Origin of the sequence: Affinundibacterium macrobrachii (assembly GCF_014652415.1) — a bacterium.
GTDB lineage: Bacteria > Pseudomonadota > Gammaproteobacteria > Burkholderiales > Burkholderiaceae_D > Undibacterium > Undibacterium macrobrachii.
Genome location: NZ_BMYT01000004.1, coordinates 1 through 57,671 on the forward strand (window position 1 = coordinate 1; position 57,671 = coordinate 57,671).

The following is a 57,671-nucleotide window of genomic DNA, read 5'->3' on the forward strand; positions in this document are numbered from 1 at the left end:
GGTAGCGACGATCGATGACACCGTGGTCGACAGTGCCTCCCCAGAATCCTTACCGTTAGTGATTGGCGGGGTGACGGGCGCTGGCGGTATTACAGATAATGAATCTGTGCCAACCGTATCAGTTTCAAATGTTACTGTTGCTGAGAATGCAGGATTTGCGCAATTCACTTTGAGTTTAAGCGGTGTTAGCAGTGTTGCGACTAGCTTTAATTTAGCACTGGCAAATGCAGGGGCGACTGGCGGAGGTGTTGACTATGGCGCTTCTGGTGCGACGAATCTGCAGATATCAACAAACGGTGGTGGAACTTGGGTAAACGCTACAAGCGTCACTATCGCTGCTGGTGCTACGAGTGTTTTAGTGCGAACACCAATCCTTACAGACTCTTTGGTTGAATCTGCAGAAAACTTCACATTGACAGCGACAAGAACTGCTGGTGTTACAAGTAATGCCACTGCAGTTGGTACGGCAACAATTACCGACAATGTTTTGCCAACAGTTGCGGCGCAAACAAGGTCTGTGTCAGAGGAAGGATTAAGTTCGGGTATTGCAGATACTGTTGGTAACCCGAGTGATTCAACAAATTCTACTACGACGTCTGGAACGATGACTGCAACAGATCCAGATGGCACAGTTACCGCATGGAGCTTAACTTCGGCTCCAACTGGCCTCACGTCAAATGGTGTGGCGATTACGTGGAATTTGGTAGGGCAGACTTACACTGGTACTGCTGGTGCGACGCAGGTCGCTACATTAAGCATTAATAATTCAGGTGCATACACCTTTAATCTGTTGGCGCCGATTGATCATGTTGCGGGTAATGGTGAAAATATCCGTGCTTTGAATTTTGGCATTGGCGCCAGTGATGGATTTGGTGTTGGTACAGGTACTTTGACAATCAATGTTGAAGATGATGCACCGGTAACTGCAGCGATGACCCACGCATTATTTGTTGGTGTCGACGCTATCTCAGTGAATGACTTAGATGCTGGATTTGTGAATGCAATCAATACAAATGGCAATGCGGTCACTGCCACAAACGTTGATTCACATGATACCTTGGCCGATCGTTTGTTGTGGGGTACAGGTAGCCCACAGTCTGGTTATGATTTGGTTGATACCACAGGCTTTACGACTACAGCAGGTACTGCAGTTACTCTGGGGCAATTGTTTGAGGTTGCTAAATTTACGCATAACAATTTCCCTGTATCTGGCGCATCGTTGGATCGTACCGATTTGAGTCTTGCGTTTGATGTCGTAATCAATGGAGTCTCGACGAGAGTTCCGTTCACCGTCGTTTTAGATCATACAGAAACCACGAATACCAGCGATCCGGAAGCGTCAAAAGACATTATTCAGTTGCCAGCAACAAGTTCCACAATCAATATCGCGGGACAAAATTATGTCGTGAATCTGAATGGTTTTAAAGATGAAAATGGTAACTTGGTAACGCAGATTAGAACATCGGAAAGTGCTTCTAGTACGTTCGGTATTTTTGCTTCGGTCACAACTGTTGAACCATTGCCTGTGGCTACTGGTCGGGTTTTGGCGCAAGGTGGCGCAGACGGATTAACAAATACGGTGACTTGGAGTGGTACAAGTACCTACGGAACTTTTACCGGAAACGCTGATGGTACTTATACCTTTACGATGAATGAGGCGACCAGAAGTTCAATCGCTGTTGGTACGCAGTTGACTGCTTCATTCAATTACACATTTACCGATCGTGATGGAGATACATCAACTAACGTGTTGAATATCACAATGGGTGGATATCGAAATACGGAAGGTACTAATTCTGGGGACACGTTAACTGGGCAGAATAGTGTTGCTGATATTATCTTTGGCTATGGCGGTAACGACACCATCAATGGTAACAGTGGCGATGACGTCTTGATCGGTGGTACTGGCAGCGATACCTTGACTGGTGGTGCTGGTGCAGACACCTTTAAATGGGGTTTGAGCGATAACGGTACTACAGGGACACCAGCGATCGATAGAATTACGGATTTCGGTACCGCAGATTATGCCGCTGGTGGTGATCGTTTAGACTTGCGTGATCTGTTAGTTGGTGAGACGGGCGCAACCCTTGATAAGTTCTTACACTTTAATTGGGATGGTACAAATACGACGCTGTATATCAGTACAAGTGGCGCATTCACTGCCGGTAATGCGATGGCGACTAATCCGACCAACGTTCTCAATAATGATGTGCAGCAAATCGTATTTAACGGTGTCAACTTAACTACAGGCTTCACTACCGATTTGCAGTTAATCAATGATTTGATTGCGAAAGGAAAAATCATTACTGACTAATTAATTGAGTCGATTAGATTTTTTGATGTAGAAGACAAAATGGGACAAGTAATTGTCCCATTTTTGTTTTTGAGGTGTTACTAAACCTAGTTTGAATTCTCAGTTCAAATGCCAGACGTACTGTAATTTTGCCCATGATTTTTCAGGCAAACCGTCCACAGTCCCAGGTTTGAATTTGCATAAACTCAAGCCTTGAATCGCCGCTTTATCGAGTGCGCGCGAGCCACTTGATTTTTCTACTTTGCTCTCTAAAACTTTGCCATCAGGACCAATCAACATGGCTAGATTGACGACACCTTCTTCACCATTACGTATAGAGCTTGCTGGGTAATCTGGCTTTTCACAGGCGTTTGAATCCACTTGCGCTGCAATATGAACAGGATTACTTGCTTTCACAAATTCTGTAGTTTCCTCATGGTTGTTTGTCGTTGTATTGGTGAAGGGCTTTGCTTGATTAAGCTCTTTTTCGACGACAGTAATTGTTTCAGAATCAACACGCTCGGTTCGAACCAGTGGTGGCGGAATAATTGGCGTAGTCGGTGTAGTGGTGGGCATTTCCTTTGATTTTTCTGGCTCTGGTGTTTTTACGGGTGGCGTAATGTTGGCCAATTCAATAATGGTCGGTTGCCGAAAATCGACGATGTTAGTTGCTTGCAACCCCAATCCCAAGGCGATGGCGTGTAAGGCACCTGTGATCAATAAAGATGAGACATTCCTTTTTTGTGTTTGTTGAAAATGATGTGTAGACATAATGAACTCCCATTGAAGTGAAACAGCGAGAATGTCGAGATCGACAAGTTGACGATAGCACTGCAGTATTGATAGTTAGGCCAGCCTTGCGAATCAAAATATACCTATCGTTGGATTAATAATATGCTAGTAACTAGCAAAAGAAAAGAATTTAACTGGTAGATGATGATTCTTTTGTGCGGCAAAATGGCTTTTATATTGACTTAAGCTTTTTAAATCAAGAACTTATGTAGAACTACAAATGTGTAGTGAATTGAAGATAGAATTGCTAGTTACTAGCAAAAATGCGACACTAGACTTACTTTTATAAGTAAAATGAACCCAAAGCGTCATCGTTGTAGAGAAATGACGAGGTACATGCGTGAATGCTTCTGGAGAAAATAATGCAGAATCAATACTTAAATCGCCCACAATCGAATCCGCAAATCATCCGAGTTTTATTGGCTGATGATCATCCTATTGTTATGACTGGCTTTGCTATGTCTTTAACTGCTGAGGGGATGGAGGTGGTGGGGCAGGCAAAAACACCAACAGAGGCAGTTCAACAATTTTTCGCCACGCAAGCGGATGTGATCGTACTTGATATACGTTTTGGTGCCGAAATGACGGGTTTAGATGCGGCTAAACAAATTTTGGAAAAACAAGCCGATGCGCAGATCGTATTTTTGAGTCAGTTTGATCAAGATGCTTTAATTAAGGAAACCTATCGTCTAGGTGCCAAAGCGTTTGTAACCAAAGATTGTGATCCCACCGATTTAGCGATTGCGGTGCGAAGGGCGGCGCAGGGCGAGTTGTACTTTATGCCTTCGATTGCCGAGCGTTTGGCAAATCTCTCTGTGCGCGGCGACACCTCTCCACAAACGGTACTCGACGAACGTAGTTTGGCAATTTTTAAACTGATGGCAGAAGGACTAACCAATGTGGAGATCGCGGAAAAACTTGATCTCTCACAAAAGACGATCAGTAATATCAGTCAATCTGTCAAAGAAAAACTCGGCATCCATCGGCCTGCTTTGATTACTAAATTAGCGGTTAAATATGGTTTGATCGAACCATAAATTGACGAATGCTGATGACTTCAAATCGCATAACACAGTTAGGAATACTTGCTCGCCTATTGCAATGGCGTAGCTGGAGCATACGTACTCGCTTGATGGTGATTGCGATTTTTCCGGTCGTGTATTTGTTTTTCTCATTGATTTCGTATTCGTATTACGCACGGCTAAAAGAAGTCGAAGAAGAGTTACATGCCCGCGCAATCACCATCACAACTGCATTAGCCGATGGAGTTGAATACAACATCGTCGCCGGAAATATGCAGGCGATCAAGCAGATGATGTATAGCGTGATTCAAACCGATCGGAATATCTATCGCATCGCGATTTTGGATACGAACAAAAAAGAACTGAGTCATGTTGAGAACGCGGGGCAAGCCAAACCTGAGAAAAACTATGTTGAGTTACCGATTAAGCGCCACATGGTATGGGTGAATTTACATACAGATGATCATGGCAGTGTAGTGCAATTAGACAGTGCAAAAAGTAGAAGCCAAACCATACTTGGCTATGTGCGCGTCACCATGACCAAGTCGTATTTGTTGAGCCAACAGCGCCATAGATTTTCGATAGAGTTGTTGATGTCGATGCTGGCACTGTCTGTCAGTGCGTGCTTGGCATGGTATTTGTCTAAAGGCTTAAGCCAACCTTTGCATCGTGCCATCAATGCTTTACGCGATATCAGCGCTGGCCAAACAGCGACGCAAATTGTGGTTTCTGATGGTGGTGAAATCGGAATGCTGCAAAATTCCATCAACGATATGGCGAATAATTTGCATCAGTCGCAAACGCATTTAGAAAATACGGTGGCGGAACGCACCAAAGAATTAATCGCATCGCGCAACGAGGCATTGAAAGCTGATGCGGAGAAGCGTCGCTTGATTCATAAAGTCAATGCCATCGTGGAGAATGAAAGGCAAAGTATTGCGGTAGAAATCCATGACGAATTGAATGCGTCCTTGATTGCAGTTAGATTAGAGTCTGAACGGATCGCTAAGATTGCTGCACAAGCTAGTCAACATGAAACACTCGCGCCACAACTCCAAGAAATTCAAGAACGTGCCAAAGCAGTTGCCAAGTTAGCCTTGGATTTATATGCGAATGGTAGAAACTTGGTGCGACGATTACGACCAGAAGTTTTGGATATGCTTGGATTAGAAGGTGCAATAGAAGAAATGCTGCGTATGTACAATGCGGCGCATGAAGATTGCCATTTTGAATTTGAAGCAGAAGGAGATTTCGCGCTAAATCCCGAGCTTGCTATTTCTGCTTACCGCATCGTACAAGAAGCTTGTTCCAATATTTTGAAACACGCGCACGCGAAGAAAGTCGAAATCTCGCTACAAATGAATTTTGAAAAATCTTTATTAAGCATCAGTGTGAATGATGATGGCAAGGGGTTCGATACAGAACAAATTGTGGCCGGAATCGGCATCAGTGGCATGCGTGAAAGAGTGCTTGCTTGGGGTGGCGAATTTGCATTGCAAAGCCAAGTCGGTGAGGGCACGCGTATTTTTATTCAATTGCCAGTGGAGTCAATGAAATGAATAAGGATGTTACTAGTCAGTTGAAAGATGGCGATTACTGCAAAGTGGTTGGCGGTACCCACAAAGGAAAATCTGGCACGGTGCGTGATTTAAATATCAGCAAGACTGGGCATTTGACGATTACGGTAGTGCAAGATAATGGTGAACGCTTTAAGACTTTAGCTAAGAATGTTGTCGTTCATTCATAAAGATGAGCGTTGAAGCACTTGAGAGGAAATTGCAGGATCATCTTTAGTCATGTTTTGACTAGACAAGATAATGGTACTCCCTTGGAAAACGCAAGTATCGATGCAGTCGGAAAGCTTAAGTAGTGAGGCCGAAAAGATAATTGTGAACACGTATGAAACAACAATTTATTGAAGACGTTTTAAGTAACCCCAACAATGTCGAAATTTTTGCCCGTTGGGATGCCATCGCACTGCCTGATAGTTGGCTGGTTGCGGGATGTTTGTTTCAAACCGTTTGGAATCGTAAATCAAATCAAAACCCGACGTTTGGAATCAAAGATTACGACATCTTTTATTTTGATGATGACTTGTCAGCGACTTCTGAGCAAGCGCATCAAGAACGTCTTAATGATCTTTTCAAGGATTTGAACATTACCATCGAAGTATGTAATCAAGCGCGTGTTCATCAATGGTATTCCTCCTACTTTGGGCATACCTACCCTGAACTAAAAAGTGCGCAAGAAGGTATCGATCGCTTTCTCATTCCTTCAACTTGTGTGGGTATGAACCCGCAAGAAATTTACGCACCGAACGGCTTTGAGATTTTGTATCAAGGTGTTTTAGCAATGAACCCGCTTACACCGCATCAAAGTTTGTATGAACAAAAAGCGGATTCTTATCAACAACGTTGGCCTTGGTTGCAACGCATGCAGTGAAGATTGTCGCGTTTTCAGATTCTTCTGATTTTTAAGTTGAAAATATTTAGGCTAGCGAAGTAGAAAACAAAGGAGATAATTGATGTCTGAATTGATTAAAGGCGCTTGTCTTTGTGGTGAAGTTCGCTGGACTTTTGCAGGTCAACCCGACGGTGCGACCGCCTGTAACTGTACTGCGTGTCGGCGCTATGGTGTATTGTGGGCCTACGATTATGAAAATGAAGGTATCCACGTCAGCGGAGTCACGCGTGCTTATGTACGTGGTAAAGCACTAGAATTTCACTTCTGTCCTAATTGCGGTTGCGTGGCATATTGGCGTAGCTTGCAATTAGACGAACAAGGTTGCCGTCGTATCGCTGTGAATTTGCGTCTTGCTGAGCCAGATGCTGTTGCGCAGATTCCTATAGATCATTTTGATGGACTCGATACGTTCGATGATCTTCCGCGTGATGGAAAGTGTGTGGCAGATTATTGGTTTTGATTGCTAGGAATCAGTGCGTGCGTCTAGTTTTTTTATCACACAATCAAATGCAAATAATATGAAAAAACTTTCAGAATGGTGGGTCTATCTAGCTGGCGTCATTGCTGTAATCGGCGTGATTATTCATATCGCAGCTATCTTCGGTGGACCGAGTTGGTACGCTTACTTCGGTGCACCACCGCAGATTGTGCAATCGGCACGCGAAGGCACTTGGCTGGCGCCTGTTAGTACCATGATGATCACTGCATTAATGGCGATTTGTGCAGCCTTCGCATTTTCTGCATTGGGCCTCATACGACGTTTGCCATTGTTACGCACAGGATTGGCTGGTATGGCTGCGATTTGCTTATTACGATCGATGATATTGTGGCCTTTGATGATCAATCATCCAGAATTGCGCAACACTTTCGAAATTGTCGCGGCTATCGTGTGGGGCTTGGCAGGTGTGGGTTTTGTGTTTGGATTCCGTTTGGTGCATGCACATCGTTGATGTTGTGGACGACAGGATTCCTGCGATGAGTTTTGTAATCGCAATCGCTTGATGTGCATCATGTAAATCTAAGGCGTAAAAATCATCGAACGTGCAAGACTTCCTCTTATTTCTATAATGGCATACACCAAAGAGCGAATTCATTCATTTATGATGGATTGATGATGTTCCTATTGGCAATGTATTTCACTTTGAATCAACGATGAGGTAGGCGATGATGAGCAAAAAAATTCTAATACTGGCAGCTTTTTGTGTAGCGTCTTTTTATGGTAATGTGACACAAGCACGGCAGCACCAACATCACAGTAGTGAACACGGTAAGCTGTCACTGAATCAAGGCAAGAAATGGAATAGCGATGCACCTCTACGGCAAAGCATGAATACACTAGATGCAGAGTTTCAGAGAAAAATCGCCGGCAAAAGGCATCAAGCTTTATCCAACACAGACTTCAAACAACTAGGCGAGATAACTCACACCGAGATCGCAAACATCGTCGCCAATTGCAAACTCACTTCGGAAGCAGATGCCGTGCTACATCAGATTATTGCCGAGATGACGCAGGGTGCAGACGTAATGACTGGCAAAGCAAAAGGCCAACCTGCAAAAGCGACACATAAAGTTATCAATGCTTTGAATAATTACGGACGTCTGTTTGATCATCCGAATTGGATAATCTTGAAATAAGAATGCCGACACAATGCTCGTAAGCTTAGCGTCTTGATGTGTGCACAGCTTTAACGTGCACATGCGTTATGGGGGAGTACTGGTTGAGTAAGGAAGCAAGATAGAAAAGATAAACAGCAAAGCTCCATTCTCGTTGATAAACCAAGCAATCCGCGTGGGCACAAAATACCTGCCGCACCCTACCAAGGGTGCGGTATTTTTGCATAAGCGTATAAGCATGAAACCCTTGTCACCTATAATCTTAATTAGGTGACATATCAAATAATTTTAATGCTCATACAAACTTTTGAAAAATAATATGAATACTCAACAGGCACACATTATTCAACTCTTAACCTTCCTTTACGGCGCTACATTCAGTATTTTTTTACTCATAAACAAAAATGCGGATCTGAAGCGCAAAATCTTCCCTTATCTTCTGGCTTTATTTGGGGTACTCATGTTTGGGCTTGTTTGGAGTGACCCAAAAACAGATACATCAGCAATTTACAGTGCTATAGGAGTAGGCTTAGTAATAGCATTAAATTATAGAGCTATCAATTTCTGCACATCTTGTGGAAAAACAGTCTTTAGTAGAAATGTTATTGAGCCTCAATCGTATTGTGGGGGTTGCGGAAATAAAATGACGGTTGAAAAAGGCGAAAGTGATCAAACGTAAATAGAAGTTTTTCTCGGAAAGTTGCACACTCCACGTGAGTAAAATATGGTGTGTAGCCGATAAAACTGGGCGATATCACTCATAGGAGACTACAAATATCGTTGCTAATCGCAAACTTATTTTCTAAGGATGTGCGGTGCACAAGCTTATCGCTGTTAGGCGTTTTGATTGCGAGAAGTAAATGGCCTTGAATAGGGAAAAGTGCGAACGTAAATTGCCAGCATCAAATCAACAATTCTATATGTGTATAAAAAAACTGAGCAACTGAGGCTTATTCCACGTGCGTCAAACAAACTGAAATCAGTAACTCCCCTCAATCAGCAAAGTGAACTTAACAAACTGTAACAGGTCACACCAACAAAGCGTTACAAAAAGCAGCATGAAAATGCCTGAAACTACGCTCCGGTGGGCTGTCGGAAAGCGAAACAAGTGATATGCTGCTACTCTATGAAATTTGGGGTAGGCAAGTTATCAAGCCACTCTCGTGCTGTTAAATTGTATTGGTGAAAGATGTTCGTATTTAGATAGGTAAAATCAGGCTTTGAATACAGTTGATGATAATTATCATCTAGCGTCCGATGCCTGTGCTGCGTTACGAATAATTGGAGAAAGAACATGAAAAAGACTTTAATAGGTATGGCAATCGCTTTGGTGGTTTCTACGCATTTTGCGATTGCGGAATCCGGGCCGATTGCCGCTGTCAATGCACCAGATGTCAATAATACGGCGAAAGCGACGCTGAATTTTCAGCCTTTGCCGCAGCAAATCCAAGCCGCGAATATGACGGCGGAATTCTTTACCCGCTTTCACTATAAAGCAACGCCTTTAGATGACGCGATGTCGGAAAAGATTTTTGATCGCTATTTGAAGTCACTTGATGGTGACCGTATCTTTTTCTTGCAATCCGATATCGATCAATTTTCTGTAGCGCGCGATAAATTAGATGATGCGATTTTGGGGCAGGATTTAACGACGCCGTTTGCCATGTTTAATCTGTATCACCAACGCTTTAAAGAGCGCTTAACTTACGCACGTAGTTTGCTGAATACAGAATTTGATTTCTCACAAAAAGAGGCTTATCGCTATCAGCGTGACAAAGAGCCTTGGCCAAAATCCGAAGAAGAAATGCGCGATTTATGGCGTCAACGCGTAAAAAATGATTGGTTGCGATTAAAGCTTGCAGGTAAAGAGCCAGCAGCCATCAAATCTACTTTGGAAAAGCGTTATGAGACCACACTCACGCGGATGAATAAACTGAAAAGCGAAGACGTGTTTCAGTTATTTATGAATGCGTATGCGATGTCGGTAGAGCCGCATACCAATTATTTGGGACCCAAAGCAGCAGAAGATTTTGATATTTCTATGCGTTTGTCGATGACGGGTATTGGCGCGACTTTGCAGGATCGCGATGAAATGGCGACAGTGCGCGAAATGGTACCCGGTAGTCCAGCCGCTTTGTCGGGCAAATTGAAAGTCGGTGATCGTATTGTTGGTGTCGCTCAAGGTACGGATGGCCCGATGGTTGATGTGATGGGCTGGCGTTTAGACGACGTGGTGAAACTGATTCGCGGACCGAAAGATACGACCGTGACTTTGGATGTGTTACCTGCTGATGCAGGACCAGATGGCGCGCACAAAAAAGTTGTTTTGGTACGCAATAAGATTACCTTAGAACAGCAGGCCGCAAAAAAATCGATACAAGAAGTAAAGACAGCTGACGGTACGCGCCGAATTGGTGTGATCGCTTTGCCGACTTTCTATCAAGATTTTGATGCGCGTCGTCGTGGCGATAAAAACTTTAAGAGTGCGACACGCGATGTAGCAAAACTATTAGCCGAATTGAAGAAAGAAAAAGTCGATAGCGTGTTAATTGATTTGCGCGATAACGGTGGTGGTTCTTTGAACGAAGCAGTGGAATTGACTAGTTTGTTTATCGGCAAAGGTCCAGTAGTTCAGCAGCGCAATTCACAAGGCAAAGTCCATGTCGAAAGCGATAGCGCAGGCGTGGTTGCTTGGGATGGTCCACTTGGCGTGATGATTAATCGCGGTTCTGCATCTGCTTCAGAAATTTTTGCTGCTGCAATCCAAGACTATGGTCGTGGCTTGATTATTGGTGAAAATAGTTTCGGTAAAGGTACCGTGCAGACGGTGATTAGTTTGGACCAGATGGCGCGTAGCGAGAAGCAGCAATATGGCGATCTGAAAATGACTGTTGCGCAGTTCTTCCGTGTGAATGGTGGTACGACACAATTACGTGGCGTGACTCCAGACATCGCTTACCCAAGTTTTACTGATGCCGATAGCTATGGCGAATCGAGCTATGACAATGCCTTGCCTTGGGTACAGATTAAACCTGCGAATTACCAAGCGTTAGGCAATTTGAAAGACGTGCAAGCGATGCTGCAAGTTCGTCATGAAATGCGGATTGCGAAAGACAAGGAGTTCCAATTCATTAAAGAAGATATTGCTGAATTTAAAAAACAAAAAGAGAAAAAAGTGATTTCTTTAAATGAAGAAGAGCGCCGTGCAGAACGTGATGCGCGCGAAAAGAAATCAAAAGAACGTGAAGCAATCCGCGCTGCTTTAGAAGGTAAATCGAAAGTAGCAGGCAAGGCCGATGATAAAGCAGATGCAAAAGCGGAGACAAGTAAGGTGCCAACGCAAGATGATGGTTTGCAAGGCAGCGAACGCAGTTTGGCTGCCGAGTTGGCGGCTGAAAAAGCCAGCAAAGAAGCAAAAGATGTTTATTTGATCGAAGCAGCGCACATCTTGAGTGATGAGATCGAACTGCTCAAATCCAGTAAACGTTTAGCTGATAAAACGATCTCACGTGCGAGTGTGAAGAGCAAAGAAACAAACTAAATTCGATCACAAATTTTTGTGCATGAAGTTGGGTTGAGTTTTGCAGTGCTAAATAAATGTTGATAGAAGTTAATAGACGTTAATATGCATCAAAAAATGATGCATGTTTTAAAAGACGCTTGATAGATGGTGTCACCAATTTGTAGTTGGTGACATGCAAATATCAAGCGTTTTTGATTTAAGAGTATGAAAGATGATGATGGAACAAAAACGGTTTGCAGTTGTTGATTCTGCAGCAGAATCAGCAGCTAAGCGAATGACTAAGGCTAAGGTCGTCGCCACAACATTCACCTTAAAACTGAGACACGCGATTAGTTTTGGATTGATTTTTTTAGCGGGTTTTAGCCACCAAGCTTATGCGCAGGTGAGTACAAAAACAAGTACCTCGGGCAACACGCAAGCGAGTGCGCAAATTATCGCTAGCTTGGATAGCTTGCAACAAAGAGTCAAAGCTTGTGTCGCGTGCCATGGTCAAGAAGGGCGGGCGACAAGTGATGGTTTTTATCCGCGTATTGCGGGCAAGCCAGCTGGTTATTTGTTGAATCAACTGCGTCATTTCCGTGATGGCAAACGTGTTTATCCGTTGATGACATATATGGTCTCGCACATGAATGACGTGTATTTGCAAGAGATCGCCGATTACTTTGCTAGTTTAAATCCACCGTATGCCGCACCACAAACGAGTCAAGCTACGCCTATCGAAATGGAGCGTGGTCGCTACTTGGTGAAGGTTGGTGATACAGAGCGCAAGCTGCCAGCTTGTGTTTCCTGCCACGGCGACAAGATGACGGGCGTTGCGCCATTTATTCCTGGTTTGCTTGGTCTTCCGCGCGATTATTTGGTAGCGCAGTTAGGTGCTTGGAAAACTGGTAGTCGTCACGCCGCCGCACCAGATTGTATGCAAACCGTTGCTAAACAATTAGATGCAAGTGACATTGCGGCTGTCTCAGCTTGGCTCGCAGCGCAGACGATGCCAGTCGATACCAAGGCGATTACTGCAAGCAAAGATTTTAGCTTGCCAATTGCGTGTGGGAGTATGAAGCCATGAGTCACGCTATCGAAAAGAACAAAACAAGCCTTGCTAAAAAGGTGCTCAAGTTCAGTGCGATCTTGATCGTATCGCTATTGTTGCTACTGATCTTGATTGCCTTGTATGGTTATCGTCTTGGTGATGTTTATTCTGATTTGAGTAAAGATACGCCAAGTCATTCTAAAGTAGGCGAGCAAGTAGCATCTCGCCATGCATCAAACGCAATTTTGGAACGTGGTGCTTACCTAAGCAAAATTGCAGATTGCATGGCTTGTCACACGACGCGCGGTGGTGCAGCGTTTGCTGGTGGTCGCGTGATGGAATCGGAATTTGGTCAATTCATTACGCCTAACATCACACCAGATAAGCAGACCGGTATTGGTAATTGGACTGCCGAGGATTTTTGGAATGCATTACATAATGGACGTGGCAAGCAAGGGCAGTTGTTGTATCCAGCATTTCCGTTTGTAAATTACACTCATATTAGCCGCGCAGATGCAGATGCGATATTTGCCTATTTGCAGAGCCAGCCTGCGGTTGTGCAACAAAATCTCGAACATCGTTTAGCATTTCCCTACAATCAGCGAGTTGGCTTGGCATTGTGGCGAGCGCTGTATTTTAAGCCGGGTGAGTTAGCTTATCAGCCAGCGCAAAGCCAAGAATGGAATCGTGGCGCTTATTTGGTAAGAGGGTTAGCGCATTGCAGCGCCTGTCATAGTAGTCGCAATCAGTTTGGTGCGAATAAAGGCAGCGATGATTTCTCCGGTGGTGAGATGGCGGGGATTCGTTGGTATGCGCCTTCTTTGGTGGCGAAGCATGAACTCAATTTGTCGACTTGGAGTGCGACGGATTTAAGTCAGCTTTTGCAACATGGCGTCAATCGTCAATCAATTGTGAACGGCCCGATGGCAGAAGTGGTTAAAGCGAGTCTGCAATATCTAACGGATCAAGATGCGGCCGCGATGGCGAATTATTTGCGATCATTGCCAACGCAAGAAAAAACCGAGCCTGATTTTTTGGATAGAGCAATTGCGCGACCAAGCGTATCGAAGGAGCAAATGCTGCAAATGATGGAAGCCGGTGAGGCGATTTATCGTGCGCAATGTATTGATTGCCACGGTAAAAATGGCGAAGGGCAAGCTGGTATTTATCCAGCACTTAAAGGCAATCCTTCTTTGCAAATGGAGTCGCTGAGCAATCCAATTCGGATTATTTTAGCGGGTGGCTTTTCTCCTGTCACCAAAGGCAATCCGCGTCCATACAGCATGCCACCATTCGCCCCATTTTTAACTGATACCGAAGTCGCGCTGGTGCTCACTTATATCCGTAATGCTTGGGGCAATCAAGCGAGTGCGGTTGGGGCTGCTGAGGTCAATCCTTATCGTACCGCGAGCCTAGATTAAACATCGCAAGTTTGGAGTAGTTAACGCGATCCAAACTTGCCTAGCTGATGTAATTAAACTGTGAAATAAAAAAATAAATTAAATGAGAGATGAGGGAAAATGAAACGTCATTTGATATCGTTGGCGGTATGTACCTTGCTAGGCAGCATGTTCACACCTGTCATCGCGGCACCTGACATCGCATCTGCTAAGATCGATTATCGCAAAGTAAACACCCAGCTACCGCGCCATGTAAGGCCGATTCATTACGATGTATCAATCAAGCCAGATGCAGCACAGGCGCGCTTCTCAGCAAAAGTCGGCATACATTTAACGTTATTGAGCCCAAGTCACAGCATCACACTGAATGCGACGGATCTCACTTTTAAGAAAATTCGCTTACTAGACGCGAACGGTAAAAGCATTAGCGATGATGCAAAGGTGACGATCAACGCAGAACAACAAACCGCTACGTTCACGTTTTCGCAGCGCTTAAAGCCCGCCCAATACAGATTAGAACTTGAATACGATGGATTGATCGGCACGCAAGCGGTGGGATTATTTTCACTCGATTACGATAGTCCACAAGGCAAGCAACGTGCGCTGTATACACAGTTCGAAAATTCGGATGCGCGACGTGTGATTCCTTCTTGGGATGAGCCTGTTCACAAAGCCACCTTCAACGTCGAGATGATCGTACCGCAGGCGCACATGGCGGTGAGCAATATGCCAGTCTTAGCGCGTACAGATCTTGGTGATGGATTTAGCGTGGTCAAGTTTGCGAAGTCGCCCAAGATGTCGACATATCTTCTATTTTTGAGCGTGGGCGATTTTGAACGCGCCACTGTGATGGCAGATGGCACAGAGATCGGCGTGATTGCAAAACGCGGTAGTCTCGATCAAGCCCGCTATGTGTTGGAAGAGTCGAAAGGGATTTTGCGTGAATTTAATGATTACTTCGGCACCCGTTATCCTCTGCCTAAACTAGATAATATTGCCGCGCCAGGACAAAGCCAGTTCTTTAGTGCGATGGAAAACTGGGGCGCGATTTTTACCTTTGAAAGCTCGATCTTGCTTGATCCAAGCTTTTCAACGCAAGCAGATAAACAACTCGCATTTGTGACGGCGGCACATGAAGCTGCACATCAATGGTTTGGTAATTTGGTGACCATGCAATGGTGGGATGATTTGTGGTTAAACGAAGGCTTTGCATCGTGGATGGAAAACCGAACCATGATGAGATTGCATCCTGAGTGGCAGCCAGAATTTAATGCGATTTCGGTTCGTGAACAGGCGATTGCCTTAGATGCTTTAGCGAGCACCCATCCGGTTGTACAAAAAATCGAAACGGTCGATCAAGCTAGCCAAGCGTTTGATAGCATCACTTACCAAAAAGGTGAGGCGGTGATTCGCATGTTAGAGAACTATGTTGGTGCCGATGCATGGCGACAAGCAGTGCGTTCATATATGCGCACGCATGCGTACAGCAACACACAATCGCGCGACTTGTGGAAACAAGTGGAAAAGGCGGCACGCAAGCCTATCGTGGCAATCGCCAAAGACTTTACTGAACAAGCTGGTGTACCTTTAATTTATGTGGATGATGTCGTTTGCAAAAACGGAAAATCGATTATTAGCTTGCGTCAGGGTGAGTTTTCAAAGGACTTACCGAATAAGAAACCTTTGCATTGGCGCGTGCCGGTAGTGGCACAAGTGGCAGGAACCAAGGTGATCGGTAGCACCTTAGTCGTCAATGGTAAAGCGAGTTTGCAGTTGCCCGCTTGCGGCCCCGTCGTGGTCAACGCAGGTCAAATGGGATATTACCGTACACTTTATGCTCCGCAGGTTTTTACTGAGTTGCGCAAAAACTTTAGTGATATTGGTGCGATCGATCAGCTTGGAATTTTGTCAGATAGCTGGAATCTGGGTTTGACTGGGCATCAATCGATTGATGCTTATTTAGATTTGGCGAAAAACTTATCGGCAGATATGAGTCCGCATGTGTGGAATCAAATTGCCAATGTCTTTTCGACGATTCATGCATATTTGCAGGACGATCCAACGCGTCAAAAAATCTTCCAACAATGGGCGTTCCAACGCTTATTGCCGCTGATGCAGCAGCTAGGTTGGCAAGCGCAAGAAAACGAAGCTGAACAGCTTGCGAATACACGTGCGGCGATGATTTCTGTATTGGGAAGTATGGGCGAGCCAAGCGTATTGGCTGAAGCGCGCCGACGTTTTGCGGTGATGGATAGTGATGCTAGTGCAGCACCAGCCGCTTTACGCTTACTCATTTTGGCAATTGTTGCAGAGCACGCTGACAGTGCTACCTGGCAGATCTTGCATGAAAAAGCCAAAGCAGAAAAATCGGCATTGGCAAAACAAAACCTCTATGAATTGCTTGCTGCAAGCGAGGACAAAATCTTAGCGCAACGTGCATTAGATTTAGCCTTGAGCGAAGAACCAGGATTGACCACAAGTGCCGCGATGATTCGACAAGTCGCGGCAAATCATCCTGATATGGCATTTGATTTTGCGATTGCCAATATGGCGAAAGTGAATGATCGGGTTGACGCTACATCACGTAGCCGCTTCTTCCCATCACTGGCAAGTAGCTCATCCAATTCACAAATGATTAGTAAGTTAAATGCATACGCCGACGCCAACTTAGATCAGAGTGCACGCGGAGAACTGCAAACCGTGATCGCAGCGATTGAGTATAAGATCAAACTAAAGCGTGAACGTGTACCCGAGATTCAGGCGTGGTTGGATCGCTTGGTCAAGTGAAGTATTTGGCCCAATCTTCATGATGAATTTGAGTAAGATTTTTAATGGAAAGCTTTTGTTATAGTTAATTTAATTTTCAAAGATTGAGTTGACTCCAGAATAGATATTGCAGAGCAAAATCGGAATCTCATTTTTTATTTCCATACCAGGATTTAAATTGCCTTTCACACCTTTTCACATGGGCGCAGCGCTGCTCTGTAAACCGTTTTGTAAATCAAGTCTGAGTTTGATTACATTTGGAGTCGCCCAAATCCTAATGGATATTGAGCCAGGAATCGGAATGCTTAATGGTAGCAACAGGCTTCATGGGTTCTCGCATACGCTTGTTGGCGCGATCATGATCGCGTTTATCGTAATCTTAATTTCTCCGACAATATGCTCAGCTATATTTCGAAAAGCAAACAGAGAGTTAGGACATTATCGAGTTACGTGGCTTATTTTTCCTGAACGATTGCGTTATCGTGATGTCGTATTTTCCGCATTGTTTGGCACACTAAGTCATGTGGTATTGGATAGTATCTTGCACACTGACATTCGGCCACTTGCCCCATTTTCAGAGTTAAATCCGATTTTTGGACTTGTTTCGCATGATGGGGTTTATGAGATTTGCACTTTAAGTGGCTTCGTCGGTATTTTTATTTGGGCCTTAATTTCGTGGCGGCGGCAAGCAAAAGAAAAGTAACAATCGTATTGGATGAGTATTTTTAGAAATATTTTTAGGCTTTTCCAAAATAAATATCATAAGCATTGGGCCTTAAAATTTCACTTTGAAACGCCTTACTCGTTTCCTGATCGCCATAGTAACTCAATAGATTCTCATACATAACCGGTAAAACCTCTAACAAAAATTGTTGAGCGAATTCGACATTATTTCTGTGCATTACGTAAATTAGAAGAGCTATCTCTGTCGATGTTGATTGTGAACCTCTTGTCTGGTAATGAATAAGTTTATTAATATCGATTTCTATTCCAATTTCTCTGGCAATTAAATAGATTTTTTCGCCAAATTTTTCATCACCAATCAGTAACTCAATGAATCCTACGGTAGTTGTAGGAAGTTCTTTTGCATATTTGAAATATGATAATACTGATTCATGAAGTCGAGCCTCAATCTCTCTCCTATCCATAAGGTATAAGAAGCGCTGATCGTTACGATATTCTGGTGGCAGAAACAAAGCTCTATTTAATCCTGGTTCATTGTAATTTTGAGATTTAAACTGCAGAAGGTGAATGTGTTCGTGCGATATGTGTACATGAAGATCAGCAGCTGTCTTTTTCTTTTTTGCATTAATAAAAATGCGGTTACAGTTTTTAGATGATGCATCGAAATATCCCCCGGTTTGAGAGTCAGATCTGATTACTTTCAAATAAAGACGTAAGAGTATGAACACAACGTACATTATTATTAATGGAGCGAGAATAATCACTAACGGTAGTGCTACTAGCAATCCTAAAAACGATAGCACCATTTTTAGAGGATTGTTTTGTGAACTTTTTTGAGTGAACGTAAAGAAATTGTGAATACGCTGGTTCACATTTAAATTTGGTTGCTCATTCAATTCTATTCTGCTCTTATTAATCTCGGATTTAAAATCTTTGATGAAAATTATTGATCGCCCTATCAGACCCTGATACTTGATGAGCTCGAATTGAATATTATTTTCACTTTTCAGTAACGGTGCGGGAGGGTGTACTCCAAAATCTTCTTGTAGTTGATCGCGTGAATTTTTAATCTCGATTGTATAAAAGTAGCTTTTAATTTTATTTTTTAAGTTCATTGTTGCTTTCTTAAATTTCTTAGAGCACGAAGATTTTGTTTTGGCGCGAGCACCCGTTAAATGCTCTAGGCGTGAATGTGAACAAATCACTGTCAAGCTTCATTCTGCTAGTAATTTTTTAATGTAATTGCTTATTATTATAGAGATCATTCACTCCATCCGTCGTTTATTTTAGTAGCGTAAAGAAAGTCACTACAACAATTCGAGCGACGTGTGCTGAACTCGACAAACCCACATTGAACAAATAATCCTGAATGGCGATTGACTACTATATTTTGTCGCCAATGTATTAAGCTCTTAAGCTTTTATGCGCGCCATTTAAGTAACATGTACTTGTTGATTCTGCGTAAAAATCCATTTAGTTAAAGATACAGTTAGATATTGTGACGAAATATAATTTCTACATTCTTCGTTTTTGGAGCTATTGGTCAGTTAAAATTTTGACTCGGATTGAGTAAATGAAGATGTGGTCAAGTTAAATGTGAAATCAAAATTTTTTTATTTTCCAATACTCCTTTTTCAGAAATAAGAATGAACAATCTCTCCTAAAAAGATTGTTTGACCAAGTACAGAGAGATACTTTGGATGAGTGCAAAAAATATTATCTATACACTAGACGAAATAAAAGATTTATCAGACGACGAACTTTATCAACGTCTCTGCGAATGTTGGGGGATTACTAATGGAAAAATTGAAGTGTGGGGCGAGCTTGAAATCAGCGCTGACGAAAAATGGGCAGGAATAAAAAGTGTAAGAACTGCGGAGAACAATTTAGCGATTAGTTATCCCCTCTACGTTAGTAAAAATATTGATGATGGCGTTTTTCTTCCTCCATTTGACGCAAAAAAGCTACTGAAAGGCCAAGAGAAAGTTTGGATAAAGTGTCAACTTGAATTCGCGAAGCCAGAAGTCCGGAAAAAACACGAGAATCCTTTTCTACTTTCCGTTAAGCGTAATTCGTCAGAGCGATTGGTGACTTTGCCTCGATTTAATAAGGCACAAATTCTTGATGATGAAGTCTCAAGCTACCTCACTGAAACGATTTATAACTTGCATTTTGACGCTGCGAATAAAAAAATTACAGAAGTGCTTGCTGGTAAAGAATTAGAATTGAATCAAATTGAAAGCAAGCGAAAAGAGACCAGTGATAGCGTAAATAATTTAGCCAAGCGCAAGAATGAACTAGAGATTAATCGTGAACAGTTGCAGTCAACTATCAGCACACAAAAGGATAAGATAGCTGTTCTTCTTCAACAATACCAAAACATAGAGCAAGAAATGAGCCAAAAGATTGAAAGATTAAAATCCTATATTTCTGAAAAAGCTTTGTTCTTAAAAGATTTTGAATTTATCGATAGCGAGGATTTTGATCGTTTCATTATCAATGCTAGTCCGTCAAACGAACGTCCAGCGATGCTAGATTTTGCAACTGTGTTTGATGGAGATTATAAGCAGGCAGTCTCCTACATTCAGGCTTATCTTAAAGAACAAGACATTCTTTATCCAAGACATATTATTGAAAATTACCTGACTTTAATACGAGCCAATGATTTGATTATCCTGGCAGGTGATTCTGGTTCAGGAAAAACAAACTTAGTGCAGTCTTTCGCGAGAGCGGTGGGGGGCGTATCAAAAATCATTCCAGTAAAACCAAACTGGACAAGCGCTGAAGATTTATTAGGCTATTACAATCCGTTAGAAAAGAAATATTTGGCGACACCCTTTTTAGAGGCGCTAGTCGAAGCTCAACAATACCCCGAGATTCCTTATTTTATTTGCTTGGATGAGATGAACTTGGCTAGGGTTGAATATTATTTTGCAGATTTTCTGTCGAAGTTAGAGTCACGTGACGTCGTACCTGAAATTCAACTTTATTCTGATGACGAATCTGCGCACGTACTTTCAGAACTTAAGGCAGTGGTCAGTATTATTGCAAGTGCACAGTCTAAATTCTCGAAAGACGGTATAGTTGATTTCGTGAAGTTGATGCAGGACGAAGAGGTGAGTGCTGAAATGAAGCGCGCCTTTGGATTTAGTGATAAAGACTCATTGATTAAGTATCATGGCGATATTAGGAGAATGCTTTCAGGGATAATGAATACGCCTTCTACTATTAAAATTCCATCCAATGTCCGTATTATTGGTGCTATCAACATCGATGAAACGACGCACTATTTGTCTCCCAAAATTCTTGATCGCGCTCACATCATGAAGTTCAAGAGCCCTTTGTTGAGTGATTGGGAAGTGATTCTTTCTGAGATCGCGAGTTATGGCTTTGATGATGTTAGTAAGCCACTCCATTTTGAAATTGAGGCACTGGGGCGGAGAACTCCTTACCCAAAATTTGACCGTGAAGATGCTTTTTGTAAGCTGTTCACTGATTTGAATAGAGATTTTTTTCATCCACTTGGGATTGAGTTCGGGATGAGAACTATTCGGCAAGGTTTGAATTATCTAACATTATTTTTAGAGCTTAATGCAGATAGAGATCAGGCCATCAATAACTTTATCGTTCACAAAGTATTACCTAAATTCACCTTTGACGGAAATAAACAATCTGGAAATGCTACGAAGCTCAATCTGATGGAAAATGCTTTAGTTGAACAACTCAAAGTTGTAATACCAAATTATGAATCTTTTTCCGAAGAGTTTTCATGTATTGCTGGGTTGCAGAGCATGATTGACAATGCAAAAGCCAATGATGGTGTTGTGAATTATTGGGCTTAAACATGGAAGCAAAGTTTGAGGTCAAATACCTTGATGTTAAATGGTATGACAAGGACACAGTGCTATCTGTCAAAGAATCTTTTATTCCTTTAAAGACTGAGTTTGACGCTGAATCGCAGTACTTCAAGTGCAATACTGTCATTTATCCGAAAGTAGATGGCATTAAAAATGGCCGAATGGGATTCCGGTTTTTGTTCAAAAATGTATCTTCACCTTATCTAGAGGCTGTTGATGGGACGCGCATTCCGCTGAAGCTGATTATTGATAATGAGAGCGGTAAAGAATGGTGGATTGAGGCAGATACTTGGATACCAGAGACAAAAATGTGGGGTAGCAAGACCATCCGTACAGCCGGAAAGATGATGGTCGTACTTCAGCATCAGATTTGTCAGGTCAATATCGGCTCAGTAGATTTTACGGTAGATCAGCTAGAGAGATATTTGTTTGACTTTAAAAGTGACTTGTGGGAATTGATTCTAGATGAGAACAGCTATGTCACCGGTAAAGTAAAAAAGATGCAAGATGGTGGCGTGAGCGAGGCAGGAATTCATCTTATTGCGAAACTTCTTACGCATGCACAAAAAATACTTGAAAATCCTAAGTCAGAATTACGTGAAATCCAAACGCTGAAACCGTGGAAAATGGTGAAGCCAGTTACACGTACCTTTATGGAGCTAACAACAAAAGGGGAAAGCCGTTTCTTAACAAGCCGTGCAACTAAGCCAAGTTATAACGTCCCTGAAAATAGATACATACTTTTTGCGTTAGAACGTATTTATAAAATTTTAAAACAGCTCGTTAACATTTTCAGAAGTAGAGTGAATCGTTTTGATGCTGCAATTGAAAAACTTCAAGTACGTTATGAGTCGTTTAGTGATGTGAAACTAATCGATAAAGATTTGGTTAGGAGGGATTTAGAGAGGCTCAGATCTCTCTATAAATTAGACGATTTGAATCAGGCGATTGAACGAAAACTGGGACAACTTAGCTTGCCGAGCGAAAAACTGAAAACGTGGTACTTAAGAGTTGGTAATAAAAGTTCACATGAACAATTTGCATACTCTGTGAGTATAAAAAGTGACGATGATATTGATTGGGTTGAATCAAAACCATACGAGAGAAAAATTTTTTTGAGTTTTAAAGACGATAGATTTAAATCGTTATTTGAGAAAAATATTGAATACGAACTTGATGCGGAAATTAATATAACGAAAGAAGAAGTCATTTCTACTGATCCTCCGCCATATGACTTTTCAATTTCTCAGTATAACTATGTGATAGTTAATCTCAATCGCTTAAAAATTACGGGTGGAATTTCTTTAAAGAATAGACAAAGAAAATTTTCTGAAGAGAAAGAAAAGGCAATGAAGCACAATTCAGAAGGTTGGATCAAAAAATTGTCTTTGCAAGAGTTGAGTGAACAAACTAAAGAAAAGTCATCGATACAAACTCGACTAAAACACGTTGAAGAGCAGTGCAGAACGACTAAATTGGCATTTGATTTGTTGGAGCCCAAATTAGCAAAATTTAAAACGATTTTGATGGATTTGAAGGCTTTAGGTGTAAGACCTTCTGCTACGTTTCCTAATTCTATGACATTTGTGCAGAATCCAAATTATCAGGCGGTTCATGCTGGTTATAAGAATTTACGCGAGATTACAAATTTGAGTGATGAAGACTTACTACTGTCACTAGAGAGAATTGATGAAATCGGCTTAATTAATATGCCGCTTTTATATGAGCGATGGTGCTTGCTTCAAATCATTAAAGTATTAATTCAACAATTTCGCTATTTTCCAGATCAAGACTGGAAGCGGAAATTACTAGCTATTGTCTCTAACGGAACACGTAATCAGTGTCTTCATTTTACTAATGACTATGTAAAACGAAGTATTCAATTATGGTACGAGCCTAAGATTTCTAATGGAAGAACTCCAGATTTTGTAATGGATGTTAAGTTCGAGCAAAAAATGCTTGATTCACCAAAACAGATTAGTAAATTTAACGATGACTCTTTCGGGGTTGATTCTGTTAGTAACGGGGGAAACGATGAATCGAGGAAGCAAACTAAGCGCTTTGTAATGGATGCTAAGTTTTATTCTTTAGATTTATTGCAGAATATTGGGGGTATCGCAAGTGTGATACATCAGCTTTATCATGAAAAGGATTACAGTGAAGGGGGTAAAAATGCAGTGTTTGTTTTGCACCCAGCTGTAAATGCAATTTCTGAAAAAGTGTCTCCGCAAAGTTGGGGTAAAGATAGCTATTTGGGCGAACTAGAAATGTTTAGTTGGGATAAGCAGCTTCGTCAAACTCATTACCATCAGTATGGTGCTATTTGTGCCAATCCTATTAATAGAGCTAATTATTTGGATGAGTTTCAGCGTTTAATTGGTATGTTCTTGCAATATGGCATTGAGAACAACGAGCTTGAAAATAATGAGGATGACGATGTTAGATCAATTAATTTTTGTTTGGCCTGTGGTTCTCATGATGTAACGAAACTTCCAAAATCTAACTTTAATGAAAGATCTAAGTGGTACGTATGCAATGAGTGCAAACACTTTACAACATACAATCACTGTTATATATGTAATACACGGTTAATAAAAAATGGTGATTATTGGACTTACCATTCGCAAATGCCAATGGAACCTTTGAACATCAAATGTCCTGCCTGTGAGAGCTTAGTTTAATTGTGGTTATAGCCGAAAACTGGAAGTAGCCTATACTCAGTTTATGATGAATTTTTTAGTATTAGGAGACAAATGATGAAATCTTCAATGAACGTACGTAAAGCCTTGTGTATTGCACTTGGCGCCATGCTGATTTCTGCACCGACGATCGCCAAACAACCAAGTTGGCTGAGTCTCGATCAAGGTAAGTCGGACCAAAAGCATGGTAAGGGTCATGATAAACATGATAAACATGATAAACATGATAAACATGATAAACATGATAAACATGATAGACAAGAAGACCGTGACGATGATCGACGTCAAAGTGATAGAGGTGAGCGCCAAGTAGCGAGTCATTATTTTACGTCGCAACAACGAACACTCGTGGTCGATTACTACACCAATGAATTTCGCATTAAAGGCTGTCCACCAGGCTTGGCCAAAAAACAGAATGGATGTTTGCCACCTGGCCAAGCTAAAAAATGGAAACGTGGTGCCGCTTTGCCTAGAGACGTGATTTATGAAGATGTACCTCAACGCGTTATTTCTGTCATCGGCGCACCACCCTCTGGTCATAAATATGTACGCGTAGCAAATGACATTCTGTTGATTGCGATTGGTACCAGCATGGTGATCGATGCTATTGATGATTTGAATCGTCGCTGAGTTGACTCTGAGCTGACTATGAGTTGATTCTGCAAGGAGTCTGCTGAATGAACGCTGCATACTGTTCATCGCAGCGCAGCCAGTAGTATCGACGCATCGTCAATTGCGATGCGTCGTTTCATCTTTGCTATTTCACAAATAACGTATCCAAGCTTGTTTGCTTTGACGTTTATATCGCGCAAATTGTCGGCAAGGGTAGTACAGCACAGGCACTAGCAAAGCTGCATAAAACCAGACTTGCCAGACATGTTCTACACCAAATCGCGCACCATGATTGGCACCGAATACTTTTACTAAGATTGTTTGCAAAATCAATAGCAAGTACAAATGCACGATGTAGTAGAACATCGGTGCAGCGCCAATATCTGCCCAAAATTCTGTAAAGCGAGATTGACGCCGTTCTAACCAAGCAAGGCAAATCAAGCCAGAGCCAATCGTGAGTAAGCTAAATAGCAAAGACGGTGGGTATTTTTGGAAATTTAAATATGACATCACAGTCATGACTATATCTTGATGCTGTTGCCAAGCTTGATTTTCTCCATAGATATTGAAGCTACGTAGTAGCAATAAGATCGCAAGTGCGCCACATCCAATCGTCAACAGATAGGTTTGCCGTTGTTTGCTTTGGATCTTCTGCTGATATAGCGGCCCACAACAATAGCCAATTAGTATGATGCCTATCCAAGGTAGTAGCGGGTAACTAATTTTAATCATATTAAATGGCTCAAGTAAAAAGCCACGTTGAAACATCACTGTCCAAATGGTGTAAGCAGGATGCTCTGGACTTAGTTTGATATCGCTAGTGCTATTGTGTCCAGCGACGATCAATAAGCCAATGCTAAATAGTACGGGCAGTGGCAATTTGTGTAGCAAACCTAAGCTGATCATCGCTAAGCCTATCACCCAAATCACTTGCAGATACCAGATGTTTGGCGGGAAGTGACCCGACCAGGCAAAGTTGATGATGGTGAATTCTAATAAGATGAGAAACGCACCACGCTTTACTAAGAAGCCAGTGGCATCACGCTGCCCACCATTTAAATGTGCTGGATGGGCGTATAGCCACGCAGATAGTCCAGCTAGAAAAACAAAAATCGGCGCGCAAAAATGTGCACTAAAACGGGTAAAGAAAAGCGCAGGATCGGTTTGCTCAACCAGCATTGGGTCGGCGACTTGTTTGTGTAAATAGATCGTTTCTCGTACATGATCAACGAGCATCAGCAACATGATCATTCCGCGTAGGCTATCGATTGCGCTAATTCTATTGCGTAAGTTGTTGTCGGTAGTCATAGTATTTTTTTGATTGGGATGAAGATTGAGTGTGATTCAACCGTAAATCTAACTTTGAAGCTAACTTCAAATTCAGCTCAAATCCTTCCTAAAATAGTGAATCCTAAAATCACAATTCGGACGAAATAAGTCCCGGCCGAATTGCATTACTCATTTATTGATCGATGCCAGTAAATTAGAGCGATACACGCAAGTTCACACGCACTTGTCGTTCACTGCCAGGTTGCACCCATAATTGGCTATAAGCACTGGCATAATATTGGCGGTTGAATAGATTATTCACTTGAAGATTTAATTGCATCTGACGATTGATGCGGTAGTCGGCCAATAGCTTGACGGTCGTATAAGCTGGCAGCATAAATTGACTACTGATAGCAACGTCGCCGTATCGTTCTCCGATGTACTGCATGCCGATTCCCAATCCACTGGCATTACCTGCTAGCTGACAGTTCTGCTTGAGTACCAGATTGCCACTGTGACGTGGCACATTAGGAAAACGGCTGCCTGTCAAAATCAAGTTGTCTCCGCGACTGACCTTGGCGTCGGTATAAGCATAAGCAGCGGCTAGTTTGAGGTTTTTATTGAGTTCGCCTTCGAGGTCAAATTCCAATCCTTTGCTATTGAGTTCTCCAGCAGTGACCGAAAAGTCGGTGTTAACGGGATTGGTCGTTAGAACATTCTTTTTGTCGATATTAAAAACTGCAATCGTACTAGAGAGATTTTTTTGCGCGTTTTCCCACTTCATACCTAACTCGTAGGAATGGCTCTGTTCAGCTTGGAAGGCAGTGTTGTCAATGCTGACACCACTGTTGGGGCGGAATCCTTTAGATGCAGATAAATAGAATGCAAGATGCGGAGCTGATTGGTAGACCACGCCAATACGCGGACTATGCGATTGCAAGGATTGTTGATTTACGACTGCGGAGCGACGATTTTCTACGCTTTGTTGGTAGCGATCTATGCGCATACCTATCAATGTTTTCCATTGCGCATTCCAATCAATTTGATCTTGAAAGTAGAGCGCATTGGCTTCTTGATTTTCTTTGGTGTTGATAGAAAGCGCCAGTGGATCTGCTTGTTTTCCATATACAGGTCGAAAATATTAATGCTATACGGATTGCTATTGGAAGGATTGCGTCGCAGTTGTACACGCTCGTCGGCAAATTGCACGTGCTCGATACCAAAAAGGCTTTGGTGTTGAATGCCTGCGAAAGTATGTTTGCCAGCCAACTCAATTCTAGCGCTACGATCGGAAGCAGAAAAATCGCGATAACGTCGTTGACGACGCAAAGTCTCATTATCCGCGAGCAGGGTACTAGCTTCTGTCGAGTAACCTTGAATTTCGCTGTCGCGATAAGATAAGCCAGACTGCAATACCCAATGTGAATTCAAATCGTGTTGAAAAAATACTTGATGTCCCAGCGATTTGACTTGCATGCGACCATCGCCTGGCTCACCAAAAAAACGTGAATCAGGTAAGGCTCCAAGTTGACCTCTGATCGCAACTACACCGCGATCAAATGGCGATTTTTGTTCATTTGCTTCGATTTCATAAGACAGCGTGGTGTGATCATTGATACGCCAAAGCATAGACGGCGCGACAAAGAATTTGTCACTGTTGTGATAATCGTGGCTGCTATTACTCGATTCGCGCGCGAGATTGAGTCGATACGCGAATTGTTGATTGAGAGGGCCAGTTAAATCGACTGCGAGACGTTTTTCTTGAAAACTACCTAGCTGAAAGTCCATTTGAAACGCATTATCGAAACGTGGTTTCTTCGTCAAAATATTAATCGTGCCACCAGGTTCTCCACGTCCATATAAAGCAGAGGCAGGACCTTTTAACACTTCAATGGCGTAGGTATTGGCATTGTCACGCACGCCGTTATAGCCACGACTAGAGTTGACACCATTAACCATATAGTCAGAGCCGAAATTGGGATCGCCAGTAAAACCGCGCATTGCATAGCTATCCCATAAACCACCAAGATTGCTTTGACGTTGTATACCACTACTCAAATCTAATGCATCGCGTAGCGTGGTCGCACCGGTATCGTGTAATAGTTCGGCACTGAGTACGCGGACACTAATCGGTAGTGCGATCAATAAACTATCCGTCTTGGTGGCACCTGCAACAGATAATTGTCGATATTGTTTGTGGCCTTGAATGTGAACTTGCTGCGGCTCAATCTCGTTAATTTTTTCGGACGACGCCTTATGCGCTGTTGTGCTTATTGCTTCGTCGCTTGGAAGCTTTGCCGGACTATCGGATGTCATCTGCGCGCTAGATAGCTGTGGATAGAGACTAGCGAGTAATAAAGCGAAAGCGGTATTGGTAGATGATTTCATATTGGGTAATGTAGGAATTAAAAGTTGCGAGTAATAGCGGTAAAAAAGGTTTAAGACTTAGCGTCGATTTGTTTCTTTATAAGGTGTGACTTTGACCGCATTGAGCCGATAGCCCGCGGTGCCAAGTTCGGTTTGGCTGCGAACACTTTCAAGCTGACCAGAAACCCATACGGCATCCATGGTCTTGATCGTTTGCGCCTGTGCTAATTGAACTTCGATAATTTGGTTAGCTGGGGGCGGGGGTGTATGTAGACATCCACCGAAATAGGGGACTAGCAGAAAAGCACCGACCTTACCGTTCTCAATATCGAGTGGAACAACGAAGCCCGGAATTCGTATTTGCTGTTGATTGAGCAAAGGATTGGTTGGGGCGTTGTCCCACGCTTTTCTGAGCTTTTGAAGCGCAGAAATTGCACGTGGATCTGCATCGTTAAAATTGCCAAGATCCATGTTTTTAAAATCAGCACTAGGGTCCCAATCAGTGGGAATGAGTTCTTCCCAGGAGATGGTCTTAAAACTATTGATCTTGCTTGTTGTCTCCTGTGTCGCCAGCTTGGCTTGATTATTCGGTTTGAGTCGATCACCAACTTGGTAAGCTTTGTTACTGTCATTATTCGCACCTGGTTTTGGCGTGCTGGTTTTTTTTAAGCTGTCGATCTCTTTGTTCTGCGCCATGCTTAGTTCAGAAAGCGCGAGATTGCAAGCGATGACAGCAAGGGTAGCGATGGCGGTGAAGCCTATGAGCTTTAAAGATATTTTCATTTTTTTCTAGTGAAAGTTGGTGTGAATTTGCTATAGCCTATTCGACAGACCATCATTGAGCGTATATCGATAGGCGCGCCAAGCTGGAATCATTCCCGCGAGTAAACCAGCACCGAGGAGTAGGGCGAGTGAGCCTATTTCACTACTACGAATCAAACTAAGTCGTAGCGAGATACCGAAATGGTTTTGTAAATGCGCACTACCGAGTAGGCTTAACAAATCCACCAAGAGCACGCCAAAGGCAATTCCTAATAGACTTAGCATTGCGCTTTCTACTAACAATAAGGTGGCAATATGGACGGGACTTGCGCCGACGGCGCGCAATATCGCTAATTCTCGTCGACGTTCGTTTAAGCTGGCAGAGATCACTGCGATCAAACTGCAAAAGCTGATTAAGCCGACGAGTGCTGCAATACCAAGAAGAAGCTGCTCTACTTGACTTAACATTTGCCATAGCTCATCAAGCGCAACACCTGGAATCACCGCTAGTAAGGCTTCTTCGCCAAAATTATTGACCGAGCGTTGAACGCGAAAAACAGCACTACGTTTTTTTAAGCCAATCAGTGCCGCCGTGATTTGTTGCGGTTCTAGATCGAACTTACGCACATGCTCGGCCGCAATCGAAAATTGTGGAATGGGCGCACCTGCTTGCCAATCTAGATGCAGTGCTTCAATGGCTTGTAGGTTGACGTGTACGGTGCGATCAACCGGGGTACCGGTTCGCTCTAAGATGCCGATCACTCGAAAAGCTTTGTCGGCATGTTCCAGTGCTTGTTGCGCATCCATACCATGACTTAAAGTGATCTCATCATTGATTTGATAGTTGAGTTGGTTCGCAATCTCTGCACCGATAACTGCGCCAAAAACATGATCCGCACCGTCTTGAAAGAAGCTACCTGCACGCAAGCGCAGCTTTTGTTGTTGACCATAACGTAGATGCTCAAAGTACGCTGCGCTAGTGCCAAGGACAGGAAATCCGCGATGTGAATCTCCTAAAGAAATTGGCACTGTCCATGCAATTGCAGGATGGCGCGCAATCGATTGATAACTTTCCCAACGTATGTTGTTACTTGCATCGCCAATGCGAAACACCGAGTACAGCATCAATTGAATTGGGCTGGTTCTAGCACCGATGATTAAATCTGTACCAGCAATTGATTGTGAGAAGCTAGTGCGTGCATCTTGTCGAACCCGCTCGACAGTCAGTAATAGGGTGCAAGAGATTGCAATAACAAACACGACTAGACTCAATGTGTAACGACGGTTCAATGCACTCTGCAAGGCTATCTTTACTAGAATGCGCCAGCTGTATCCAAGAGGGGATTTCATACTTTGGTTTGCCATTCGAGGAAATTCACTTGACGATCAAAGAAACTGGTGAGACGCAGATCATGGCTAACAAATATCAAGCCAGCTGACGAGGAGTGGCATTGCGTGATTAAACATTCCATAAAATCCCGCTGATGTGCTTCATCCAGAGCGGAAGTCGGTTCGTCTGCGATGATCAATTGTGGGTTGCCAATTAAGGCACGTGCAGCGGCAACACGTTGTTGCTGACCGATACTTAAATTGCCTGCGGGCTTATTCCAATGCGATGGTGCAATGCCTAATTGTTCCAACAAATGCTTAGCTGCTTCAGTCGCAATCGCAGCGCTTATTTGGTTGCTACCTGTGGTCGCACATGCCGCCTGTAATCGTCGGGGAGAGAACTGACACGGCAGCATGACATTGCTGATCAAGTCAAGATAAGGAATAAGATTAAATTGCTGAAAGATGATGCCCAAATGATCAACGCGGAATTGATCACGCTGTGCCTTTTTCAAGGTATTAATGTTTTGGCCTAAGAGATGAATACTGCCACTATTTGGTTCCAGAATACCAGCGCATAAACTCAGCAAAGTGCTCTTGCCACATCCACTCGGGCCGTGAATAAAAACGCGTTCATCTCGTGAGAGTGTGAATGTAGAGATCTGTACCTGCGCCGCCTCTGTTTGCGAATCTGTTGACTTCCATTTGAACTGCATATCACTTATTTGCAGTAAAGGCTCAGTCTTCTCGCTTAGATGATGTGGGCAGCTTGGCACGAGATCTGCGCCCGCATCTTGCACTAGGCTTGATTCAGCCATGTTTGGGTTCTGCATTTGTATGCTAGTTGGAGATTTCATCAATAGCACCAAAACTTACCAAACAAAACTTGCGTCATCGTGGTGTAGTGTTTTGGCGTGTTGAACACTTGTTTGTGCAGTTGCTTGTGTCGTTGCTTGCGCTATTGCTGCAACAACTTCCAACTTCAATCGCTTAATGCCTTTGTATTGGTGCAGTACCAATGCCGTTACGCTGCGAAGCTGTTGTGGATTTTTGCAATGCAAATCTACTTCAAAGCGCAAGTCGCCATGTTTTTTTTGCTCATCACTCTTCTGTTTTCCGGTGAGTGCAGGCGCATCAATTTCTAATTGCTTGATTTGGCATTCCGCAGTGTCGCTTAATTTAAACCACGCTAATGGATTGTTTAATTGATGCAAAAGTTGTTTAACTTTTTCTTGCTCTGCATCGTCTTTCGGCGCGCGCTCAAAGCCAAGAAAATTGTCGAGGGGACTAGAAAAACTCATGCTCACTTGCGTTTGATCGATCGCCAACTGTAATTGCGCTTGCCCATGGACATGCGCATGTAATGGCGTTTTCTGCTGTGCAATGACAGGTACTGGTGCAAGACAATGGAAGGCAAAGAATAAGCCAATCACCACACTTCTATATTTGCGAGAGATAAAGTTAAAATCAATCATTGTGTCTCTTGTTTCTTAAATCAGTATTACGATCTAACTATGTGTTTAAGCGATTGCTTGTTGTCCTAATCCTGCCAATCAAATTCACGATGAAAACTGGAACTGACGATGGTGGAGTTGCCGTTGTTTTGCGATGTGCTGTGTGAAATTTCGTGCGATGTATCGACGATGAGCAATAAACAGTTTTGATCTTCGTTCAAGAGAATTTCTTTGACTGGATATCGACCTAGCGGTCTCGGATAGCGACGCCAAATACCGCGACGATGGTTGATAAAATAGTGAGCCAATCCAGTTTGAATCGTGCGTTCATATGCGCGTCTATCCATCCACTCAAATTGCAGGACCCGTTTGCTAATTAGTTCTTGTGTGACACATGGAATCAATCCTTTCTCATCAAAAATTGGTGAGAGTGATTGACCCAAGGCACTTGTAGCGTTGGCGCTAGGCTCGGCCAGTTCAAGCATGTTCATCCTCGACTTCTGATTCGATTTCTGCTTCATCGTCATCATCGATCCACGCGGGAAATGGATCCTTAAAATTTTTCCACATAGCTTCACCCATTTGCATTTCTGCATCGGTGAGTAAGCATTGGTCTAATTCTGAGGACAGCGCTTCTTGATCTATTTGGATACCGATAAAGACCAATTCTTGGCGTCGATCGCCATATGGCGCAATCGACTTATTTAGAATGCGATCAAGATATTCTTGATCTTGTGGCCATTCGGAACGCTCAACTGCTGACCACCATAAGCCCGCCGCATGATGACGACAAATGCTGCCAGCCTGCGACCATTCTCCTGCCAATTCCATCCGTGTCGCGAGCCAAAAATAACCTTTAGAACGAATGACCCCGGGCATGCCTTGGTGAATTTTTTGCCAAAATCGTTGTGGATGAAATGGACGCCGTGCACGATAGGCAAAACTGCGAATACCGTATTCTTCTGTCTCTGGTACATGCTCACCACGCATTTCTTTTAGCCAACCAGGAGCGGCGGATGCTTGTTCAAAATTAAATCGTTTGGTGTTTAAGACGCGATCTAAATCAACTCTTGAGAAACTTGCGGGAACGATATCTGCACGTGGATTCAAACTATGCAGAATGGCATGTAGTTCTTCGAATTCGGTTTGGCTAACGAGGTCGGCTTTATTGAGCACGATCACATCACAAAATTCGATTTGTTCAATTAACAGATCAACGACATTGCGTTCATCTTCTTCACCCATTGATTCACCGCGTTCTTGCAGCGAATCAGTCGATTTGTAATCGCGTAAAAAGTTAAACGCATCGACAACCGTCACCATTGTGTCGAGACGGGCGATGTCGGAAAGACTACGTCCTTTTTCATCGCGGAAAGTAAAGGTTTCTGCCACCGGCATCGGTTCTGAGATACCTGTTGATTCGATCAAAAGGTAATCAAAACGATCTTCCTGCGCTAAGCGATGAATCTCGATTAAAAGGTCTTCTCGCAAAGTGCAGCAGATGCAGCCATTGCTCATTTCAACGAGTTTTTCTTCTGCACGCGATAACTGAGCGCCACCTTCACGTACCAAGTCCGCGTCGATATTCACTTCTGACATGTCGTTGACAATCACAGCTACGCGGCGGCCTTCACGATTGTTCAAAATGTGATTCAGCAAAGTTGTTTTGCCAGCCCCTAGGAAGCCGGATAAAACCGTAACAGGAAGTAGGGTAGATGTCATGTGTAGCCTCAATTTTGAGATAAAACGAAGTTGATGTGTAGCAGTGTTATTCCTGAAAAAGTCATCGGCTCAGCGAGGCGCCAGACATCGCACAGGCTCTGCAATATCCACGATTTTTGATGTGCGCAATGATCAAATTAAGGCCTCCAATACTGGCCAAAATAAGTTCAGCTAATTCGCCATAGCGCGGGCCAACCCAAAACACCGACAACACGAAGCAAATGAAGCCAGTCAAGCCGAACAGTAGAACCACCGCTTGTCGATGTTGGGTAAAGCCTGGTAGCAAGGAGAAAACGATAGGCAAGGCAACCACCGCGATCATCCAAAAGTGGAAGTCATCGTGATGAGGAATTTGCGTGAGGAAGGGAATCAGCAACGCGATCGGAGTTAAGGCGCAGTGCAGTAAGCATAGTGCAGACGCCATTACACCAAAATAGTCGCCAAGTTTAATGAGGAGTTTCAACGTCGATTCCTTGAAATTGTGTTTGCGTAATGCGGGTTTGATTTGTAAAAAACAATTTTTACTAATGTCTATGCTTGCTACGAAACGATAGAAGTTAACTGCAACACAGTTGCAATTCGTTGATTTTAGTTGACCGAAAGATTAAATGCAACTGTGTTGCACAAAATATTTTTTTAGCCTATTATGCAACCCGGTTGCAAGTTGGCGCTGTAAATTAATCTAGCAATAATGACGTATTTATCTGAAATTTATCGCATTTTTATGTTTTTGTAAGAAAAGATATATTCGCTCAAAATCTTTTAAATTTGTCCCTTTGTTGTTTATCTGTATCTATTTATTGATGTGTTGAAGTTGTGTTTGTAGGCAAAATCACTGCAAGCACGATGTCTGACATCAAGCATTCGCAGCGCATTCGTTTTGTCTAATATTTAAATAAAGAATCTAGGAGAGTTGTTGATGAAGCAAGAAATTGAATTCCAGCCTGTAAAAACCTTACTTGCGCTCAGCTTGGTAAGTCTGCTGTCGGCATGCGGTGGAGGTGATAGTGCTGCACCAGAAAAGAAAGATGATACGGCGGTCTCGATAGACACTGCGGGGCGCCTCGCGATTGCGGAGAAAGACAGCAAAAATCTGATCTTGCGCGATTTGGATAATCATCTTACCGAAGCCACGCATCAATTAGACAATGCGGGCGCTAGTTTGTACCCCAGCCCGAACGGCCGCTACGTCGTCGCAACACAGCGCGCGCAAGATCTGGTGCAGTTTGTGGATGGTGGTGTTTGGCAGGAAGATCATGTGAATCACCTACACGATTACAAGCAGGGATCAAAGCTCATGACTTGGAAATTGGCTGGTTCTCGTCCAACCCATTATGACGTTCAAGTTGGCAAGCAGGCGACGATATTTTTTGATGGTGATAGTACCGTTACCCCAATTAAGAATTCCAGCGTTCGATTAATTACTGATGCGTCGATTGCTAGTGGTGCGGTTGCAGCCGGCTTTGATTTGAATTTCTCTATCCACGGTTTTGCAGAGCCTATCGACAATAAAATTCTTAGCGTCAGTCGTGCGGCTGATGCTACCGACACGTTGCCGACGCATGTGCAGCTCTATCAACGCAATGGCAATACTTACACTTTAGATCGCCAATTGGCAACGCGCTGCAATGGCATGCACGGCAGTTTTACCGCGGGTAAATTCACTGCTGTGGGTTGTATGGATGGCGTGATGCTCATCGAACATACAGGTCCTAACACGGTTAGTGACAAGAAAATCCCGACGCCAATTCGCATCGGCACCTTGATGGGGCATGTCAAAGCACCAGAGCAATTTATCGCCATCGGATCAGAAGGTGTAGCGCCAGCGCCAGTGACAACGCGTTTCTACGCCATCGCTGGAAGTAATGCGAGCGCAACAGCAATCACGATCACTGGTTGGGAAAACGGCACGGTACAGCGTGCTTCCGGCTTTGATCGCAGCGGCAACCGTTTCTATATTTTGGATAACAGAGGGAATCTAAGTATTCTCCAGCGTCAAGGCACGACTTGGAGCAATGTATCGCGCATCGTGGGTTTGATTCCTAGCATGCCGACTGCCGCACCTTGGCCTGCAATGAGTGCAAATGGGGCGAAGGATGAAATCTATTTTACTGATCCGGTTGCGCGTCAGCTGGTGCATTTTAATACTGCGACTGCCAGCGTATCGGCTCGCCGCGATCTGATTTTTGTTCCAGCAGCGGCATTATGGGTGGGGATTAGTCGATGAAAAAAGTGTTGATATGCGCCAGCATGATGCTGAGCGCACCAGTGATGGCACAAGTGAAGGATTGGAAACTCGGTGCGGTACTCGATGTCGCCTACACTTCCAAAGAATTGGGCTTGGGCCAACGTCAATCAGGCTTGGCTTTGGGTCATAGTGACGTGATGGCGCAAGGGCCATTGGGCGACTATTTTAGCGCGCAATTTGGCGTTGCCACCCATAGTCACGAGAAGAAAATTGAAACCGAATTGGAGGAAGCTTGGTTGCAAACGCGTGCCTTGCCTTTCGGTTTGCAGGCACGTGTCGGTCGTTTTGGTTCGCAAATCGGGTATCAAAATGAGCAGCACCCGCATGCCGATGATTTCTCTGAACGCCCTTTGTTGTATCGCGCCTTTCTAGGTGGTCATTGGTTTGATGATGGCTTGCGCCTGAATTGGACAGCACCGACAGCACTGTATTTGAGTTTTGGCGCTGAAGTGTTTCGTGGCAAACAATTGGTGCAGGAAGCGATGCCCAGCCCGCAGTTCGGGATAGGCACTTTGACTGCTAAATTGGGCGGCGATGTTGGTCTATCGCATAGCTGGCAAGTCGGCTTGTCGCGCGTTCATAATAAGCGTGAAGCATTGCTTGAAGACGAGCACGATCATCATGAACATGAAGGCGAAGAGCATGGAGAAGAACATAACCACGCCCACGGTGCGCTGTTCCAAGGCAAAAAAATGTGGATGGCGGACTTGACCTGGAAGTGGTCGCCGGATGGAAACAATCAACGTGAGCAGATTAAATTCAATGCTGAATTTGCGCGTGTCTCACAATTAAATCGATTTGCAACACCATCCGACAAGCATTATGCAAGCTCGATTAGCTTGGTGTGGCGTTTTGATCCATCGTGGGAAATTGGCGGTCGTATGGACAGGCTAAAAGTCAGCACCCCACACGGTGATCATTTTCATCCGGGTCGACTAAAAGAAGACAGCGTGAGTTTGGCGTGGAAACAAAGCCATCGCCAAGTCGTGCGTTTGCAAGTGGCGCAGCAGCGTGACGCCTATGGTATGGATCACTTTACAAAACGGTCAGTACAACTACAAACGATATTTAGTTTTGGAGCGCACGGTGCACATACTTTCTAAACTCAAAACCACGTTACAAATTGCCTTGGTCAGCGGCGCTTTCGTAGCTAACGCTGGGGCACAGACGATAACTGTATTCGCGTGCGAACCGGAATGGGCTGCATTGACGCACGTGCTGCTACCCAATGCGAATATCCATGTGGCGACCCATGCCAAGCAAGATCCACATCACATCGAAGCAAGACCAGCGTTGATCGCGCAACTGCGTAGCGCAGATGTTGCGGTCTGCACCGGTGGTGAATTGGAATCTGCTTGGCTACCCATGTTGCAACAACGGGCTGGCAACTCGAAAGTGCAGAACGGTGCTCAAGGCATGTTCTTCGCGTCGGGACAAGTCGAGATGATTGATCCTCGTCCTGGTGTGGTCGGAACACCGTTCTCAGGTGACGTCCATGCCGAGGGAAATCCACATTTTCATACTGACCCGCATCGTTTTTTGAAAGTGGCACATGCTTTGTCCAAACGCTTTGCTAGTTTGTTCCCACAAGAAGCCTCTGCTATCAATCAGCGTACACAAGCATTCAGCCAAATGTGGTCACAGCAAGTCCAGCAGTGGGAGAAGCGTGCTGCCTCGCTCAAGGGAATGCGGGTAGCATCGCAACATACGACCTTTGCTTACTTGTGGCGCTGGCTTGGTATCGAACAAATCAGTGATTTGGAACCGAAACCAGGGATGGCACCAACACCAGCGCATCTGCAGCGTCAATTGAGTTTGCTACAAACGACGCCTGTTGAAGCGGTGGTCGTGGCAGCTTACCAAGACCCGCGCGCTGCTAAGTGGTTAACTAGCCAGTCGGGTATTCAAGCGCCTTTATTGGTCTTGCCTGCGACCACAGAAAACCCTTTAGCAGCCGACGCCTTAGTGACCTGGTATGAGCAACTAATCACTAGTTTGGTGAAGGTGAGAGCCAAATGATGGAGTGGTGGTTTTTAGTGCCTATCCTAGCGCTAGCGTTTGGGGTCATGGCATTAGCACCGCTGGGCGTGCAAGTCTTGTCGCGTGGTGTGGTCTTTATTGATCTAGCGCTGGCGCAGGCTGCCGCCGCAGCGGCACTTTGGGTGTCTGTTGTCATGCATGACTCCAATGCCGTGACCACACAAATTTTCGCCGCTTTGGGTGCGCTGCTGTGCGCGGGGCTAGTAGCGGGTATGGCAAAGCGCTGGCCCGCACAGCGTGAGGCTTTGATTGGCTTAGTGTATGTCGCGGGTGCCAGCTTATCTTTATTGGGTGCGCGTATCGATGCTCATGGTCGCGAAAGAATGGCGGAGTTATTAGCTGCCGATATGCTGTGGGCAAGCTGGCCACAAGTCGCTTCATTAGCGGCTTGTGCAGTCGTTCTTGGTTTGGTTTTGTTATTGGCGCAGTCATCGTTAAAGAAGGATCTGATTTTTTATCCACTCTTTGCCGTGATCGCCAGTATGGCAGTTCCAATTCTTGGCTTGTTTGTGGTGTTCGCCAGTTTAATCAGCCCAGCCTTGTGGGTGCATCGCGGCTTATCTTTGAGCTTAGCGATAGCCGTGACGATTGTGGCTGCGGGTTTAGGTCTAAGTGCATCTTGGTATTTTGATGCACCGAGTGGCGCATGTGTTGCATTGGCTTTGGCGATGTTTGGTGCAGCAAGCGCGCTGCGTCCGCAAGCAAGCAGGCTTGGTACTTGAAATTTCTCTTGTGCGGCATCTTAAGTAAAATCATGCGTGCTGATTAGTCAGCACGCATGACGTTGATCGGCAGTTCAAGAGTGTAATTACAAAAATGCTGATATGTATTGACGACCGATTGCAATCCATGAGGGCTTATTGACCTCATGAACCTCACTACCTACACAAGGCCTAGTTCCTTGTAGCTGACATAGCCCGTCTTGGTGAGCGCAGCGAGTTCCTTGAATAAAGTCTTGTCGGATGCCGCGAAGTTGAAACAAGATTTACCCTGCATACGCGCCTTGAGCTCTGGCGACACGCCTTCCAATAGTTCGGGTTTTACATAGATCGGCATTAGGTGAAAACTGACATAGGCCTTTTTGATCTGAACCGCACCGAAGAACAGCGGCTTCTTGTTCTTTTGAATGTGCGCGGTATCCACATACAATTCAGTGGCATCGTCTTTGATTGAAACAAGCTTCTCGGCATAGGGAAGCAAGATTGCTCGGAGTTCTTTGAAGACGGTTTCAAGGTCGGTCATGGTTTTTCCAATTGGGGGCGTTGAGGTTTGTTTTCGAGAGTTGATGTCGAGGCGTTGGGATCACATTTATATCGACGAATGAATATGAAAGTGTCATTTGCGATTTCAGCGGATTGTCTTGTTAGTGGTTTGCCACATTTCAAAAGCAGACAGCAAGATATCATTTTCGTCGAATACATTTCCAACGTGCTGTATTTCTGTATTCGGTGCTAAGCATTTTAAATTCAACATTAATTCAAACAAGCCTTCAATCGCTCCTCGATTCCATTTCTTACCCATTCTGTAATCTAAGGATATCTGAGTAGATCCTAGAATAAACAAACCAAGGTCTGGAATGATGGCACCGGAACTTGATCTCATGCCTCCGAAAACGACATGGAATGGTTCAGCCTCGCCACTCAGCAAAAGCTCAGCGGGATTTTCACCGAACTTAATTGGAACTTCGATTTCTTTCGATTTCGACCAATAATAGGCACCTTGCGAGACAAGACAAGATGCCTGCCGCTGGACGAGAGCATACGCCCCAGAAGAACGTTTTTCTTCGCCGAAATCAAACTCTATGTCTGGTAACGAACCATCATTTTCAGACAATATTTGAGAAACGGAGTGTAAATTCATTTTGATCGCTAACGCAAATGTGGAGTGAGCCGCGCAATACAGCGAAAACGAAGGCTCAACGATATCACTACTTTACTTTCGCCTGTCTTTTGATGCGAGCCCAAATCAACATGATGAAATACCCTAAAAAATAGCCGATAACGCATTACAACAGACTAATTATGAATAGTAACGGCAACATAAATATTGCTGAGCCTCGTACTGATTCGAAAAGCAGACTGATCGTAAGCGCGACAGCACCGAGTGCAGCGATACCCCCAAAGTATACTGGTGGTTGAGAAATCTTCGCTCCACCTACAAGGGCATTAAAAATAAAGAGGCACGCAATGGCGATGTTGCTTACCTCACCACTTAGCCAACATAGTGCAAAGAATATGAAGACAGTAGCAATGCTAAGTGAGCCTGGGCTATGTCTAATCATTGAAAGTGTCATTGCGCTAGCCTGATTTAATTTCACAAACAAAAAACATACTCTAACATTAATCAAAAGACAATTTGTTTTCATACTTTTGACACCCGAATTGCGTCTGATTGTTCCTAGATGTGAATGATGAATAGTGTTTAACGAAACAACCAAAAACTGCGAGCGATACACAATCAAGTCATCTCATTCTTCACCTAGACGATCTGCACTTACTTTGTGTAGAAAGTCGTTCGAGAGACAACCGTCATGAAAAAATCATGTAAAAAAATCATGATTGCAGCGTACAGCCGTTTAGCAAAATAACCAGTGAGATGTAGTTGAAATGCGCTTTCAATTCCTGGAATTGAAGGCATTATACTGCCAAGGTATCTGCGGTAATGTTTTTGGTAAATTCAGAAATTAAATATGATTTTGCCTACTTAAAAACTGATTTGAATCAATTAGCCGGCAGCGACATCGGTTAAAATTCGTTGGCAGATAGAATTTTCTGTCTTTGTGTTGATTCATAAATCCCTTTTGTTTCCATGCTACGAACCCAACTAAATCAGCGTCTCTTTAGCTGGATCGCCATTTTTGCGATTCTGCTCAACACGCTTATGCCTTTGGTTTCTCAAGCAGTGGAGTTGAAGACGGGTAAGCGACTTAATTTTACTTCTCAGTCGCAAGTGTCGGAGTCGGGGGCTTGGCAAGAATTGTGTTCTGCCAATGGCTCGGTATGGATCAAGCTCGCCGCTGATGGCAGTATTCTTGCTCAAAGCAAGGACAAGCCAGCCGATGCTCCTATCTCGATTCATCTTGAGCATTGCTCTTACTGTGTGACGCACGCGGGTAGTTTTGGGCTCGCTGTTACGCAATTTGTCTATTCCTTTGTTCTGGCGGAACACGCGCGGTCGTATAGTCCGCTTTCAACATTCTTTCATACCCAAATAGCTTGGATGGCACCCGCTGTCCGCGCGCCCCCACGCCTTATTTCTTAATTCCCTTTGTGTTCCTTGAACAGGTTTGATCAATTTTGATCAGGCTTCGCTGCGCTGTGGCGAGCTGATCTCAATCTGTTCTGGTTTTGTTAAAACGCATTGCTTGTTTCTATGGTGGAAGCAGGCGAAGGATAAGAAATGAAACATCATTTAACCCACCGTCGTGCGCGTCAACTTGAGGCGCGTGAAGAGTTGAGCTCACGTGATATGCAATTACTTTGGCGCATCGAGTCAGGTTCTATGCGAATTGATAGTATCGGCGAGGATGGCAGTTTGAACTTTGTTCGCTTGGCGATTGCTGGCGACATCTTGGGAATGGAATACGTTGCAGGTTTGAACGAATCTTTACTGATTCGTGCGCTGGTTCCTGTGCGCTTGGCACCCTTAAATGTCGTTGAGGCACCTCAGCTTATGCCACTCATGCTTGAATCCTTAAGTAAGGTACATCAACGTTGTCGCGAAGTGGTGAGCATGCGAACAGGCGCTGTCGAAGACCGTATCAAACGATTGCTACGTATCTTGTCGGTTGTTGAGGCTAACTCTGATGTGTCTGCAACTTGCAATCTTCCAAGCCTCGGCAATATTGCTGAGATCATTCACTCAACCCCCGAAACTGTCTGCCGTGTACTGGCTAGCCTGCGTAAGCAGCATGTGCTGGAAAAAACGACCCCGACCAATATTCGTAGCAAGGGCTTGGATTTTCACCAACACAGAGTTGCAACACATGCGCTAGCCGCGTGATCCGATAGCTTCTGCTTAGTCACTCTCTGCTCCTTATTGGAGTGGAGCGTGACAACGCGCAGAGACCGATGCAGCAGGAAAAAGTTTTACTTAATCACGACAAAACTATGAAATACAACAATCATTTAATGCCATTAAAAATGGCCGCTTTGATTTGGTCAGCAGTCGAATTGCTGAGTTATTCGGAGCAGGCGCAGGCTTCTTGCGGTAGTAGCTTCTGCTTGGTGAATACCGATTGGGCGGTGCAGGGCGCTTGGATGGAACGTGGATATCGCTACGATCTACGTTTTGAAACCGTGCGTCAAGATCAGCTAATGCGCGGCTCCAAAAAAGTCAATTTGACGGGTTTTGAAGCGCGCGATGCAGAGCAAGATACAGACAGCCGCCGTTGGTTGTTGAATGTCGATCATGGTATTAACGAAAACTGGGGCGTCTCTGCCGCCATTCCTTTTATTGATCGGCGTCATCAACATGCGGAAGCAGGGCAGCCGGTTAGTTGGAATTTTCGCCAAATCGGTGATGCACGGATCACCGCGCGCTATCAAACAGGTTTGCAAGATACCAAGGATGGCGGCGCCGCCGTGGTAGGAGCACATGTAGGAATCAAGCTTGCCACCGGTAAGTTTGATATTGCCAATTTGACGGGAACCAAGGCGGAAAGAAGTTTGCAGCCAGGTACGGGCACCAACGATCTGTTGGCAAGTGTTTACTACCGTAGAGTGCTCTCGGATATCGCGACGACATGGTTTGTACAAGCCAATTTGGAAGCACCATTGCAAGAACGTGATGGCTTCAAGCCGGGTCGCAAAATCGGTATCGATCTTGGTATTCGTACACTATGGACTAGCTCTTTGTCGCCCATGTTGCAATTGAATTTCCAGCACCGTGCATCTGATTCTGGCATCTATGCTGAACCAGCCGATTCAGGCGGGCGCAGCCTGTCGATCAGTCCAGGGTTGAGCTACAAAATTACACCGCAGACCCATGCCTATGGATTCGTACAAGTCCCTGTTTATCAGCAGGTCACCGGTCAGCAACTAAGCCCTAAGTGGGCAGCGACCGTCGGCATTCAATCGCATTTTTAATCGATTACTTACTTTCTTACCCATTTTTTTTAGGATATACAATGAAATTTTCACATACTTCAAGCATCACATCATTCACGATCATCGCAGCAAGTCTAACTCTGACTGCTTGTGGAGGCTCCAGTAGCCCAGCGGCACCAACTGCGCCGACTTACCCTGCGACCATGCAAGTTAGCGTCAATTTTGATTTGCTGGCAAATGGCAGTGCAGTGAAATGCGGCACAGCGATTACCAGTCTTGGAAGCAAAGCGACGACCGCAGAATTAAAAGATGCGCGCTTCTATATTTCTAATGTGAATCTCATTGATGCGAACGATAAAGCTGTTCCAGTGACATTGACTGCGAACGACTGGCAGAACGATAAGGTCACCTTGATTAGCCTGATTGATGGCGGAAGCGCTGCTTGCGGCGGTACGATTTTACCGACGAATGCTGTCATCACGGGCACAGTGCCAGGCGCTGCCTACAAGGGTATCTCTTATGAAATTGGTGTGCCGACAGAGCTAAATCATAGTGATTATGCTGCTGCCGCAAAACCTTTGAATGTGCAAGCTATGGCGTGGAGCTGGACATCTGGCCGCAAGTTCATGAAGTTAGAAGTCAATCCTGTCGGTGGCGTGGACGTGGTACGAACCAATACAACGACAACTCCTCCAACGACAACGACCAACAAGGCTAGCACATGGAATGTACATTTGGGCTCAGGCGGTTGCACAACCAATGCAACGACTGGCGCCTATAGCTGTACCAATTCCAATCGCATGTTAGTCAAGTTGGCGAGTTTCGATTACAACACACAAAAAATCTCTTTAGATTTAAATGCCTTATTTGCAGGTAGTGATTTGACCACCGACTTGGCTGGTGCAACAGGTTGTATGTCTGGCGCTACTGATACCGATTGCAAAGCGATTTTTGAAAACATGAAAATTAATTTGTCGACAGGTGCGACGACCTCGGCGGGCGTGCAATCCATCTTCGTCGCGCGTACCAAATAATGAGATTAATGAAAAAAGTAAATGCATAAATCCGTGAACAATCAACGTAGCCGAAGATTTATCGCTGCTCTGAGTAGTATCGCAGTTGCCAGTTTTCTGGTAACTGCGTGTGGAGCAGGCGGTAGTGGCGGAGGTGGCCCCTCTGCAACGCATTCACACGCGACCCCAACAACGCCAGCGTTGAATGGTTTTCCCGCACCCGTGATTCCGATCTCTAATCCCTTAAGCGATGAGAAAATTGCACTAGGACGTCAATTGTTTTACGACAAGCGCCTATCGGGCAACGGCACGCAATCGTGTGCATCGTGTCATCATCAAGACAAAGCATTTACAGACGGCAAGCCACTAGCAATCGGCTCAACCGGAGAAATCCATCCGCGCAATTCGCAAGGTTTGGCGAATGTGGTCTACAACGCGACCTTGACTTGGGCTAATCCTGCTCTTACAGAGCTAGAGCGGCAAATGGAAGTACCGATGTTTGGTGACAATCCTGTCGAAATGGGCATCAACGATGGCAATAAAGCAGAAGTGCTGAATCGTTTCAAAACGGATTTTGGCATCCTCAATCAGTTTAAGGCTGCGTTTCCAAAAGACATTGAGCCGATTAACTTCACCAACATCATCGCAGCGATTGCCAGTTTTCAACGTACTTTAATTTCGAATGAATCTAAGTACGACCAGTTTTTACGCAAGCAGGTGACATTCACCGAATCGGAAATACGCGGCATGAATTTGTTCATGGGCGAAACCGCAGAATGTTTTCACTGCCATGGCAGTTTTAATTTTAACGATCAACCCAAGTTCGTTGGATTAAGTCCAGTGGAAACGCCATTTCACAATACCGGTTTGTATAACATCGACGGTAAAGGGGGATTTCCTTTCCCCAACCGTGGCCTATTTGAATTCACATCAAAGCCACAAGACATGGGCGCTTTCCGTGCACCGAGTTTACGCAATGTAGCTGTCACAGCGCCGTATATGCATGATGGCTCTATCGCAAGTTTGAAAGAAGTTTTGGACTTTTATGCGGCGGGTGGACGACACATTACCAGCGGACAAAATGCTGGCGATGGCAGATTAAATCCCTATAAAAGTGATTTGATTACGCGGATCAATTTGAGTGAGCAAGACAAGATTGATTTAGTCAATTTTTTGGGAACTTTAACAGACGAGAAATTTTTAAAGAATCCGAAGTTTGCTAGCCCGCAATAAGAAGTGAAAAAGTTTCAATCAATGATACGGTCTACGTAGATGGATTCAAAATGAAAGTTGAATTGGGCGACTAATGCGTGATGGAGGAGTCAGAGCTTATTGTTCTTTTGATTCCTCCACACTATGTTGTTTTAAAATCGAGAAACTACTTAATTTGAAAAGCGAAGTTGGTTCGATTAGCCGCGTTTAAGCTCTAGTCGATTTGCTTATTTTCTAGCTGTGACACTCCACCAGACACTATAAATTTCATCACATTAGTCGGACTAATATCGATGGCTCTTACCTGACTGCTAGGGACGATATAGAGTTCACCAGAGAAGTTGTAAGAGTGCGGAAAATACACGGCTACTTTATCTTCTAAACCCAAAATAGATAAATCTTCCTCCGTCAAGAAGCCCAATTTCTCTAGCTTTGCTTCGGGGTTGATGAGCACTAAAACCGGGCGATTAAATTTCTTTTCGTCGCCAACAAAAGCGGAAAAGAGATCGTTCAATGAGGAGTAGATTTCATTTAGAACAGGAATGTTCTGAATTGAATTTCTGATCAAACGCTTGATTGGCTGCGCGATGAAAGTTTGCCCAAAATAACCGATGACGATCAGCAATAAGACGATAATTAATAAGCCTAAGCCTGGGATATCATGTCCGATCAATAGCTCTAAACTCTCGCGTAGCAAGCCATCTGCAAATTCAAATGAAATCAAGAGAATATAAGCAGTAAGCGCTAAAGGAGAGATGAACAGCAAACCTTGTAAGAAATAATTAACGAGTTTTTTGATCATAAGACGACAATTTTTAGTAAAAAGGCATGTGAAATCCATGCGATGGAAAGGAATGAATAGGCAACGAATATTACTCGTCGCTCAGACGATTAATTGTATCGCGCATACGTACAAAACTATTGACGACATAGGGTACATCATTCAATCCATCTACATAATCACGCATGTAGGCCAGCATAGCATAGGCGGCGCCAGCACTAAATAAGGGAGAATGGGTAAAGTTCCATAACATGCAGATTAGAACTACGATGGTCGCAAGTTCAGTAACCACCCAGGTCAAGTTCTGTGCATCCGATAGCGCGACTTTCCAGCGTTTTAGTAGTTGAAAGTGACGAGCAATACTGACACCTTGAGCATTCTGTAAAATTGTGACCTCGCGCTCAATTTGATTATTCAAACCTCTGTTGTAGCGTTGTGCGCGCGCTAAATACCATTTATTCGCTCCTAGCATTGGAATCAACACGAGGGTTGCCAGCCATCCAGCTTCTTGATCATACGAAAATAACAGTAATAGTGAACCGACCACTGCTGTAATATTTCGAAAAATAGCGGGGACTTCGATTTCCAGAAAGCTCACTAGTTCGCGCGCTAACTCCACTCGCGCTGAAACCTTGCTGACTCCGTGCCCCTGCTTAATTTGCACGATTGCAGTTCGCTCCGCTAGTCGAGCATAAATATCGCTGAATATTCGGGTGTCATAGCGCTGGCGAATAAAGCACAATATTAGTTGGAAGAACCATAAAATCAGTAAAACTAGTAAGCCGTGCATCTTACGCTGTAGTAAATCATCAATAGCCATTCCTATTGCAGCAGGCAAAGCTAATAGACACAATTTCTCAATAAGAGTCAGAACATAGGTAAAGCTGATTGCGTTTCGATGTGTTTTAAAAAGTTGATAGGACGTCATTGTACTTCGTGAAGAAAATTATTTAGAAATCATGATCTTAGTACTTTAGGATTTCATGATATCAAGAAGCTGAATGCTCCAAAAGAAATGCCTTTGATCTAATAAAGAGAGTTTGCAAGATTCAAGTGGCATGCAGTCAGCGTGAAATTAGCTGGCAATTTGCTTGAAATTACGGCTCCAAAGTCGGCACGTAATCGACATAAGCATCAAAAATCCACCCCTGCATATCGATGTACTCTTCTCTAGAACGTAGTGGAATGGAATAGACCTTCACTTTGATCCAACGCCCTTCGCGTGTCGCAATCGTTTCGCAAGGGCGATTGCTGTCGATGATTTCAAACATGGTGCCAAACGGCAGCGTATCGATCTTGTTACTATTGGTATCGGATTCGCCACGCAGCTGTACTTTGTCGGCGATTAATACGGCATAGGGCTTGGTGTTGGCGTTACAACTCAATGCTTTGTTTGGTTCCTTACATTGACCGCTCTTGTAATAATCAAAAATATCAGCAAGTGCTTTGAGGTTTCTTATTTGTGTTTCATTTCCTTTTGGTGGAAAGGCGATGCCGACGCAAGTTTTGCCTGGCATGCATTCGGGAATACTGACGCCAGTTTGCGGGCTGCCAATCGAGCCGCCTTCATACTCGCAGCGATTTTGGATATTGTCTTTTTCTGATTTAGGTAAAGGCGCATCGATGAGCGCGCTGCACCAGGTGTAGCTGTAGGCTCTGCGGGCGATGCTGATGATTGAACGGTCATAGATTTCCATCTTGGTCGTCTTGCGAAAATCTGCGCCCGATTCGCACAGGTTTTTTACCACGCCAAGTTGCGCGTTGGCGGTGGCGTAGGCTAGTGGTGTAACGCCAGATCCATTTGGACTATCGAGTGGGTAGCCTTCTTTCGCTAAGAAGTCGAAAGTAGCTTTATCGGCGCCACTTTCTGCGGCTACGTCAATGACACTGCAATGCTGATTCTGACGACAGCGCTCTAACCATTTAGCTGTTTTGTGAGCGTTCAATATGGATAATCTTTGCGTCGCCTCTTTAATCGCGATGGCTTCGCTCATCAGATAGTTTTCGACGATGGCACGCCATTCCTTGCTGATGTTGGCTGCAATGTAGGCATTCGCTTTGCTTAGATCGGTGTCGCCTGCGCGAGTTGCTGTAACGAGATTCAAGTAGTCATCAAACCACGTCGATTTTTTTGCACCCTTTTTACATAAGCCAGCTTTCATAAAACTAGTGGTAATCACCTCCGCTGCACGCGCTCGCGCATGCAGCAATGCATAGCCTTGATCTTGGCTTGGCGAATTCAAACGCGCGCTAAGGCTTTCTATGACAGATGGCTGTATAATTTTTTTTGCTTCGTGTTGATAGCTGGTATTCACGAGTGGATTGACGTCATTGTTACAATGCAGCTTGACCACAGCAAAGCTACTGGCAACCGTGCTGTCTTGGGGTAAATTCAGTACGGCTGCTGCTTCGAGTGATTCTGCGTCAGATTTGAATCCTTTGCTCAGTAGCCATTCCACCATCTGCGGTCTAGGATTATTCATGCTAGCCCACTGCATCGGTTGGCAATCGCGCAGCTTGTTACAGGCTTTAATCCACCCAAGACTGTCTAGATACTGCGTTAATGCCACATTGCCGGAAGACGCAGCGAAATTAAAAGCCAAACTAAGCTGATCGCCGCTGTATTTTTCCTTAGACAGTATGCGTTTCACCGCAGCTAAATCACCATTGATAAAAAACTGGCCATCTGTTTCTTCCCATGATGAGCTATGTGCTGATACGCTAACCAGAGCAATCGCGGTACACGTGAGGGTTTGGATGAGTGATTTGATGGATGGTTTCATGTGACAAGCTCGTAAGCAAGATGGTAGATGCTAGCTTGTGTTTTGGAAGTTGGCAATGCTGGTCAGTTGTGGGTAATCTCAGATTGGGGTGTACCTGGTTTAAGCATCGCTCAATGCATAAGTGTACGAACAGCTACCCTGATAATTTTTTCTCCACTGAAATGGGATTCCAAACATTCCGATTTTATAGCATGCACTGAATGTAGCCCCTACAGGTACTTGAACGTACAAGTCATGAGGGACATCTAGCGACACGTTTTCTTCAGCCTCTGATACCCATAGATAAATTAAATTCGCATTGGGAGCTTTCCGTTTCTCTAAAATTTCTTTGTGTATAACCTTTCCACGAAAAATTAAAGTTTCATGTCGAACAAAAGCTGTATTCATCCATAAGAAAATAATAGGAACGACTAAAGATAGAAAAAAATAACCAAGAATATAATTTGTTATTAATGTCGGCCATGTTGATCTTCGCAGGCGGTCTTTTTTTTGTTGGCTATTTCGTAGTATGAGACCTAGACCAATGGCGATCGGAGCAGCTAAATAAGTAAGAAAGAAATCCATCAAATACGACTGTGGGGTAACTATCGCAAAACTTAGTTCCAATGCGAACATGAAAAGGACAAAAAATACGATGAGAACAAGAACGTGTATTGATGTTTCTTGAATTCTGTCTCGCCATGTGATTTTTACTTCCTCTTGTACTTTCTTTTCTAACCAAGGTTTGAGTAATGTACGACATTGGATGCAATGGATGTCCGTAGTCTCAGATTGTTGATTACATACTGGACAATGTATAAGGTCTTTTCTTTACGTTAAAGCTTGTTACAATCGCTGACAAAGAAAATTAAAACCTAATTTTCACAAGGTCATATAAGTGGGTGTAACCCGCGCGGTAGTTGAATTTGTGTACTGCTTTATTAAGTTATTGTAATAGTGTAAAACGAATACTCGACAAATCTCAGTTACTCGTAGGCGCTGGTTGTACCCGTCCTACAAACTACAAAGCAACTAGTTTTGTGACTTAAGTAGCTGCTCAATTTCGGTCTGCACTTTTTTGACATTATCAATCGCAAAGAAGCCAAATTTTTCTGTACTCCGATCGCCATCGTTATCTAGATAGGTTCTTGTTTGTAAAACTAAATCACCAGAGCCATTTGCATGTTGAATGCGCTCGATGTTTTTGATTTGATTCAACGGTATGGATTTAACGGTGATTGTCTTGATGCCTGATATAGTTATCGCACGTTGATCTGTCACTGCATAGACCATTGAACGTGCATTCTTTTTCAATCTAAATGGCGAGCTAAGACCAATGATCCCTACCAGAAAAAACGGCAATCCAAACAGTGGAAATAGACTCCAGCCTTCTTCAAAGCTAGGGATTTCAAAGCCTGATGCGCCAGCGATCCAAAATATAGAAAAAGCCGTCCAAGGTATAAAGAAGAACCACAATTTCATACCAGATTTCATGTAAGAACTCGGAATCGGTTGACCAGCCCAGGTGATGAACTCGCCTGCGTTCAATTCAGAACGAAGTCTTTCATGTAAATGCTCAGGGATATTGAATGTGTTGATCATACGTATGGGGCAGATTGAAAAATGATAGTGACCTAGAATTGAAGCGCATGGGTTGCGCAGTAAATTGCGAGGTAAGCTGCAAATGTACAGTTAAATTTCTGTATTGCTTTTCCTAATCATTTTAACAGGGTAAAACGCATAGTTAACAATTTTAGTTATTCGTCGGCGCTGCTTGCGCATGCCTTACCTACTATTTGTCAGTTCGTCTGAGTGTCCCTTTTTTGAGAATGAGCGGTGAATCGCCTTCGGGCTCACCGGCTTTTATCTCCTCCGTGATTTTCCAGTCCAGGCGTTTATCCGTCAGCGTTGCCACTCCTTTGACAACCGCGCCATTGCGTCCGCTTGTTACGCTGAGGAGAGCATGGTTGCCAACGACGCGTCCGTTAACTGTACCTTGCCCGCCTTCATTGATGCGGCCGCAATCGACAGTAGTCATTGTGTGAGAGCCAGTGATCTTCTTGCCCGTTTGCAGTAGAACAAACGTTGCTTCACCACACTTAGCACGCAGTGTCTTCTGCTCCGGCGTTCGCATGTCGACTGACCATGTGCCAGAAAATTTTGATTCTGCGGCATATGTTGAGTGAGCGCTAATTGTACACAAAGAGATGAACAGAAGATTGCGTTTGAATATCGAAACTGCGGAGGGCGCGCACTGATAAGCATTAAATTCCATACGCTTTACATTTTGTTGGTGATCATTGTTTAATGATGCGGCACGATATCGCTCTTGGCTTCGACTTCGAGTACAGGTGCTGGTGATTTGAGTGCTTTGCTGCTTTGTCCTTCAGCGGGGATTTCTATCCAATCGAGGCGACCTTTTTCGCATAATTGCGTAACTTTAAAATACTGCTTGCCGACTTCATCGCTGAGTTTGACTTGGATTGAAAATTCGTCGTAGTAGGCATCGGGCAATTGGCCGCCACTCCACGTCACTTCGCGTACGCCAGTGGTGATGGTTTTGCCATGCGATTCATAAGGTTTGCTCAGGGTTTGGCTGACTGTGTCAATTTTCCATCCGGGTTTGAGCATGGGCTTTGCACCTGTTGCAGCTTCTGGCAAACTGATTTTTACGGTATGCGTGGTACTACCTTCGCAGCCGTGGCCGATTTTGAATGTGAGCTTGTGATAGCTGCCTGCTTTGGCTTTTGTTTGCTCTAGTGTGACGTGGGCATTTGCTAGGCCGGTGATGCTTATTAAGCAGAGAGGCAAAAGAAGTTTTTTCATGATGTTTTTAGGTGGTGCTTTAGATTGAAACTTGGCTAGCGTGATCGCTCGGTGCATTGCTCGGCGTCGTGAGTTTAAGTTCAATCACTGGCGATGTTGGCGTTCTTTGTATCGCTTCATTTAAATAGAAGACGTAGCCGTGCCAGATCGCCAATGCCACAATCGCAGCGACATTGAAACAACGCACGGTGCTGAAAAACATGGATAAATTTGACTTCATATGTCCTCTGGTTTTTGCCTTTGCTTGCTTTGTATAGTTTGAGTGAGAGAATCTAGCAAGATAAAAGTAAAGTCAATGGATCCCTGCCTTCGCAGGGATGACACTTTAAATTTTTCGATTTATCTGAACGACTTCAGATGCTTAATGTTGCATTTTGTGCGCCGTTGTATTCATCGCTTTACCAACTGCTTTGACTTCGATTGTTTGTGTCTTCTTATCTTTACCTTCGATGGTCAGTGTCAATGGCACGACATCGCCTTCTTTGACTTGCGCATTCAAGCCCATCAGCATGACGTGGTAGCTGCCTGGCTTTAGTTCAACTGCTTTACCCGCTGGCAGATCTAAGCTCATGATTTGACGCATTTTCATGACGTCTTTATCCATTTCCATGGTGTGAATTTCTACGGTTTTTGCAGCAGGAGATGTCGCTGAGATCAGTTTCAGGTCTTGTGTTGCGGTCAATTGCATAAATGCGCCAGTAGCTTTCTGTTGCGGTACAGTGGCGCGCACCCAAGGATCTTTTACCGCAACTTGTGAGAAGGCTGCAGCGCTGATGGTTAAGCTGAGAGCGGCGAAGAGTGGAGTGATGATTTTTTTCATGGTCTTTCCTTTCGTTGGTGGGGACTACATAAAATATAAAGTTGATTACATTAGATTGCTGCAAAAAAGCTAAGAAGCATGTTGCATTAATTGACGAATATCCGATGCGAATTGATCCGCGCTATGCTCATGTCGCATCGCCAATCGGATCTTGCCTGTGGTGTCGAACAGGTAGCTCAAAGTCGAGTGATCCATGGTGTAACTACTACCAGTAGCGACCTTAGCATAGAAGACTTTAAATTCATCAGCAACTTGTTTTGTCTGTTCGGCGGTGCCCCGTAGACCAATAAAACTAGGGTCAAAGTTTTGTGTGTAGGCGCGCATGAGGTCTGCGGTGTCACGTTCTGGGTCAATACTGATGAAGATCACTTGTAATTGATCACCGTCTTTACCGAGTTTTTGTTTGACTGCAGCGGCGCGAGCCAGTGCAGTCGGGCAGATATCAGGACACTGCGTAAAGCCAAAAAATACTAAGATGTAACGTCCTTTGAAATCAGCCAGTTGACGCTGCTTGCCATCGCTATCATTGAGTTTGAAATCGCGACAATAATCAGCGCCTGTGATGTCGATGCTGTTAAATTTGAGCGCGGCCTTGTTGCATGCTATGAGCGCAAGTGCCAAGCTACTCATTAAGAAAGTTCGACGTGTTTGAGGGATAGTTCTTGGGGTGTGCATATTAACTTTCTTAAGTTTGATTTTTTTTGTGTCCTAGGAACATTGTCACGACTTCAAATATGAGTAGCAGAACAAGGCTGATGCCAAAAACTGGTAGCGCATAGCCCAACATAATCAAGATAAAGTACATCCACCACGGAATCGCTAGAGCATGTCTGCGATCAATGGCGGGCGCTGAAAGACTGCCCGCTTTCCGTCTTTGTAGCCACATCACATAACCAGACACCACAGAAAAAATCGTTGAGAGGGCGACGAGGATGAGTAAGGCTTGATTCCACCAACCAAATTCGCCTCGATGAAACGGAATCCCGATTGCAGTTGCTTGCGCTAGTAAAGGTAAATTGTCCCAGCCTGATTGATATAGAACAGCGCCTGTGTAGGCATCAAGCACAAGTTGGAAACGTTTTTGCGGTTGGGTGCGATCAAAACTTTCAATGCGCCAGACACCTCGTTCGGATCTGGGCGGCGTCAATTGCATTTGAATCTCGGGGGCTAATTGGAGAGCCTTACGGTAGATCGTTTCTGCGCTCAAGGCCTGTACTCCAGGCGTAAATGCGGATTGCAACTCCTTCGGTATTTTTGGTGAAGATTGCTTGAGTGCAGCTTGCATCGCTCTGAAATTTTCACCTGCATACTTGGACCAAGTGATTCCTGTGAGAAGGATAGTTAAGGTCAGAGCACTAAATACGATGCTGCTGATGCTGTGAAAATAGCGCCAGTTGGCGCGTTGATTTTGGCTGCGATTCCAGCGTAGCACACTGTACCAATTCGCTTTGCCTCGTGGCCACCACAAGTAGATGCCTGTGAGTAGCATCATAATCATCCAACTCGCGCCCAGCTCGATCAGCCAGCGCCAGCCGTCGCCTTGTAATACAGAAGAATGCAATTTACTAGCCCATTCTTTGAAGCGACCATCTTCGGCTATTGTGCCTTGTAGTGCCAGCGTACCTGGGTTTATATAGGCAATGAAAGGTCTGTCTGATCTAGCGGCTTGAGTATGGTGTTGGTGTTCGGTATTGTGTATTTCGATAACTTTCTCTGTTTCAATGCTCTTATTTGTGGCACGTTTTTTCTTGTCACCGAAAACGAATTGTGCGGTCTGTGTGTTGGAAACAGCAGGAATGATTGTGCGTAGCGCATCGTTCGGAAATTGCATTCTCACCGCTGCAATTTGTGCGTCTAGATTTTGATGTGGTGCGATCTTGTTTACAGTATCTAATTCGGCGTGACGCCAGGCTTCGATCTGCGGAGTGAATACATACAGTAAGCCAGTCAAAGCGGCAAAAATGATAATCGGAGCAGTAAGTAATCCAGCCCAGAAATGGAGTCGCCAAAAAATGCGTTGGAGTATGGAGTTGTTGGTTTGTGTTTGCATTTCTTTTTCACCGAATATTGGTTTTTCGTAGGGCTGGCGAAACCCGCGCAGCTCAGTCGCTCGATGTTCTAGCGGCGCGGGTTTTACCGCCCTACAATTTCTTTGCTCAATAATCAAACTTCAATTCAGCTACTACACTACGCTGGGTGTAGGGGTGGAATGCCCAATACTTTTTGTTGTTCAGATTATCGATACCAATTGCTGCACTCCATTGCTTGTCGAGTTTGTAGCGAATACGTAAATCCGCCACCAAGAAACTCGAAAAACCGAAGTAGGTGAAAGCATTGCTGTCGCTATTGTCCAAAGAACCGTATTGACGACCACTGTAACGTACGCCGAGTGTGGTGGTCAGTTGTTCGTTGGCGCGATAGCTGGCGACGAAATTCGCGCGCCATTGTGGTACACGTGGTTGCCATTTGCCGACACTCTTCTGAAATTTGTCGTTCTTAACTATTTTTGAGTCGGCGTACGTCACACTGGCGGATAGATCGAGTCCGTTGATTATCACGTCACTATTTTGATATGCCAGCTCTAAACCATTGGTACGGATTTTGTCGACGTTTTGAATATTTGTAATGTTTGGTGTGACCAAGGTATTGGTTTGCGAATACAAGGCGTCATCGGTGTCTTCATGGAAGAAGGTCGCACGTAATAAACCTTTGCCATCGTTGAGTGATTGTTCCGCACTCCACTCGCTGGTCCAAGATTTTTCTGGCTTGAGGTTAGGATCGTTGTTGACGATGGTTTGTGTTGATACTGTTCCTTGATAAAGTTCAGATACCGTCGGCATACGCACGGCACGTCCTACAGATGCCTTTAGGGTGAGTTCATCCGTTGCACGGAATGCTAATGCCGCTTTGGGTGAGAAGTAATTCTCATCGCGTGTGCCAAAGGCCAAGGTGGTGCTGGCGTTGGAGATAGCACCATCTTTTGCTGACCATTGTTCAAAACGGCCGCCTATGATGGTTTTCCATGTCGGGTTGATGCGCCATGCATCTTGTAGAAAGAAACTGTTCAACTCAGAATCACCGCGGAATGCGGAGAAGCGTTTGCTGGCTGCACCGTTGATCCAGTCGGTAGTGTCGGATACTAAAGTGCGTAATTTGTACGCTTCGCGTTGATAGCCAAACTCGGTGGTGTGTTCGTTATTTGGACGCCAGATGCCTTTTAAGGCGAGCGTGTTCCAGCCTGTGCCGCTGCCATCGGTGATGCGGCCGGTACCACCTGCGTCTGCGCTAGGTATTGCTACGGTTGGTGCACGCGCTATATCTTTGTTGTAGTCATACAGACTGGCGGCTAGTTCCCAATCCCAAGCGCCTTTTGTGTTGCTCTTTAAGTGCAATCCGTGTGTGATATGTTCGAGTTGATTTTTGCTATTCGCCATATCGGTAGGATTGATTGTATATTTTTTGCCGGCGATGTTTACGTCACCGCTATATACCGCATTGCCAGCTGCATCGCGTAAATAGCTTTCAACCGAGCTATTCATATCATTGCGCCAAACACCAAAGGTGTAACTTGCTCTTAAAGTTGGTGTGATGTCATAAGCAAGTTTGACTTTGGCGTGATCTTGTATGGTGTGATATTGCCCAGTTGCTGCCATCAACCACCAATCTTGGCCCTGTGGATTTTTGCCGGCAATTGCACCTGTAACAGCTTTTCCTGCGTTACCTGTGACGCCAGCAGAAACCAGTTTATTGGTGAATGCAATTGGATGACCATCGCTATCTAAACGATTGATATTCACCCACCAAGAGAAGGCACCTTGTTTATCACCAAGGCTGCCACTCAGTTGTTTGCCGCTAAAATTTTTGTCAGTACCGTATTCTTGAAAATTCTCCGAGAAGCCTACCAGCTTGGCATGCGCCTCAAACTTTTCTGGCATGCGGGTGACATAATCGACAACCGCACCTACTGAATTGCCTGAATAAGCCGCAGAAAATGGGCCGTACAAAACATCAACACGTTGGATTTCTTCGGGCGTAACCAAGCCCCAGCGTGGTGTGAAGCTAGCGCCATTACCCAATAAATTGGATAAAAGGATGCCATCCGCATAAACCATAGAGCGCGCACTATTGCCGGTGCCTGATGCACGTGTTGCTAATACCGCGTGGTTGTAATCACCAACATAGCGCTTGCGCACTAGCAAGCTTGGTAGATATTTGAGTGCATCTTCGGCATCAATTGCGTTGATGGTTTTCTCGATATCTTTTGCATTAATCCCTTCGATGGTAGTTGGGATTTCTGTTGGCAAACTGGTTGGTTTATCGCCTTTGATGACGACTCTATCAACGCTCGCTTTATCTTCTGTTGGTTGATGGGCGCTCAGCTTGCTAAGTTCGCTAGCCAAAGTCGATTGTGATAAACAAGGAAAGGCGGCAGCGATCGCGCAAGCAATCACTGCTGGACGTAAAATGGTTTTCATACACGTTAGCTTCAAATCCTGTGGCATGAAGTTGGATACTTCAGCCACAGCTTAATTCAATGGATGAACTAGCGAATTGGTGATGGAATTCATCAAAGCCATGCTAGGTTCGCGATATGTGCAATCCCATTTCAGCGCATAGCTTGATGCACTTACAATGAAGAATTGTCAGATTGAATTAAGCGAGAACTGGTGGCCCGCGGGCGGGTAGGGGAGCCGCAACGATGGCCGCTAGACGAGCAGCAGGAATCGATTGCGTTGCATAAGATAAGGCGTGAACTGGTGGGCAAACTTCAGGTGTGGGAACATCTGGTGCGATGGCAGTGGGCATACAAAACGAACACTCTAAAGTGTGTGTCGTCGTCTTGCCATCAACAATCTTGCCAGACTCGTTGACGAATTTGATACCCGTGCTGGTACAAATCATGCTGATACCTTTTCCACTGAACACAGGCGCAGCCATCGCAACGCTCAGCGTTAATCCATAAAGGAATAACACAGCGATCACGAGCTTGTTGGCGCGACGTAAGCGTTGGAATAGAGAAAATGTCAGCATGGGCGGCATTGTAGCAGGAAACATTTGTGGCTGTGTTGATGCTACGCAGACTTTGTGTTGCGCGATGTTAAACTCGAACTTCATTTTGTAGATTGAACTAATTTCGCTAGAGTTTGTTCTACACAAGTTTAGACTCATGCACATTTGTTCGCTGTTTTTGGATGAATAGATCGATGTATGTTGAGTTAATTAATTCACTTAGTTTTGTTTAGAGATGGGGGATGAATATGTT

At 44.3% G+C, this 57,671-nt stretch carries 52 protein-coding genes; 26 read left to right on the top strand and 26 right to left on the bottom strand.

From position 1 onward, the window contains the following. A partial coding sequence (locus IE103_RS12020) for a choice-of-anchor K domain-containing protein (protein WP_189346381.1) occupies positions 1 to 2,314 on the top strand: 2,314 nt, incomplete at its 5' end. Between the two features lie 99 nt (positions 2,315 to 2,413). Here the strand turns inward: IE103_RS12020 and IE103_RS12025 are convergent. Beyond that, on the bottom strand, positions 2,414 to 3,064 hold the full coding sequence (locus tag IE103_RS12025) for an energy transducer TonB (protein WP_229827260.1): 651 nt from the start codon (positions 3,062 to 3,064) through the stop codon (positions 2,414 to 2,416). Positions 3,065 to 3,447: 383 nt separating this feature from the next. Between IE103_RS12025 and IE103_RS12030 the strand changes: the two genes are divergently transcribed. The 13 genes from IE103_RS12030 to IE103_RS12090 all read left to right on the top strand — a co-directional run bounded on the left by IE103_RS12030 (position 3,448) and on the right by IE103_RS12090 (position 17,606). Beyond that, positions 3,448 to 4,122 (top strand): response regulator, encoded by a 675-nt coding sequence (locus IE103_RS12030; RefSeq protein WP_189346382.1) that lies wholly within the window; start codon positions 3,448 to 3,450, stop codon positions 4,120 to 4,122. 14 nt (positions 4,123 to 4,136) lie between these two features. Next, positions 4,137 to 5,666, top strand: coding sequence for an ATP-binding protein (locus tag IE103_RS12035; protein WP_189346383.1), 1,530 nt, complete (start codon positions 4,137 to 4,139; stop codon positions 5,664 to 5,666). Further along, on the top strand, positions 5,663 to 5,854 hold the full coding sequence (locus tag IE103_RS12040; protein WP_189346384.1) for a KOW motif-containing protein: 192 nt from the start codon (positions 5,663 to 5,665) through the stop codon (positions 5,852 to 5,854). The genes IE103_RS12035 and IE103_RS12040 overlap by 4 nt, the downstream gene beginning before the upstream one ends. Positions 5,855 to 6,006: 152 nt before the next feature. Further along, a complete protein-coding gene (locus IE103_RS12045) occupies positions 6,007 to 6,549 on the top strand; it encodes a nucleotidyltransferase family protein (RefSeq protein ID WP_189346385.1) in 543 nt (180 codons plus the stop codon). 82 nt (positions 6,550 to 6,631) lie between these two features. After that, the gene (locus IE103_RS12050) at positions 6,632 to 7,030 is read left to right on the top strand and encodes a GFA family protein (RefSeq protein ID WP_189346386.1); all 399 of its coding nucleotides are present in this window, start codon (positions 6,632 to 6,634) and stop codon (positions 7,028 to 7,030) included. Between the two features lie 58 nt (positions 7,031 to 7,088). After that, positions 7,089 to 7,520 (top strand): hypothetical protein, encoded by a 432-nt coding sequence (locus IE103_RS12055; protein ID WP_189346387.1) that lies wholly within the window; start codon positions 7,089 to 7,091, stop codon positions 7,518 to 7,520. Positions 7,521 to 7,734: 214 nt separating this feature from the next. Next, a complete protein-coding gene (locus IE103_RS12060; RefSeq protein ID WP_189346388.1) occupies positions 7,735 to 8,205 on the top strand; it encodes a hypothetical protein in 471 nt (156 codons plus the stop codon). 298 nt (positions 8,206 to 8,503) lie between these two features. Then, positions 8,504 to 8,863: a hypothetical protein gene (locus tag IE103_RS12065; protein WP_189346389.1), complete on the top strand. Its 360-nt coding sequence runs from the start codon at positions 8,504 to 8,506 to the stop codon at positions 8,861 to 8,863. A gap of 615 nt (positions 8,864 to 9,478) precedes the next feature. Beyond that, complete coding sequence (locus tag IE103_RS12070) at positions 9,479 to 11,725, top strand: carboxy terminal-processing peptidase (RefSeq protein ID WP_189346390.1); 2,247 nt, start codon at positions 9,479 to 9,481, stop codon at positions 11,723 to 11,725. A 193-nt stretch (positions 11,726 to 11,918) separates the two neighbouring features. Continuing rightward, on the top strand, positions 11,919 to 12,773 hold the full coding sequence (locus tag IE103_RS12075) for a c-type cytochrome (RefSeq protein WP_308426991.1): 855 nt from the start codon (positions 11,919 to 11,921) through the stop codon (positions 12,771 to 12,773). Beyond that, on the top strand, positions 12,770 to 14,158 hold the full coding sequence (locus tag IE103_RS12080; protein WP_189346391.1) for a cytochrome c: 1,389 nt from the start codon (positions 12,770 to 12,772) through the stop codon (positions 14,156 to 14,158). Before IE103_RS12075 ends, IE103_RS12080 begins: the two co-directional genes overlap by 4 nt. A 99-nt stretch (positions 14,159 to 14,257) precedes the next feature. Next, a complete protein-coding gene (locus tag IE103_RS12085; protein WP_189346392.1) occupies positions 14,258 to 16,924 on the top strand; it encodes a M1 family metallopeptidase in 2,667 nt (888 codons plus the stop codon). 106 nt (positions 16,925 to 17,030) lie between these two features. After that, on the top strand, positions 17,031 to 17,606 hold the full coding sequence (locus IE103_RS12090) for a DUF4184 family protein (protein WP_189346393.1): 576 nt from the start codon (positions 17,031 to 17,033) through the stop codon (positions 17,604 to 17,606). A 34-nt stretch (positions 17,607 to 17,640) separates the two neighbouring features. On the opposite strand, the gene IE103_RS12095 is transcribed toward IE103_RS12090, so the two are convergent. Then, complete coding sequence (locus tag IE103_RS12095) at positions 17,641 to 18,702, bottom strand: hypothetical protein (RefSeq protein WP_189346394.1); 1,062 nt, start codon at positions 18,700 to 18,702, stop codon at positions 17,641 to 17,643. A gap of 585 nt (positions 18,703 to 19,287) precedes the next feature. Between IE103_RS12095 and IE103_RS12100 the strand changes: the two genes are divergently transcribed. From IE103_RS12100 to IE103_RS12110, 3 genes are all read left to right on the top strand, one after another. Beyond that, positions 19,288 to 21,429, top strand: coding sequence for an AAA family ATPase (locus tag IE103_RS12100; RefSeq protein ID WP_189346395.1), 2,142 nt, complete (start codon positions 19,288 to 19,290; stop codon positions 21,427 to 21,429). A 2-nt stretch (positions 21,430 to 21,431) separates the two neighbouring features. Then, entirely contained in the window at positions 21,432 to 24,125 is a 2,694-nt protein-coding gene (locus tag IE103_RS12105; protein ID WP_189346396.1) for an EstP, read from the top strand. Between the two features lie 72 nt (positions 24,126 to 24,197). Next, positions 24,198 to 24,773, top strand: coding sequence for a DUF1236 domain-containing protein (locus IE103_RS12110; RefSeq protein ID WP_229827261.1), 576 nt, complete (start codon positions 24,198 to 24,200; stop codon positions 24,771 to 24,773). A gap of 132 nt (positions 24,774 to 24,905) precedes the next feature. Here IE103_RS12110 and IE103_RS12115 read toward each other — a convergent pair whose 3' ends face one another. From IE103_RS12115 to IE103_RS12155, 10 genes are all read right to left on the bottom strand, one after another. Beyond that, a complete protein-coding gene (locus IE103_RS12115) occupies positions 24,906 to 26,063 on the bottom strand; it encodes an acetyltransferase domain-containing protein (RefSeq protein WP_189346397.1) in 1,158 nt (385 codons plus the stop codon). Between the two features lie 175 nt (positions 26,064 to 26,238). Further along, complete coding sequence (locus IE103_RS18435; RefSeq protein WP_308426996.1) at positions 26,239 to 27,129, bottom strand: TonB-dependent siderophore receptor; 891 nt, start codon at positions 27,127 to 27,129, stop codon at positions 26,239 to 26,241. After that, on the bottom strand, positions 27,036 to 28,412 hold the full coding sequence (locus IE103_RS18440) for a TonB-dependent siderophore receptor (RefSeq protein WP_229827262.1): 1,377 nt from the start codon (positions 28,410 to 28,412) through the stop codon (positions 27,036 to 27,038). Before IE103_RS18440 ends, IE103_RS18435 begins: the two co-directional genes overlap by 94 nt. A 57-nt stretch (positions 28,413 to 28,469) precedes the next feature. Then, positions 28,470 to 29,174 carry a DUF3299 domain-containing protein gene (locus IE103_RS12125; RefSeq protein ID WP_189346398.1) on the bottom strand — a complete coding sequence of 235 codons (705 nt, stop codon included), beginning with the start codon at positions 29,172 to 29,174 and terminating at the stop codon, positions 28,470 to 28,472. A gap of 30 nt (positions 29,175 to 29,204) precedes the next feature. Continuing rightward, positions 29,205 to 30,503, bottom strand: a complete 1,299-nt coding sequence (locus tag IE103_RS12130; RefSeq protein WP_189346399.1) for an ABC transporter permease — start codon at positions 30,501 to 30,503, stop codon at positions 29,205 to 29,207. Further along, on the bottom strand, positions 30,500 to 31,339 hold the full coding sequence (locus IE103_RS12135) for an ABC transporter ATP-binding protein (RefSeq protein ID WP_229827263.1): 840 nt from the start codon (positions 31,337 to 31,339) through the stop codon (positions 30,500 to 30,502). Before IE103_RS12135 ends, IE103_RS12130 begins: the two co-directional genes overlap by 4 nt. A 15-nt stretch (positions 31,340 to 31,354) precedes the next feature. After that, positions 31,355 to 31,957 (bottom strand): ZrgA family zinc uptake protein, encoded by a 603-nt coding sequence (locus IE103_RS12140; RefSeq protein ID WP_189346400.1) that lies wholly within the window; start codon positions 31,955 to 31,957, stop codon positions 31,355 to 31,357. 65 nt (positions 31,958 to 32,022) lie between these two features. Then, a complete protein-coding gene (locus IE103_RS12145; protein WP_189346401.1) occupies positions 32,023 to 32,427 on the bottom strand; it encodes a phosphoribosyl-AMP cyclohydrolase in 405 nt (134 codons plus the stop codon). Continuing rightward, positions 32,414 to 33,658 carry a zinc metallochaperone GTPase ZigA gene (gene zigA, locus IE103_RS12150; RefSeq protein WP_189346402.1) on the bottom strand — a complete coding sequence of 415 codons (1,245 nt, stop codon included), beginning with the start codon at positions 33,656 to 33,658 and terminating at the stop codon, positions 32,414 to 32,416. Before zigA ends, IE103_RS12145 begins: the two co-directional genes overlap by 14 nt. A 61-nt stretch (positions 33,659 to 33,719) precedes the next feature. Next, positions 33,720 to 34,121: a MerC domain-containing protein gene (locus tag IE103_RS12155; protein WP_189346403.1), complete on the bottom strand. Its 402-nt coding sequence runs from the start codon at positions 34,119 to 34,121 to the stop codon at positions 33,720 to 33,722. 456 nt (positions 34,122 to 34,577) lie between these two features. Between IE103_RS12155 and IE103_RS12160 the strand changes: the two genes are divergently transcribed. From IE103_RS12160 to IE103_RS12175, 4 genes are read left to right on the top strand one after another with little or no spacing between them, the layout of a single operon-like run. Then, a complete protein-coding gene (locus IE103_RS12160; RefSeq protein WP_189346404.1) occupies positions 34,578 to 35,885 on the top strand; it encodes a hypothetical protein in 1,308 nt (435 codons plus the stop codon). After that, on the top strand, positions 35,882 to 37,009 hold the full coding sequence (locus IE103_RS12165) for a hypothetical protein (RefSeq protein WP_189346405.1): 1,128 nt from the start codon (positions 35,882 to 35,884) through the stop codon (positions 37,007 to 37,009). The genes IE103_RS12160 and IE103_RS12165 overlap by 4 nt, the downstream gene beginning before the upstream one ends. Beyond that, positions 36,993 to 37,925: a metal ABC transporter solute-binding protein, Zn/Mn family gene (locus IE103_RS12170; RefSeq protein WP_229827264.1), complete on the top strand. Its 933-nt coding sequence runs from the start codon at positions 36,993 to 36,995 to the stop codon at positions 37,923 to 37,925. Before IE103_RS12165 ends, IE103_RS12170 begins: the two co-directional genes overlap by 17 nt. Then, positions 37,922 to 38,668, top strand: a complete 747-nt coding sequence (locus IE103_RS12175; protein ID WP_189346407.1) for an ABC transporter permease family protein — start codon at positions 37,922 to 37,924, stop codon at positions 38,666 to 38,668. Before IE103_RS12170 ends, IE103_RS12175 begins: the two co-directional genes overlap by 4 nt. Before the next feature lie 160 nt (positions 38,669 to 38,828). Here IE103_RS12175 and IE103_RS12180 read toward each other — a convergent pair whose 3' ends face one another. Then, positions 38,829 to 39,188, bottom strand: a complete 360-nt coding sequence (locus IE103_RS12180; protein WP_189346408.1) for a hypothetical protein — start codon at positions 39,186 to 39,188, stop codon at positions 38,829 to 38,831. A gap of 105 nt (positions 39,189 to 39,293) precedes the next feature. Next, a complete protein-coding gene (locus IE103_RS12185; protein ID WP_189346409.1) occupies positions 39,294 to 39,806 on the bottom strand; it encodes a hypothetical protein in 513 nt (170 codons plus the stop codon). 948 nt (positions 39,807 to 40,754) lie between these two features. Between IE103_RS12185 and IE103_RS12190 the strand changes: the two genes are divergently transcribed. The 5 genes from IE103_RS12190 to IE103_RS12210 all read left to right on the top strand — a co-directional run bounded on the left by IE103_RS12190 (position 40,755) and on the right by IE103_RS12210 (position 45,240). After that, positions 40,755 to 41,207 (top strand): DUF2946 domain-containing protein, encoded by a 453-nt coding sequence (locus IE103_RS12190; protein ID WP_189346410.1) that lies wholly within the window; start codon positions 40,755 to 40,757, stop codon positions 41,205 to 41,207. A 138-nt stretch (positions 41,208 to 41,345) separates the two neighbouring features. Further along, a complete protein-coding gene (locus IE103_RS12195; protein WP_189346411.1) occupies positions 41,346 to 41,948 on the top strand; it encodes a Crp/Fnr family transcriptional regulator in 603 nt (200 codons plus the stop codon). Positions 41,949 to 42,055: 107 nt separating this feature from the next. Then, positions 42,056 to 43,033 (top strand): hypothetical protein, encoded by a 978-nt coding sequence (locus IE103_RS12200; protein ID WP_189346412.1) that lies wholly within the window; start codon positions 42,056 to 42,058, stop codon positions 43,031 to 43,033. A 41-nt stretch (positions 43,034 to 43,074) separates the two neighbouring features. Beyond that, complete coding sequence (locus IE103_RS12205) at positions 43,075 to 44,028, top strand: MbnP family copper-binding protein (protein ID WP_189346413.1); 954 nt, start codon at positions 43,075 to 43,077, stop codon at positions 44,026 to 44,028. A gap of 21 nt (positions 44,029 to 44,049) precedes the next feature. After that, positions 44,050 to 45,240, top strand: coding sequence for a methanobactin export MATE transporter MbnM (locus IE103_RS12210; protein ID WP_189346414.1), 1,191 nt, complete (start codon positions 44,050 to 44,052; stop codon positions 45,238 to 45,240). 193 nt (positions 45,241 to 45,433) lie between these two features. On the opposite strand, the gene IE103_RS12215 is transcribed toward IE103_RS12210, so the two are convergent. The 12 genes from IE103_RS12215 to IE103_RS12270 all read right to left on the bottom strand — a co-directional run bounded on the left by IE103_RS12215 (position 45,434) and on the right by IE103_RS12270 (position 57,463). After that, entirely contained in the window at positions 45,434 to 46,021 is a 588-nt protein-coding gene (locus tag IE103_RS12215; RefSeq protein ID WP_189346415.1) for a DUF502 domain-containing protein, read from the bottom strand. A gap of 70 nt (positions 46,022 to 46,091) precedes the next feature. Next, the gene (locus IE103_RS12220) at positions 46,092 to 46,928 is read right to left on the bottom strand and encodes an ABC transporter six-transmembrane domain-containing protein (RefSeq protein ID WP_189346416.1); all 837 of its coding nucleotides are present in this window, start codon (positions 46,926 to 46,928) and stop codon (positions 46,092 to 46,094) included. Between the two features lie 169 nt (positions 46,929 to 47,097). Further along, positions 47,098 to 48,783, bottom strand: a complete 1,686-nt coding sequence (locus IE103_RS12225) for an SH3 domain-containing protein (protein ID WP_189346417.1) — start codon at positions 48,781 to 48,783, stop codon at positions 47,098 to 47,100. 1,011 nt (positions 48,784 to 49,794) lie between these two features. Further along, the gene (locus tag IE103_RS12230; RefSeq protein ID WP_189346418.1) at positions 49,795 to 50,364 is read right to left on the bottom strand and encodes a PH domain-containing protein; all 570 of its coding nucleotides are present in this window, start codon (positions 50,362 to 50,364) and stop codon (positions 49,795 to 49,797) included. A gap of 190 nt (positions 50,365 to 50,554) precedes the next feature. Beyond that, complete coding sequence (locus tag IE103_RS12235; protein ID WP_189346419.1) at positions 50,555 to 51,037, bottom strand: hypothetical protein; 483 nt, start codon at positions 51,035 to 51,037, stop codon at positions 50,555 to 50,557. A 29-nt stretch (positions 51,038 to 51,066) separates the two neighbouring features. After that, on the bottom strand, positions 51,067 to 51,588 hold the full coding sequence (locus IE103_RS12240; RefSeq protein ID WP_189346420.1) for a YcnI family copper-binding membrane protein: 522 nt from the start codon (positions 51,586 to 51,588) through the stop codon (positions 51,067 to 51,069). A gap of 19 nt (positions 51,589 to 51,607) precedes the next feature. After that, positions 51,608 to 51,808, bottom strand: a complete 201-nt coding sequence (locus tag IE103_RS12245) for a hypothetical protein (protein WP_189346421.1) — start codon at positions 51,806 to 51,808, stop codon at positions 51,608 to 51,610. Between the two features lie 141 nt (positions 51,809 to 51,949). Beyond that, on the bottom strand, positions 51,950 to 52,408 hold the full coding sequence (locus IE103_RS12250) for a copper chaperone PCu(A)C (RefSeq protein WP_189346422.1): 459 nt from the start codon (positions 52,406 to 52,408) through the stop codon (positions 51,950 to 51,952). Positions 52,409 to 52,477: 69 nt separating this feature from the next. After that, a complete protein-coding gene (locus tag IE103_RS12255; RefSeq protein ID WP_189346423.1) occupies positions 52,478 to 53,083 on the bottom strand; it encodes an SCO family protein in 606 nt (201 codons plus the stop codon). Between the two features lie 10 nt (positions 53,084 to 53,093). Further along, complete coding sequence (locus IE103_RS12260) at positions 53,094 to 54,458, bottom strand: PepSY-associated TM helix domain-containing protein (RefSeq protein ID WP_189346424.1); 1,365 nt, start codon at positions 54,456 to 54,458, stop codon at positions 53,094 to 53,096. A 106-nt stretch (positions 54,459 to 54,564) separates the two neighbouring features. Continuing rightward, a complete protein-coding gene (locus tag IE103_RS12265) occupies positions 54,565 to 56,883 on the bottom strand; it encodes a TonB-dependent receptor (RefSeq protein WP_189346425.1) in 2,319 nt (772 codons plus the stop codon). Between the two features lie 178 nt (positions 56,884 to 57,061). Continuing rightward, positions 57,062 to 57,463, bottom strand: coding sequence for a hypothetical protein (locus IE103_RS12270; RefSeq protein ID WP_189346426.1), 402 nt, complete (start codon positions 57,461 to 57,463; stop codon positions 57,062 to 57,064). Between the last annotated feature and the right edge of the window lie 208 nt (positions 57,464 to 57,671).

Excerpts from the sequence above, each read along its gene's own strand:
- IE103_RS12025 (WP_229827260.1), bottom strand. The coding sequence starts at position 3,064 with ATGTCTACACATCATTTTCAACAAACACAAAAAAGGAATGTCTCATCT.
- IE103_RS12030 (WP_189346382.1), top strand. The coding sequence starts at position 3,448 with ATGCAGAATCAATACTTAAATCGCCCACAATCGAATCCGCAAATCATC.
- IE103_RS12035 (WP_189346383.1), top strand. The coding sequence starts at position 4,137 with ATGACTTCAAATCGCATAACACAGTTAGGAATACTTGCTCGCCTATTG.
- IE103_RS12040 (WP_189346384.1), top strand. The coding sequence starts at position 5,663 with ATGAATAAGGATGTTACTAGTCAGTTGAAAGATGGCGATTACTGCAAA.
- IE103_RS12045 (WP_189346385.1), top strand. The coding sequence starts at position 6,007 with ATGAAACAACAATTTATTGAAGACGTTTTAAGTAACCCCAACAATGTC.
- IE103_RS12050 (WP_189346386.1), top strand. The coding sequence starts at position 6,632 with ATGTCTGAATTGATTAAAGGCGCTTGTCTTTGTGGTGAAGTTCGCTGG.
- IE103_RS12055 (WP_189346387.1), top strand. The coding sequence starts at position 7,089 with ATGAAAAAACTTTCAGAATGGTGGGTCTATCTAGCTGGCGTCATTGCT.
- IE103_RS12060 (WP_189346388.1), top strand. The coding sequence starts at position 7,735 with ATGATGAGCAAAAAAATTCTAATACTGGCAGCTTTTTGTGTAGCGTCT.
- IE103_RS12065 (WP_189346389.1), top strand. The coding sequence starts at position 8,504 with ATGAATACTCAACAGGCACACATTATTCAACTCTTAACCTTCCTTTAC.
- IE103_RS12070 (WP_189346390.1), top strand. The coding sequence starts at position 9,479 with ATGAAAAAGACTTTAATAGGTATGGCAATCGCTTTGGTGGTTTCTACG.
- IE103_RS12075 (WP_308426991.1), top strand. The coding sequence starts at position 11,919 with ATGATGATGGAACAAAAACGGTTTGCAGTTGTTGATTCTGCAGCAGAA.
- IE103_RS12080 (WP_189346391.1), top strand. The coding sequence starts at position 12,770 with ATGAGTCACGCTATCGAAAAGAACAAAACAAGCCTTGCTAAAAAGGTG.
- IE103_RS12085 (WP_189346392.1), top strand. The coding sequence starts at position 14,258 with ATGAAACGTCATTTGATATCGTTGGCGGTATGTACCTTGCTAGGCAGC.
- IE103_RS12095 (WP_189346394.1), bottom strand. The coding sequence starts at position 18,702 with ATGAACTTAAAAAATAAAATTAAAAGCTACTTTTATACAATCGAGATT.
- IE103_RS12100 (WP_189346395.1), top strand. The coding sequence starts at position 19,288 with ATGAGTGCAAAAAATATTATCTATACACTAGACGAAATAAAAGATTTA.
- IE103_RS12105 (WP_189346396.1), top strand. The coding sequence starts at position 21,432 with ATGGAAGCAAAGTTTGAGGTCAAATACCTTGATGTTAAATGGTATGAC.
- IE103_RS12110 (WP_229827261.1), top strand. The coding sequence starts at position 24,198 with ATGATGAAATCTTCAATGAACGTACGTAAAGCCTTGTGTATTGCACTT.
- IE103_RS12115 (WP_189346397.1), bottom strand. The coding sequence starts at position 26,063 with ATGACTACCGACAACAACTTACGCAATAGAATTAGCGCAATCGATAGC.
- IE103_RS18440 (WP_229827262.1), bottom strand. The coding sequence starts at position 28,412 with ATGAAATCATCTACCAATACCGCTTTCGCTTTATTACTCGCTAGTCTC.
- IE103_RS12125 (WP_189346398.1), bottom strand. The coding sequence starts at position 29,174 with ATGAAAATATCTTTAAAGCTCATAGGCTTCACCGCCATCGCTACCCTT.
- IE103_RS12130 (WP_189346399.1), bottom strand. The coding sequence starts at position 30,503 with ATGAAATCCCCTCTTGGATACAGCTGGCGCATTCTAGTAAAGATAGCC.
- IE103_RS12135 (WP_229827263.1), bottom strand. The coding sequence starts at position 31,339 with ATGAAATCTCCAACTAGCATACAAATGCAGAACCCAAACATGGCTGAA.
- IE103_RS12140 (WP_189346400.1), bottom strand. The coding sequence starts at position 31,957 with ATGATTGATTTTAACTTTATCTCTCGCAAATATAGAAGTGTGGTGATT.
- IE103_RS12145 (WP_189346401.1), bottom strand. The coding sequence starts at position 32,427 with ATGAACATGCTTGAACTGGCCGAGCCTAGCGCCAACGCTACAAGTGCC.
- zigA (WP_189346402.1), bottom strand. The coding sequence starts at position 33,658 with ATGACATCTACCCTACTTCCTGTTACGGTTTTATCCGGCTTCCTAGGG.
- IE103_RS12160 (WP_189346404.1), top strand. The coding sequence starts at position 34,578 with ATGAAGCAAGAAATTGAATTCCAGCCTGTAAAAACCTTACTTGCGCTC.
- IE103_RS12165 (WP_189346405.1), top strand. The coding sequence starts at position 35,882 with ATGAAAAAAGTGTTGATATGCGCCAGCATGATGCTGAGCGCACCAGTG.
- IE103_RS12175 (WP_189346407.1), top strand. The coding sequence starts at position 37,922 with ATGATGGAGTGGTGGTTTTTAGTGCCTATCCTAGCGCTAGCGTTTGGG.
- IE103_RS12180 (WP_189346408.1), bottom strand. The coding sequence starts at position 39,188 with ATGACCGACCTTGAAACCGTCTTCAAAGAACTCCGAGCAATCTTGCTT.
- IE103_RS12185 (WP_189346409.1), bottom strand. The coding sequence starts at position 39,806 with ATGAATTTACACTCCGTTTCTCAAATATTGTCTGAAAATGATGGTTCG.
- IE103_RS12190 (WP_189346410.1), top strand. The coding sequence starts at position 40,755 with ATGCTACGAACCCAACTAAATCAGCGTCTCTTTAGCTGGATCGCCATT.
- IE103_RS12195 (WP_189346411.1), top strand. The coding sequence starts at position 41,346 with ATGAAACATCATTTAACCCACCGTCGTGCGCGTCAACTTGAGGCGCGT.
- IE103_RS12200 (WP_189346412.1), top strand. The coding sequence starts at position 42,056 with ATGAAATACAACAATCATTTAATGCCATTAAAAATGGCCGCTTTGATT.
- IE103_RS12205 (WP_189346413.1), top strand. The coding sequence starts at position 43,075 with ATGAAATTTTCACATACTTCAAGCATCACATCATTCACGATCATCGCA.
- IE103_RS12210 (WP_189346414.1), top strand. The coding sequence starts at position 44,050 with ATGCATAAATCCGTGAACAATCAACGTAGCCGAAGATTTATCGCTGCT.
- IE103_RS12215 (WP_189346415.1), bottom strand. The coding sequence starts at position 46,021 with ATGATCAAAAAACTCGTTAATTATTTCTTACAAGGTTTGCTGTTCATC.
- IE103_RS12220 (WP_189346416.1), bottom strand. The coding sequence starts at position 46,928 with ATGACGTCCTATCAACTTTTTAAAACACATCGAAACGCAATCAGCTTT.
- IE103_RS12225 (WP_189346417.1), bottom strand. The coding sequence starts at position 48,783 with ATGAAACCATCCATCAAATCACTCATCCAAACCCTCACGTGTACCGCG.
- IE103_RS12230 (WP_189346418.1), bottom strand. The coding sequence starts at position 50,364 with ATGATCAACACATTCAATATCCCTGAGCATTTACATGAAAGACTTCGT.
- IE103_RS12235 (WP_189346419.1), bottom strand. The coding sequence starts at position 51,037 with ATGGAATTTAATGCTTATCAGTGCGCGCCCTCCGCAGTTTCGATATTC.
- IE103_RS12240 (WP_189346420.1), bottom strand. The coding sequence starts at position 51,588 with ATGAAAAAACTTCTTTTGCCTCTCTGCTTAATAAGCATCACCGGCCTA.
- IE103_RS12245 (WP_189346421.1), bottom strand. The coding sequence starts at position 51,808 with ATGAAGTCAAATTTATCCATGTTTTTCAGCACCGTGCGTTGTTTCAAT.
- IE103_RS12250 (WP_189346422.1), bottom strand. The coding sequence starts at position 52,408 with ATGAAAAAAATCATCACTCCACTCTTCGCCGCTCTCAGCTTAACCATC.
- IE103_RS12255 (WP_189346423.1), bottom strand. The coding sequence starts at position 53,083 with ATGCACACCCCAAGAACTATCCCTCAAACACGTCGAACTTTCTTAATG.
- IE103_RS12260 (WP_189346424.1), bottom strand. The coding sequence starts at position 54,458 with ATGCAAACACAAACCAACAACTCCATACTCCAACGCATTTTTTGGCGA.
- IE103_RS12265 (WP_189346425.1), bottom strand. The coding sequence starts at position 56,883 with ATGAAAACCATTTTACGTCCAGCAGTGATTGCTTGCGCGATCGCTGCC.
- IE103_RS12270 (WP_189346426.1), bottom strand. The coding sequence starts at position 57,463 with ATGTTTCCTGCTACAATGCCGCCCATGCTGACATTTTCTCTATTCCAA.